Origin of the sequence: Bradyrhizobium sp. WBAH42 (assembly GCF_024585265.1) — a bacterium.
Classification (GTDB): Bacteria; Pseudomonadota; Alphaproteobacteria; order Rhizobiales; family Xanthobacteraceae; genus Bradyrhizobium.
In genome coordinates this window covers 7,640,352-7,698,022 of the sequence record NZ_CP036533.1, presented here as the reverse complement: position 1 = coordinate 7,698,022, position 57,671 = coordinate 7,640,352, and the positions used below count along the sequence as shown (strand labels likewise).

Here is a 57,671-nt window from a genome sequence, read left to right as displayed (position 1 = left end):
CGGCGCTGACTGAGCATCATCTCGCATCTGCTGCGGTGTGTACGGCAGATCAACGAAAGAGTCGAGACCGCGGTATATGTCTGACGACTGAGCTGGCGCGTCTGATGGTTCGGTGAAGAGCGCCGGTCTGGCACCAGCCCCACCCACCGGCGCTGACTGAGCATCATCTCGCATCTGCTGCGGTGTGTACGGCAGATCAACGAAAGAGTTGAGACCGCGGTAGATGTCTGACGACTGAGCTGGCACGTCTGATGGTGCGGTGAAGAGCGGCGGTCTGGCGGCAGCCGAACCCACCGGCGCTGACTGAGCATCATCTCGCATCTGCTGCGGTGTGTACGGCAGATCAACGAAAGAGTCGAGACCGCGGTATATGTCTGACGACTGAGCTGGCGCGTCTGATGGTTCGGTGAAGAGCGCCGGTCTGGCACCAGCCCCACCCACCGGCGCTGACTGAGCATCATCTCGCATCTGCTGCGGTGTGTACGGCAGATCAACGAAAGAGTTGAGACCGCGGTAGATGTCTGACGACTGAGCTGGCACGTCTGATGGTGCGGTGAAGAGCGGCGGTCTGGCGGCAGCCGAACCCACCGGCGCCGACTGAGCATCATCTCGCATCTGCTGCGGTGTGTACGGCAGATCAACGGAAGAGTTGAGACCGCGGTACATGTCTGAGGACTGAGCTGGCGCGTCCGATGGTCCGGTGGAGAGCGGCGGTTTGGCGGCAGCCCCACTCACCGGCCGCGACTGAGCATCGTCTCGCATCTGCTGCGGTGTGTACGGCAGATCAACGAAAGGCTGAAGACCGCGGAAAATGTCCGACGATTGAGCAGGCGCGTCCGATGGTCCGTTGAAGAGAGGCGGTCTGGCGGCTGCCCCACTCACCGGCGCGGACTGAGCATCGTCTCTCACCGCCTGCGGCGTGTATGGCAGATCAACGAAGGAGTCGAGACCTTGGTAGATCGCCGACGACCCATCTGGCACCGCTTCCGCCGCCGGCCCCTCAAAATCATGCGGCAGGTGCGGCGACCACGTTGAGTTCGACCCGCCGCGCCGCGGCTCCCCGCCTGCCTGTTCAGGGGAGACGCCCAGCGCAGCGTTCGCCTCGACGATTAATAAATAGTTCCGAACCCGATCGAAGCCCATGTCCGCGCTTCGACTGGATTTTTTAAAGTCCTTGTAATCGTCGTTCAACGACTTTTGCTGCTCACTGGTGCCGGTGAGTCGGCTCACTATGCTCCCCCGCCCCTCCCTTTGGAGCCAAGCACCGAATCTTCGTTGGTTGCGGGCCAGATTTTGAGCAACTTTTTTCCGGCTAGTATCCTCGGGTTTGAGCATGCTCAGCTCTGCCTTTTCCAGGCCATCAATGATGCGGGCATCATCGGGATAAAGATGCGATGTGGGCGACGGGACAGCATAACCGCTGGGCTCCCGAGACGCACCCGCGCCGGAAACGTCCTCGTCATCGCGCACCTTGCCCAACGCGAACAATAGATGCTCATCCTTTGGGAACAACTTCTGAGCGAATTCAATGCGCGTAGCGTGGTCTAGCCCGGATATCGAGTAGCCCGCAAGATTAAGCGCGTTAGAAAATCTGCGAAGACTACGATCATGACGAGCAGCACTGCCCGGCTTCATGCCACTGGCACTAAGCCGCTCTGAGAGGGGCGCGTCTTCCGCTGAAGGGATCGTGCGCGGCCGCCCGCCAGAAGTTACATAGCTCGGATCATGATACGCACGAAGGACACCCAACCCTTTCTTCATGTCTTCGTCCTTCGGGAAGTAAGTCTTGACGTAACGGACCAGGGACTGGTGGTCCCCCAAATTAATCGTAATTCGATTAGCGCCAAGATCATTTCCAAGTCGGCGAAGCGCCTGCGTATAGCGGTTAACCGTCTTCCGGTGTGGGTTTTTCTGAGCCACATATTGGGCAATCGCTTTGTCGATAATGTCCCGATGTTCTGCAGAGAGATGGGGATGGTAGTTGCGGCCGCTGCGGCCGCCACCGGAGACAGGACCCGGATCTGGCGGGCGCGCCTCGGCCAAGTGCTGCTCAAAACCCTCTTGGCTGGCATGGCCCCCCTGGTCCTCTTCCAACACGGCGTGTTGCACCTGGGACCAAGCTGTTGGATTGAATGGATCGGAATTGTACGGGTCCACGCTAGCCTCACGTCCAAGACATCAATTGAACTGATCCTATTATGGATAGGCTTTCCAGAAGCTGACGAGGTCGTCGCTTCGTGAGGCAATGCATCGCGACATCTGCAGAACGAAATGGCCCCGCGGCTCTCGATCGTCACTGGGCTTCTTGGGCTTCAGGACCCGCCCTCCTCCCGGCCGACGAAGTCTTGCGGCGGCATGGGAGCCGACGACTCGTCATTTTTTGGATCGCAAACGGCATACCGGCGGCTCCGCAGGTGCACGCACGGGTGTGGCCGTTACGGCAGCGACGATCAGCATGCGCGCAAAGTGCGAGATCACATCAGCCCTGGCCGAGCGTCATCGGTCGGCGCGATAAGAGATGAATCCTGGACGAGCTTTGCACCGTCAAGATGAGATCGTAAGCACGCGATCCGACCACTGTCAGTGGACGGCCATCGGGATCGGCCGTACCGCGGCGGCCACGCCGGACGTATGGAGCTTCCATTCGCGCTGCACTGATTGTGGTATGGGACGCCCCTGACCGGCTCTTCAGTAAGCGGCTCGTCGCGAGCCGTTCTTGCTCCAAATCGGGATCGTATACTTTTGCTTCCAGTGCATGGGAACGACGCCCCCTTATAGCTCGAACATTTCTTCGAACTTCGGACGAGTGATGGGAGGGTCGATTGGAGCGCACCAAGGCGACCTTGCCGGCGGGCAACAAAGCAGGACAGCGACTCGTGTGTCCGCGTAAGCCCGCTCTTCAGAAGTGTCGGCGCTTGACGCTGGAGTTGCGACCGCGCGTCAGATGGGGAAACTCTGCTGAAACATACCACATGCATCTAGAGTTTAGCACCCTAAGCGCTCCAGCCCCTGCTCAATGAGAGATATTGGAAGATCGCTGAAACACAGGCGCATGTGACCGCCACTTCGTGGGCCATAGTTCCGACCATTTGTAAGGTGCACGTCGTGCTCGCGGCTTGCAGCGTCAATAAACCTCTCCGGATCCGCACCCGCGATAAGCCGTACCCAGAACGAGAAGCCCCCGCTTGGCACACTATAGTCCCGCTCGCAAAACCGGCTGCGCTGCAATAGCTTATGTACGCCGTCTCGCTTCCCTCGGGAGTGCTCGCGCAAGCGTGTTATGTGCGAGTCACGAGCGCTCGATTGCAACAAACCCAAAACGAGATTGCTTAGAACCGGACTTACGCCGCCGTCGCGTTCTGTTGTTAATGTCCGACTCCGCAAGCACCCAGCCTACCCCCCTGCTGCCGCCGCGCCGTTCGATGCGTGGCTGCGCCCATGCCGAGGCGAGCCTCGGATCCCAAATTGCTCGTGGGATGCAAGGCGTCGGCTATCTTCCGTCGACAGCGAGATGTAAAACAGTGCGGGTGCGGCTCGGTACTAACCGACCCGGGCGTGAAACCAGGCCCACTAGTCCCTACCACATCCGCACTGCCGTTGAGACTAGCGGAAAGGTGACTCGGCGCGGATCGCGTCTGGAGCAAAAGCGCTGTCCCTGCCACATCCCGTTAACCCCAAGGGCTCTGTATCTGTGATAGCTTACCGCAAGCTGACAGGCCTTTCCGCAATCGGTCAATGGAAGCGTGGCCTATCAATACCGGCTCAATCTGCCACGGTAGTTCCTGCAACCGCTCAGTGCTGTTCTGTCACGACTTCATGAGAAAGGCGCTATCCCTATCTGCATCCGCACTGCCAATGAAGTTGGCCACGGGATTGAGAGGCTAGCGCCGGCTTTGCCCTGAGGGCTGTTCACACGAAATGCCTCGTGGGTATTAACGTGAACTCGGCCTTGAGTGACCTACAGGGACTGATAGGAGAGACGGCGGACGTAGCTGATCGGTCGCATTCATCGCCAGCGAGATACTATCTCCCGCCGAGAATGAGCAAAGACCGGCTTGCTGACGCCGCTGCCGATAACGTCGTCCGTCAAGCGTCATCATTAAAGTAGATCTTCGTCCTCGCCATCACTCATCGACAAGCCGCTGGGATAGGTACGTATATTCCAAAGCGATCCGGCGTGCCTGTTCAATTAGATTGGCGGCGGCGCTATGCCCCCCCCGTCGGTATTCTCATAGTAGAGGTACGGTTGGCCCAACGCAGCGAGCCTTGCCGCTGCCTTGCGGCCATGCGCTGGATGGACGCGGTCGTCCTTGGTGGACGTGAGAATGAAGGGGGCCGGATAGGTCTTGCCTGGCACCAACCTCTGATAGGGCGAGTAAGCCTCGAGCCACTTGCGCTGATCGGGAATGCTGGGATCGCCATACTCGCTGATCCAGGAGGCCCCGGCGCCCAGCTTTGTGAACCGAACCATATCGAACAGCGGAACCCGTAAGATGGCCGCATTGAAGAGGTCGGTTCGTTGGGTGATTGCGGTCCCTACCAGGAGGCCACCTTGGCTACCGCCGACCACGCCTAGCCGGCGGGGAGAAGTGATTTTGCGCCGAATCAAGTCCTCCGCGACCGCGATCCTAACGTAGGCAAGATCTCCGCGGGAGTATGCCCGATATCGCATTTACTACACAATCTGATGATGCTCGATCAATTCCCAACCGCAGCTGACATGCTGCAGGGACTGAGTCTGATAGCATCTTAGCATACGCTGATTGTGCCGCGTGACTTCAGAGTCGCAGATGTGCTGTTCACAAAGGGCACTTGATAACGATCGCTTGTGACTCGATCTTTGCCCCTCGATCTACTTTCGCGCGCAGCGCAGAGAAGATCATTTCCCATCCAGGCGCGCCCCTGAGATCCGTTTGGGCCATGAGATCAGCCACTAAAGAGTGATCGAGCTCGGCCCGCGCTCCATCAGACCGCCGTCGTTCAGTACGCGATCGAGGACGCAACGAAGGCGACGAAGGCCGTAAGACAACGGGGCGCCGCAAAAGCGGTCCGGGCACGACTCCTAGCCTTACTCGCGGCACTCACGCTCCCAAAGACTAAGACGAGCTGTACTCGCAACGACCGGCTGCTTGCCGTCACCGCAGCTGGCGCGGAGACAAGAACACTGCACTTTAGAGTACGCTGTTTAATCAAGATCGGAACGGGTCCGCGCACACTTCAATGAACAATTATAAACGTCCCACATGCGCGTGCCTTCTACGCTCGATACGCAATGTAGGACTATCGACGCTCAATTGTCCGCGTTCAAACCACCATAAGGAAGTTGACGCGACACACTCTTAGAAAACGCGCGCAGAAGATACGAATTAGTCCGGCACGCGGCTTGCTTCGTTCGGGACTTCATCACCAATCGTAGTACGGTGATCTTCGGAGCAGCCCCGGCGCGTCATTACGTGTCTGGTCGCTCCGATGATTTGCCGTGCGGCGATACTTAGCGAGCGGGACCGCGCCTCGGGAAATGCAGGGCAATCATTATGCGATCAAGAGTTCTTTTTTTGAGTGCTACGACGGTGGCGCTCGTCACAACGGGTACAGCTATGGCGGACCGCGAGCGACAAGTACTGCCACCGGCGGTGTGGAACTGGTCTGGAGGCTACATTGGCGGGCACGGCGGCGGCGGATACGGCCGAACCTCCTTTAGCAATCCCTTTGGCCCGTCGATCTATGGCGACGTCGTCGATGTTCCATCGTTCGTCGCAGGTGGCCAGATCGGCTACAATTGGCAGAATAACAGTTGGGTGTTCGGCCTCGAACTGGATGCCAGCGCAGCTGCCGCCAACGGCTCAAACACCTGCCTAGCCGCCTCCCACTGGATTGTAAGCGCAAACTGCAACGCAGGTCCCAACCTCTTTGCGACCGGGACCGGCCGCATCGGCTACGCCTTCGGCGCGCTCGGGAAGACGCTTGCCTATTTCAAGGCGGGCGCCGCCTGGCAAAACAATCGGGGCGACGTCGTCAACAACGTGGAACCGGAGGGCCAGCCACAGGAGGAAACCCATTTCGACTATGGCCGAGTTGGTGGCGTCATCGGGCTGGGTTTCGAGCAAGCCCTTACGCCTGCATGGTCGGTGAATGTCGAGTACGACTATCTGCATTTCGCCGGACCGAGTGTCGCCACCGCTTCGACGGCGCAATTATCTCCGCCTACGATTCTGCCGGCGAACACAACTAGCCTGTCCAGCAACTATCACATCGGAAGAGTTGGTCTGAACTACCACTTTGGCGTGGACCCAGGGGCCGCACCAAGGTCCGATGCGCCGTATGCGGAGTCAGCGCGCAGCGTACCACCCATTTCCTACGCGCCCGGTTGGTCCTTCGAAGGCGGCTCGCGGCTCTGGCTGAGCCGGGGACGATTCCAGTGGGATCACAGCGCAATTTTTAATAACGATGTCCTAGACCCCAGCATACTCGTATCGCGGCTCACTTATCACGGACTGGACGGGCTTTCGGGGGAGGTATTCGGCCGCGTCGACAGTCCCTGGGGAGTGTTCCTGAAGGGGAACGTTGGCATCGGAAGCTTCAACAAAGGGAAGATGAACGACGAGGATTGGGGGGTCCTGAACGAATTATACCCGTACCAAACTACACTTTCAGGTCAGTCAAATGGAAGGTTCGCATATTACACGGCGGACGCCGGTTACGATTTCCTGCGCAGCGCGAACTACAAGGTCGGTGCATTTATAGGCTGGGCCTATTACAGCCAGAGCTCAGACTCCATTGGTTGCGTTCGGATCGCCCCGCGGGATGAAGCATGTCTGAAGCCGGGCGACGCTAGAATCATCGGTGCGGAGGATACACAATTGAATGCGCCTCGAATCGGCTTGAGCGCCGAAACTATGCTGACCAAGCGCTGGCGCCTGAATGCTGATATCGCTTACCTGCCCTGGACCGATTTAAGGCCGCGACTATCATCTCTTGCGAGATGAGACCACCTTTTCTGAACAATACGGCAATGGTGGCGGCGGAGTCCAAATTGAAGGCCTTCTGTCGTACTTTGTCACCAAGAATATCAGTCTAGGCGTTGGAGGCCGCTATTGGGCCATGTGGACAAACAAGGATGCCAAAGGCAGGCACTGCGAACCCGGCTGCGATCGGTGGCCGCCAACATTTGCGAAGTACAGCATGGAACGGTGGGGCACGTTCTTTCAGGCCTCTTACAAGTTCAATTAAGGACCTCACTAACGAGGCTCCAAACTTCAGATTGTTAGATGCCGTTCTGAAGTTTTCTGATGACCAGTCCTCGGCGCGCAACTGAAGCCGAGGATTGGTATGTTGCGATTGACGCTATACACCCGGTTGCTACGATTGCATATCACCCGCCTTGGACAAGGCGAGCCCAACTCTGCCCCCGAACCAAAGCTCGTCCACCAAAAAGCTCGTTGCACTAATAACAGCTCGATCTCTTGGCTCGGACGGAGCTCGCATCAAAGCCGATTGAGCACGCCATTGCAACCGAGCTGGGATGCGCTCGATGCACGATTTCTAAATTCCGCAGCGCGATCTTTCCTGGGCAACCGAGACCGCGGCGAGCCCCAACATCGCGTCGCCGGTGAATCCGAAATGGAGACGATAGAGCCACCAGATTGCGCAGCACCGGTCGAGATCGTACATGGCGAGCGCGCGCCTTGTTGCTGCGACCATCCGCGCCATCGGCTTCATTCCGCGTGTCATCTGGAAACCTCGACGTCTCGGGGCCAGCACTCTCCATTTGATGACTCTCAGGGCGGTGATGGCTCGCTGTCCGGCGCGTGCACCTGCAATGGATTGGGAGCTGAGATTGATGTTCGCCATGGCGTTCTTTTCCGCGTTTCGAAGCTGTTTGCGCAAACCTATGTTCATGCGCTCTTTGCCGTGATCCTACTGCGAAGGTACTGCTTGCCAACGCCCAGATCTGGTAGCCAAATGGCCGGACTCCCGACCGATAAATACGCTCACGCGATCCCACCGCTACGCGAAGCCACTTGCGACAGTGGTTGCGGCTACGCGACCTTTGCTGCCAGCTCCTTGAGAATACCTCGCCCGTCTGCCAAGGCTATCTAGGCTCGCATCGGCGGGGCCTACGTCGTTTTCCGAGTACCCCCTCCAGGTCACCGGTTTCGCTACCCAACTTGCGCGGACCCAGCCGACTTCGAGCGCTGGCTTGCGGCCGAGCCCGGTTTGACCGCGCATGCAATCCTCAGTCGCCTCGCGAAGCAACGCCCCGAACAGATCCGCCTGCACCACACCATCCTGCAGAGTTTGTTGGGATCGCTCAGGCAAAGCAGCCGAGACGATCATCCGGCACGGCTAAAGCTGCGGCGCTGGCCGCGTGTGATGGGCATTCCGCCACTCCAGTAACTTCCGATCCTGCGCAGCATGGTGCAATCCCGGACTGACGTTAGCCGGACCTACATCGATCAAGCGAAACTAACATCCTCAGATGAGACAATACCGGGGCAATATGGCGGGGTGGGATTGACAGGCCGCCGCCACGAGACGAAACGGCCGGGATGACCGTTCATCTCGTGGGCTGCCAGTGGCCCGAGGATGCGTACCCACTGGCGGCGCGAATAATCTACTATGGGGCGAATGTCTCTCCAGCTAAGGACAACCGAAGTGATCGCAGTCATCCAGCCCCGCGCGATCGGTTCACCGCCCGGTTGTCTCCCGTGTAAGCCTAACGAACCCTCCTTCGGCTAATTCGGCTTTGTAGGCCCGTCCGTTAAGTAGGATTGTGGTGGAGTTATCTGCGGTCGGCATAAAACCCTCTTGGCGCAGCTTGTCCATTAGGGCAGGTGTCGCCCATTGCCGTGGTAGCGGCGTTCCGAAACGCCGGTTCTCCGTGAAGAAGGCTCCGAAGTCCGGTACCCCCGCCCGGCCGGCCCCAACCACTTGGTCCTCCGCAGGGTTAAGAACAAGGCGAACACGATTGGACTCATCCAAACCGGCCGTGTAGCGGTGACCTAGGATTTCATAAGTCATCGTCCGCTGGTCCGCGTCCGGCAAGAGACCGTGATGGAATAGCCTATCAACCATCGCGTCAGGGGCGATTTGCGAACCGTGTGAAAACCTCTGTGGAACGGCGAATGAGACATCTACCGCTTCCTCAGGTGCAGCAGATGATGATGGTCCAGCTTCATTCATGACCTGACTGAACAAATCATGATCTTCCTGTGTCCAGACGTGCGCCGTCGGCGATTCTGGTGAATGGGCATTATCGATCGGGTTCGGATCCATAAAGCTCTCCTTCCTGTTATGAGAACAAAGGCCTCTTGAAGATCTCCCCCAGGGAATGAGCTGAGTTCGTCACGAATTCAGAGATGGGTGGCTTCGTCATCGAGAGGCCAAGTTCGGAAGTTAAAGAGGCTGGCTTTCGAGAAGCTGACAAAGGTCGAAGAAGGAGATAAATCTGCGGCCGCATCTGCCACGTCAGATGCGATCATCTCCGAGCCAAGTCTCATTCCGCTTGGGCTCGCAACGGGGCGCGGGTCTGCGTCGTGCATTGCGCACTTCGCCGTAAAGATGGTTAGGAGGTCCAGGTGATGCGGACCGCAGCCAGACCCAGTCTTGCACCGACCATCTCTAGTTCGCCCGCTGCCCGCGATCAGTCGTTCTGGCTGCCGCTTCGCGCCCATGCTCGGGGCCGCTAACCAGAATGGCGCCGATAGCCGCGCCACCTCGAGAACAGACGAAAGCGGGACCCACGTGAGATTCCGGTAAGCGCGGGGTGACGTGTTCACCTGATGGATGAAGAACGAAGTCGCCCAGACGCAAAGCAGCCGACAATCATCCCGCGTACGGGCCGAAGGTGCGGCGGTGCGGATGATACCGGGACTGCGCCTGCCGCTGCTGTGATGGGCATTCCGCGAGGTCCCCGCCTCCGATCCTTCGCACCCATGATGCAACCTAGGCCTGGCAGGCCGGAGCTACATCGGTCAAGCGGAAGATACATGCTCAGGCCAGGCAATACGACACGCCAACTATGCCACGGCTTCTAGTGACGCTCTGCGTCAGGCAGTTGGCGCTCGTGTCAGGGTGTTGAAAAGAGAATTCGCTCGTGTCCTGAATATGGAAACTCGTCGCAATTCGTAGCGCGCGGTAGCGACGTCGCCGCCGAAACAACGCTCACGGAGCGACTTGGGATCGGGATCTTGGCGTCGGGGCCGAATAGCCGGGGCCTCTCGGGTGACGCCCTCGCGCAGGAGATAGCCAAGATGCGCGGGCGAGCGGCGCCGAATGCAGCTTCTGACGGACGACGCGGGCCTTGATGGTCGCCAGGCGCGAGCGTCTCGCGAGCAGGCGTTCGCTCTCTTCGCCGGCGACCCCGGCCGCGACGCAAAGATGGAGCACCGATGACTGGTGGATCTTGTCCGCCGCGCGAACGACCGCCGCAGGCGCGCTGTGCGGCGGCAAGCGCCTTGGCGACGAAGGGCGTGGCACGCTGACTGCTTCAGGAGCGAAAGCAAGTGGAATCGGCTGAAATGGCGCGAGACATCGCCAATCGTGTTCAGCGTCCGCCAATTTGTCGCAAACTCTCCACAGCAGCGCAATGTCTGCGGCGCCCGACAACTGCAGCAGGCTTTCATATTTGTCGCACCGGCAAGGCCAGCGATCAGACAAGAATTAAGTGGGCCGCGAAAGGCGGGCATTTTTATTGCGGACGTTACGATGAGGTTCGCCGTTGCGCGCTTCAGCTTGCACGTGGACAGGCGGTCCCTGAGGACGAGCTCGGGCAAATGGAATGCAACTTTGCGCGTCTGGTCGAAATGTTCGGGCTAGCCATCGCGCTGCAGATTAGGTTAAGGGATGGCGAGGCAATCTACTCGAGAGAGGCCGGAGCCCCTCCTCGGTCCGGCAGACGGACGCTTGACACGCCGCGCGGTGTTGGGCGCAACCATCGGCAATATTCTCGAATTCTACGACTTCGGGACGTATAGCTTTTTCGCAATACAGATCGGTCAGGCTTTTTTCCCGGCAACCGACCAGTTCGCCAGCCTCATGCTGTCACTCGGAACCTTCGGCGCAGGTTTTGTGACCAGGCCGATCGGGGCCATCGTGCTCGGCTCGTATTCGGATCGGGCCGGTCGCCGCCCCGCGATGACCGCCAGCTTTGCCATGATGAGCGCTGCGGTCCTGTTATTGGCTCTCATGCCATCGTACGAGACAATAGGACTCGCCGCTCCGTCACTAGCTATCGTGGCACGCTTGCTGCAAGGCTTTGCTCTCGGAGGTGAGGTCGGTCCGACGACCGCCTACTTGATGGAAGCAGCCCCCACCGAAGCCCGGGGGCTTGCTGTCTCTTTTCAGCCCGCGAGCCAACAGCTAGCTGCGACGGCCGGAGCGTTGGTTGGAGAGATACTCTCGCTCACCATGACAAGCGAGGCGCTCAATGCGTACGGATGGCGCATCGCGCTGTTGCTCGGCGCCGCTACGTTGCCGTTTGGACTTTGGTTGCGGAGCGCCCTGCCCGAAACGCTGCACTGCCCCGAGGCGCCGGTTCGGGTCACCCAGCCTGTGGGGCGATCGCCTCCCGATCGCCGCATCATGAGCCTGGGATTCGTCATCTTGGCCGGCTGCACGATCACTACTTATGTTACCGGATATATGACCACTTACGCGTTGAACACCCTCCGCGTTTCCGCGCCTCTCGCCTTTGGTACTACGCTCATCAGCAACACGGTGGGCATTGCTGCAGCACTGCTGGGCGGCCTGCTCGCCGACCGCGTAGGCCGTCGACGTATCATGATATGGCCGCAAGTCGCTGCACTGCTCATGACGTATCCGGTATTCTTGTGGATTGCAGAGAGCCGCAGTGCCTTCGCACTTCTAGGAGGTCTCGGCGTCCTCACCCTGATCGGAACGATTTCATATAGCGCCTTCTACGTGAGCATGGCCGAAGGTTTGCCCAGGCACATTCGTGGTGGCGCCTTCGCGACAATCTACGCTTTTGCGATAGCGATTTTTGGAGGCACAGCTCAACCGATCGTCACCTGGCTCATCCACCTTACCGGAAGTGCACTCGTGCCCGCCTGGTACATGCTTTTCGCGGGCGCAGCCGCGCTCTGTGCCATGTTTATGATGCCGGAAACGGCGCCACTCAATTCCGACCATAGACGGACGTCCGTAGCGCCACGACCGTTACCCTAGCCATACCCGAACAGCTAAGGATGACATCTATGATGTCCGAAATGCGAAACATCGCGCCGGGACGGCTATCGGAGCATAGCACGGAAGAACAATCTATCCTGAAGATTGGAGCAGCTTTACATTGATCAGGGGCTCCTGTCCGAACCCAGCATGGCCGTCTGAATAACTTGTGCCGTTTACGCAATCTTCGCCGATACGACGTTACGGATTGGCGGACATCAACAAGTGTGTAACGAAGGCGTCACTTTGGTCATCTAGAGAACAAGAAGGCGCGGCTTGTACCATCTGCCAGCCCAACCGGACGGCATGAGGATGCGACCGCTGTCGGAGCAGCGGCCGCACGAGGCTCGATCCTCATTCTCTGCTTGACATGTTTTCCGTTGTCAGTGCCGAACGCACGAGGGATCGGTCAAGCAGAAGAACAAATCACAGATACCATTTAACGGGTCATCCACGCACTCGGGATATGATGTATCGGCTACCGGAGCACTTGCCGCAACCGGCTGCGCGGCAACGTTTGCAGCAAAAGGAGGCACCACCGCCGTTGCAAGCGCGAGTGCGCTCGCGGTCACTAACACAGATTTTTTCATTCGAGACATCGCTTCCTTAGGTTAGCCCCAGCCGCTCTCGACGGTCTATATGACGACGCTCCAAATCGTAAAATTGATTTTCTCGATCAGATCTATCGACCGAACGGATGAGTTCGGGCATCACCGTATCGCTCTGTCTACTCGCTCGGCACCTGCAGACCCGCTTTATGATCGAACGCTCGGCGTGCCTGCGTCCGTGCATTTCCGGGAGCACCCGACAAGAGAGTGTTGTTGAATCTGAGTCGTATCGTCCGGATCAGGCCACAGTCGGTTGCATGGTGTCGACACATGTGTCCGAACGCACTTGCGTCACAATTGGTCGCGTAATTGTTCGTCACCAAGAGAGAGGACCGCGAAAGCCGCTTACCAATTCTCTGGTTCGGCTGCGCTGCAGGCCACAAGGCAAGGCTTCGACGCAGTCGACCGCGGGGCATGTTAGGCACCGAGCACGACGACATTCCGGGCCAGAACGTGCCATTGGCCGCGATATGCGTCGACGCAGGCCCTTTCCCGATCCTGTAAGACTAGTCAGGCGAGGAGCGAAGAGGCGAGGGTGACGATGAGCGCATTTCGGCTGAACTCATCTCAGCCATTGGCAGCAGGCATCTAGCACAGCTGCAAGGGCTCTAGCGATGAGACTAGTCAGCTTCTCGACAGCTCAATGTCCTAGGTTGAAAACACCTCGAACCAGACAACAAGGCTCGACCTTGATCAGCTCAACCTGGAAGAGGAGAAGCAGCCGATCCCCCTCAAGATGGCAAGCCTTTCGAGGATTAGATCCGTGCGGGCATCTCGCCGTCTTTGGTGCGCCGAATCGACCAGCATGTTCGGCCCTCCAGGTTGGGCCGCGCTCCATGATTGCCCGCTTCTTCTTGGATATCCTCACAATGAAAGAGTGGCTTTGTGGAGGCGGCGCTCCAGCGCATTTTCTTCATTTTGCATAGGGGGCGACAACAATGAATACAGATCAGACGCAGCTTGACAGCGACGGCTTTTTCTCAGTTTCCGGCTCCGAAGCGTCCCAATCCGAGGCCTCAGAACACTCCCGTTGCGGCGCATTGGGATGAGGCTTTGACGGACGCGCGGCCGTCCGCTCCCACTGCGGCAGGGCCGCAGGGCCAGGTTGTGGACGCGCGGGCGGCTGATGAGGGGCAAGACGAAGACGAGAACCGCCAAACCGCCATTACCCAAACGAGAGCTTTGTCGAATGGTAGTGCGGCGCTAAATCTCTCCTCCCTCTCCCTGACCGCATTGTCCGCTGCCCTCCCGCCCGAGCTTCAGGTCTTTACCGCGAGAGACAATCAATTGGCGAGCTTGCCTGCACTTCCTGAGGGCCTCCGCGTGCTCAATGCAGCGCGCAATCTGCTGACCAGCCTGCCGGCCGACCTGCCATCCCGGCTCCGGTCCCTGATCATCGGCGAAAACTCACTGACAAGTCTGCCTGCCCTGCCGGCAACCCTTCGGGAACTCAGCGCTTACAGCAACCACCTAACCAGCTTGCCTGCGCTTCCAGCCGGGCTGCGGAGCCTGGTCGTCGAGAATAATCAATTGACCAGTCTGCCTGCTCTTCCAACAACGCTTGAGGAGCTCTACGGTGCAAGCAACCACCTGACCAGCTTGCCCGATCTTCCAGCCGGGCTGCGGAGCCTGGTCGTCGATAATAATCAATTGACCATCCTGCCCGCTCTTCCAGCAACGATTGAGGAGCTCCATGCTGCAGGCAACCAGCTGACCAGCTTGCCTGACCTTCCAGCCGGGCTTCAGAACCTGGACGCCGGTGACAATCAACTGGCCAATCTGCCCGCGCTTCCGTCAACGCTCCGGGATCTTGTCGCGCCAAGCAACCAGCTTACCAGCCTGCCCGATCTTCCAGCCAGCATTGAAAGCCTGGTTCTCGATTCCAATCAGCTGACCGAACTGCCTGAGCCGCTCCCGTCGGCGATCGAATTGTTAACGGCCAGCGACAATCAACTGGTCCGGCTGCCGGAACTCCCCGCTTCCCTCGAAGTACTTGATGTTAGCAATAATCGGCTGACGGACGTACCGGCGAGCCTTCTGCAGCTAGCCAGCGATGCGGCCCTCGATTTGACTGACAATCCGCTGCAGGAGGGGGTTCAGAGCAATCTACTGAGAGCAAGGAGTGCTGCGGACTATGCCGGCCCGCGAATCCTTTTCTCCTTGAGCGAAGACACAATGGAACCTACGCCCCGGCCGCTGCACGAGGTTGTCGCAAACTGGTTTGGGCACGACCTAGCCATGATCGCAACATGGCAAAGCTTCGCCGACGAGCCTGGCGTGCGGGACTACGCTCGTTTCCTCGACCGGCTTGCCGGCACCGTGAACTACGGCAATAGCGAATTCCGGCAAGCCGTGGTCGAGGATCTGCGGCAGGCAGCGGCAAGGCCTCGACTGCGGGAGTTGTTTTTCCAGTTGGCCTCCGATGCATGCGCGAGCTGTCAGGATCGGATCACTTTGGCCTGGAACGGGATGCAGACTGCACGTCTGAACGCCGACATCGAGGACGGCCTGTACGACGATCGGCTCGCCGAGTTGCTCCAGCATGCGCGCGTCATGTTCCGGTTGGAGGCGCTAGACGGAATAGCGCGCCAGGAGGTCAATGTCCTTCGTCACTCCAGACCGGTCGACGAGACCGAAGTCTATCTCGCCTACCAGACCCAATTGCGCGATCCACTGGAGCTGCGACACGTCGCCCCCGACATGCGCTTTTTTTCCGTCTCTGGCGTCACCCGCGACGACGTTGAGAGGGCCCTGGCAACGGTGCGGCAGCAGGAAAGGATAGGTTTTGCGGACTATCTAGCGACGCGCTGGCAACCTTGGGAATCGGTGCTGAGGCGCATTGCCCCCGAAGAGCACGCAGCAATGGACGATCGGCTCATCGATGCGATGGGCGAGGAGTTTCAAATTCGGCTGAACCAACGGCTCGCCGAAGTGAGTCTTGCGGGCGATGCTGACGCCGAGCGGATAATCGGACCTCAAATCGTCAACGAGATCGCCCGCGAGATCAAAATCGAGGTGATGCACCGGGTGCTTAGGGCGCACGGCATCGAGCTGTAAGAGATCGGGCAGATCCGTCATACCGATTGCGGTCGTGAGCTCGTGGCCATCACTCAATTGCCCAAAGCTGATCGAGCGAGAGCCTGCTCTTCCCGCCGATGCCAACGTTGCTAAGCTCGTGGGCGACTGAAAAACCAGGGAAATGACTGACCATACGCCGGTCTACTGAAATTGCCTCCGCGCCTCGCCATTGCAGTTGAAACGAAGAAGCTCCGACTTACTCGAGCGCTCAATGAACAACGACAAGCCCCAGCATCTTTTGGGGGCCAAGGAGGCGCGATGCTGGGGCCGTCGTAGCCTAATGCAAGAGCGGCAAATAGGCCGCGTTGTTGTGCGCCGCCCGATTTGATTCGTCAAAGCGGCCGGGACGCTCAGCTCCCGTACATCCAGACCATCCGCGGTCGGTTGAAGCTCGCGGGCAGAGTTTGCGCGCCAGTTCGCCGCGGGCAGGCAGGTGAAAGCACTGTGACATCCGGGCGTATCGCCGCCGGCATCAGGTATCTTTCCCGCCTGCAATCGTCAGCGGCCCAGCTTCTCGCCTGAGCGCCGAAGTTCGCCACCGCAGGAAATGGCAGCTTGCTTGTGCGACGACCGACCATCGTCCGGATCGCCAGCCGATAACCCTCCCGTAAGCAGTGTTCTCTCCCGGGCTCCATCCTTGTGTAAGCTGGACCCCGACGAGGCTCGGCGCAGCTCAGGCGATCCGCCGAGCCGGTCCGAAAGGCATGAACTCTGACGCCGAACGGCTCACCGGCGCAAGACAACCAGCTCACTAGATCCCCAGTCGAGCCATCTGAGCTGAAGCGTGCTCGGGGTCGGGAAGGGGCTGCCACGGCTGGCCAGCGGCGGTGCTCAACAAGGACCTACAGAACGCAGGAGTGAGCTTGCCGCGGTGGATCACGACGTTCTCGTGCCCCTCGGCGGCTCGAGCGTTCTGCCAGTGCTGATTGTAGCCGCGCTGCTCGTCAGACTTCACGTGGCAAGCGGCGAATTCGCGATCGCCCAGCGTTGCCAATTGCCAGGCATGTACCGGCCGCTTGGTATGGATGTGTACCCACATCGGCCTTGGCGTCGCGCCATTGCTCAGCGCCATGGGCTGTAGCTTGATTTCGAACAGCGTCCCTGGCTCTCCCTTCAAGGCGCGAGGTGGATCCACTGACGCCAGTTCCCCCGCTGCCCGTAACTGTACAAGGTATTTCTGTGATGGAAACGCATAGGTCTTCATGCAATCGCTCGTGATTGCTGCCTTTCGCGCGCTCAATGACTTTGCCTGCCCCTGAACCTCGGACCCCATCCTTTGAAGCCGGACTATCTTTTCGTGCACTTCGGGCACCTGCGCAGCCGTGAGCAGGCCCCGTCGGCGAGGCTCCTCCAGCGCGACTACACAGGCCTCAATCTCGGAGGACTGCGTCTGCAAGCGCTTGATCACGCGATTCAGGACATGTTCGGCGTCCTCGGGCTTCATCTGGCGCGCTTGCGAGACGGCGCTTTGCTGTGCCCGCAGATCGAACTGCAGCAGCTCGTCCAATCGCTCAAGTAATCCCGGCAGTGCTTTCCTGGAGGGCGGAGCCTGCCACATCTGGAGGTGATCGGTCGCAGCGGATGACGCAGCTGCCTCCTCCGGCGTGGCGAGTTTCTTCGTACCGAGATCCGAGAGCACGATGACCTTGCCCGTCGCGGCCCCGGCGGCATCGGGCCAGGCGAGTGGAGCGGGCGGGCTGGCCGTCGAACTCCCCTCGCCCGCGGCTGCTCCGCGCCTTGCTTTGCCCTTTCTGCGTACTGGAGTGCCTTCACCCCCCAGCGCAGTGTTTTCTGGCAGCGCAGCCCAAGCCGGCGGTTCAATCGTCACTTCCGTCTTTGGCTGCAATGCCAGCAGCCGCATGACGTCGTTCGCCGTCACCCAAGCACTGTCCACGATCTCGCCCAGCAACTGCAAAGCAAGGTCAGCTTCCGTTCCAGCCTCCCTCAGGGCGTCAAGCATGCCCCTCAGTTGGGATGCAAATTCCGAAAGCCGTTCCATGACGCCTTCCAGAACGGCGCGGTGCTCGGCGTCGAGCACCGCTCCTCCGCGAACGGCCTCGCCCGTCGAAATAAATGCCGGAAAAACATCATCAACAAAGGTCCCGAGCAGACGCACCTGCCCGCTCTCGTCCATGAGGGCGGCTCGCACGTCAGGTGCTAACGTGCTCGCTCGCGACTCAATCAAGAGTCGCGCTAGAGCGATCCGCGATTGCAGATACATGCACCCGGTATTGAGCGCCCAGCCCGTATTGAGCCTGAGTTGGGCCTCTTCGGCCTTGCGCATCTCAGGCGTGCTGCTTGGCAAGTGGGCGGTAGCCGCACAGACTGACTGCATCCGCTCGAAGCGCAGCGCCTTCTTTCCCCAGCAGTCCATGCAGGCAACATACTGGTTCGCGACGCCCGCAACGACGCGGCTCAGCTGGTCGGGCGAAGCGGTGTCTTTGACCTTGTCGAGCAGGGCTTCTGCTTTCTTTCTCTTGTTCTCAAGTGGGTAAAGAATCCGGGTGGCCACTTCGTTACATTGGTTGCCCGCATCCAGCGTGTCGTCGCGGAGCCGGCGAGCCTGATCGTCGGGCAGGATACGACGCGCCAAATTGGCAGGCAGATTCGCGTAATACTCCAGAACTGTCGAGCCTGCTTCGACCACTCGATCGATCAGCTCTTGCGCCTGTTCCAAGTTGCAGCGTTGCGTGGCCGCTCGACGGCAAGTTTCAAACTTCTCAAGCAGGCTGTCCAAATTTCGCTTTGCTGCCTTGATCTCATTGCGCGTTGGCGCCGCCACATCTGAAGCCGCAGTTCTGTCTTGAGGCCCAGAGCGCATCCGCTCCAGGACGGCATCGAAGGATTGACCGCGTTCCCCAGGGAAGAGACCAGGCCCCAGGCTCGAACGGCTCAATTCCCCGGCGCTGTCCGCTCCCGCCGCCTCACCCTGTGATAGATCAGCTCGGCCAATACCTTTCATACTTCATCTCCGAATAGTCGAGAGTGCGCAGCCTATCTGGATAGGCCGCCTAGCTGACGACTAGCTGACCAAGAGCATTCATCGGGATGCACAAGAAATAAGATCTCGCCTTGAGTTCCACTTCAATCGCAGCTTGGTCGTGTTGCTGAACTAGCGCATCAGTGCCGGTGTGATCAGCTGAGACGTGACCGGCGCCCGACCTGCCCTACCCACGGGATAGTCCCAGCCCGAACGCCTTGGCTCTGTGCACGCGAGCTGGGCCAAGTCATCCCAAACGCTATAGAGCAGCCAGGAGGGCGCTCGCCTCCTGACGGCCGATTTTTGGCCAAGCAGAAATGGCCAGCGTATGTCGATCGGCAGACCTGCGCTCGCAACACGCATCCCGCTATCCAGTAAACAGACTTCGACCGAAGAGCTTACCAAGTCACCAGCCATACACGGGTGTGGCGAGACGCCGGAGGCGATCAGCAACAACATTTTGCCCGTCCGAACTGAGCAGAATCAACGTTGCGCAACTCCCCTCAAACTATATCTCGCCAGAGCCGGGCCGCCGCTCAGGCCGGTCAAATCACACTCATAGGAAGGTGGCAGCAAGCGTACCGAGCAACCGAGCGTCACCCCGATCAGCGGATTGGGTGTCCGCACGTCTGCTCCGCTACCAGAAGAGCTCCCACTATTTCGCAGCAATGATCCAGATGTTCTTCAGATGCATGTCGCGAAGCGCTTATCTGAATATGAGGTAGATGCCCCGAAGGGTATCAGGAGAAACTTCGGCCACAGGTAATGCCAAACTACTGCCGGTCTTCCCCAGGGACCTTGAGGTAATCAACTCGGGGAATATCCAAACCGCTTCTCTAAGGAGGCTCGCTGCAACCCGCTACAATCTTCAGCATCAATTCATCGGTGCACTGGAGAGCCTGCTTGGCAGGTACAAGCCGGCTATCGAGGGGACGGTGAACATCGGCGTGTTGCACCCCAACCTCGGCGGTGCGCTAGGCCACGACCTCTATTCTCCCTGCGCCATTGCTGATCTGACCGCCACGGGCTTTCGCAATTGGGCGGTCGGCCATGTACACATGCGTTCGGCCGTCGAAGGGGCGTGGGCCATTGTGATGCCGGGCACGCCCGCAGGGCCGGGACATCAGCGAGGCTGGCCCGAAATCCGTGACGCTTGTGACCATCGAGGACGATCGCTCGATTCACATCGAAGAGCGCACCACCAGCATCTCGCAGTTCGAGCGCGTTCTGGTGGATGCGAACGGAATAGAAGACTGGCGCGAACTAGTGTCTGCCATATCGCGTGCCTTAGAAAGGAAGCGCAGCGGGGTTAGTTCAGATCATCTCGTCGCGCGCGTTAGGATAGAGGGACTAACTCCGTTCGCTTGGCGGATTCGCCGGGACACGGATCTGCTGAAGGCGGAGGTGGACGACAGGGCCTCGGTCATCGGGATCTGCTGGGTTGACAAGCTGGAGATCCTCTGCCGTCCGACCGACCGGTCGGAGGAGCCATCCGAGGACCGCTTTTCGAGCTCCACCGCGTGATCGAGGAGGACATACTCGCCTCCGACGCCTTTCAGAACGAACTCGTTGGCATGACTGAGGAGATAAGAGCGCAGCTCCCCCCGGAAATCCGCGACACCTTCGGGGTTGACGAGGTGTCGTTTCGGGAGGCGCTCACGCGCATGGGGCGTGACGGAGCGGAAAGCGTGATGGCGCGCCTTCAGCCTGACGGACAGGGCGGCTAAGACATGCGCCTGCGCAGCCTCGACCTTACCCGGTACGGGAAATTCGCCGACCACAGTATCGATTTCGGCGAGCGGCCCACCGATCAGCCGGACCTACATGTCATCTACGAACCGAACGAGGCTGGCAAATCGACCGCCTTCACTGCGTCTCTCGATTTGTTGTTCGGAATTGCGACGCAGAGTCCGTTCGCTTTTTTCCATCCCTTTTCCACCATGCGGATTGGCGGAACACTGGAGTTCGGTGCCGAAAAGCGGGACTTCGCGCGAATCAAACTTCCGCACAACAGCCTGCTTGACGCCGATGATCGCCCTATCCCGGAAAGCGCAATTCGCGGCGAATCAGGGGCATCGACCGTGACGCCTATCGCACCATGTTCTCGCTCGACGACGAGACGCTCGAGAAGGGTGGCGAAAGCATTCTAGCAAGTAAGGGCGATCTCGGACAATTGCTGTTTTCTGCGAGCGCAGGACTTGCTCATCTCAGCCAAAGGCCCATCGATCTCAGGAGCGAGGCAGATGGCTTCTACAGATTGCGGGCACGCAGCGGCGCGCTCGTTGACCTCAAGACGCGGCTCGTGGAGCTGAAGGCAGAGCGGGAGAAATTCGACCCTCCGGCCTCGGATCACGGGCGGCTCGTTGAAGCTAGGGATCGGTCCAAGGCGCATTACGATGAGGCCGTCTCCCAACGCACCCGCACTCGTGACGCATTGACGAGATCCGGCGCCATCTCGTCGCAATGCCACGGCTTGTGGCACTGCGCGGCATCCGCGAGCGCCTCGCTCCGCTTGCGGATGTACCCGAGGCCCCACCTGGCTGGAGGAGTGAGGTGCCCGGTTGCAGAGGGAGGAGATCGAGCTCGGCGTCCAGATGGACGCCATCAACGACGAAGTCGGCCGGCTTGCTGAAGAGATCGCCCGATCGTGGTGAACGAGGCTGCCCTGCGGCCCGCCGAACGCATGGAAACGGCTCGCTGAACTGCGAGCACGCCATGTGACTGCGGAGAAGGATGTTCCCGAGAGGCGGCTGCAACTTCGTTAGGTCGACCGCGCCATTTCGGTAATCCTGCAAAGGGTCTTTTCAAGGGTTAATTTGCCGACGGCCGCACCGCTATCGCGCCGTCGAGACCGGCACCGATTGCCCGACGCGCAACTATTACGGTGACAATCTGCTGGGATACCTCATCAGCCTGAACTTGAAGCGTTGAGACCTCGCCGAGAGGCCGCGCGCGATGTGTGCGGCGCGGGCAGTCTAACAGTTCAGGGAGCGACAGGGGGCGGCCGCGCAGACCAAGGGGGCGGTGGCACGGCGAGGAAAAGATCAGGCGCCTCCACGCGGATACGTCCCTGTCTTATGGTGATCGCGCCGAAATGGTCGCGCAGCTTCAGGCAGGCGCAACCATCACCGCCTTTCCAATTCTGAGTCGCGACTCGTGATAGCTTCTTCGTCAGCTTACCGACAGGTAAATGCTTCAGAGGTTACAACGTATCGTACGTGGATTGGGTCTACTCAGTCCTGGCAAGGGAGTATGGAATGCATCGTTTTGAGGCATGACAGATTTTGCGCGGTCGAGGATGCCAAGCGAGAATTAGGTGCCGAGGTCCGTAAGGAAATTGCCCGCGAGATCAAGGGCGCTCTAAGGGATAGGGTACTCAATGATTACCGCCTCAGGCTGTGAAGCAGCCTTTGACTGCAGGAGGCTGAAAATTCGCATGAGACGTAGCGCTGTACTGCGGAGCGCCGGCTTAGAGACCGCATTGGTCAGGTGAGCGGCTAACATTCGTGCAAGTAGCGGTGAGAGTGGAACGCTCTTCCCGATGCCACAACTGCGCGAAAACCGCCGGAAAACAAGGATTCCAAAAAGGCCGGGGTCAATTTCGTGACCACCGCCGTTTACCACAGATAGGCGCGCAACGCGCGGTAAGCATCAGAACAGCCAGGCAGCCATGGTAAAACCGTTCCCGTCGAAGACTCACATCGGCAATCATATGCTGCATCCGGAAACCCTGATGCTGACCTATGGCTATGATCCGCAATTGTCGGAGGGCGCCATCAAGACGCCGGTGTTCCTGACCTCCACCTTCGTGTTCAAGACTGCCGAGGACGGGCAGGATTTCTTCGATTACGTGGCCGGCCGGCGCGAGCCGCCGGAAGGCATGGGCGCGGGCCTGGTCTATTCGCGCTTCAATCATCCCAACAGCGAGATCGTCGAGGACAGGCTCGCGATCTACGAGCGCACGGAGAGTTGCGCGCTGTTCTCATCCGGCATGGCGGCCATCGCAACCACGATCCTGGCCTTCGTTCGCCCCGGCGATATCATCCTGCACTCGCAGCCGCTCTATGGCGGGACGGAGACCCTGCTGACGAACACGCTCGCGCGTCTGTCGATTGGCGCCGTCGGCTTTGCCGACGGCATCGACGAGACGGCGGTCAAGCAGGCCTCGGAAGAGGCCATGCGCAAGGGGCGGGTTTCGATGATCCTGATCGAGACGCCCGCCAATCCGACCAACGGCCTCGTCGACATCGCCATGATTCGCCGCATTGCCGATGCCATCGGCAAGGCGCAGGGACACACGCCGATAATCGCCTGCGACAACACGCTGCTCGGGCCGGTGTTTCAGCGGCCGATCGAGCATGGCGCGGATGTTTCGCTGTATTCGCTGACGAAATATGTCGGCGGCCATTCCGACCTGATCGCGGGCGCCGCGCTCGGATCGAAAGCGATCATGAAGGGCATCAAGGCGCTGCGCGGCGCCATAGGCACCCAGCTCGATCCGCATTCCTGCTGGATGATCAACCGCTCGCTCGAGACGCTCAGCCTGCGGATGGAGAAAGCCGATGCGAATGCGCGGCTCGTGGCGGACTTCCTGCGCGATCACCCGAAGGTCGCCAAGGTGCACTACCTCGGTCATCACGAGCAGGGCTCGCTCTCGGGGCGCGTGTTCGCGCGGCAATGCCTCGGCGCCGGGTCGACTTTCTCGTTCGACATCGTCGGCGGCAAGGAGGCGGCGGTGAAATTCCTCAACGCCCTGCAGATTCTCAAGCTGGCGGTCAGCCTCGGCGGCACGGAATCGCTCGCAAGCCTGCCCGCGACCATGACCCATTCCGGCGTTCCCGCCGACATCCGCCAAAAAATCGGCGTGCTCGATTCCACGATCCGGCTCTCGATCGGCATCGAGAACCCGTCGGACCTGATCGCCGATCTCGCGCAGGCGCTGAACGCCGCTTGAGCGCGGGAATCAACGCGGATTGGACTGCGGCACGCTGACATGATCGCCGCCGCGACCTCATTGCTCTGCGCGCACGAGAGCTGCCGCACGAGGCAGACGTAATAGCCCTTGCTCGATGCGTTCAGCAGGAAATCGCCAGCAGGCCGTCAATCTCACTCGACTTCGAGCCATTCGGAGACGGCGCGACCCGTGCGCCAGTTACAATGCACAAAAGATATGAACGAAGGTAGCGCCCAAAATCGTCTCGTTGGATACGCCCGTGTCAGCACCACAGGGCAGACCCTCGACGGCCAGCTGGCCCAGTTGAAGGCAGCGGGGTGCGATCCGATTTTCAAGGACACAGCCGGTGGTGCCCACGTCGATCGCAAAGAGCTGCAGCGCATGCTTGCCAAGTTGGAGCCTGGCGACGCGGTGACGGTCACTCGCATCGACCGCTTGGTGCGGTCTCTCTTCGATCTGTTTGCAATTGTTCAGCTCATCAACGATAGCGGCGCCGTGTTCCCCTCTATCGCGGAGCCTTGGGCCGATACAGGCACCAGCACCGGCCGCATGATGCTGGCCGTCATGGCGGGCATGGCCGACGCGGAGCGCGACCTGATCCGCACCCGAACGGCGGAAGGCAGAGCCAGGGCGACCGCCCGAGGCCAGCACATGGGCCGCCCGCCGAAGCTCACGCCGGAACAGAAGCGCGAGGCCTTGGTCCGCCGAGAAGCTGGCGAGGCCCTGGCCGAGATCGGCCGCAGCTACAACGTCAACCGGTGACCATCACGAGGCTCAAACCATGACCGGCTTCGAAATTGCTGGCGCGGTTCTTAAGCCGGTCTACTAAATGTTTCAGATCGTTCGCGGCCTTTTAACCGGCAGGAACGATGCCGGCGTCCACGGTTCCGGCTATCCAAGTCAACCCGGAGACGCGGCATCGGAGTTGCCGTTCAGGCCTTTTCGGCATCTCAGGCGTTTGCAAGTCGAGACGTGCGCCTGACATGTCGCTTCTCAGGGGGTCTTCAAGCGTCTGCCCGGTCGATGAGTAGCCTATTGCAAATGCTTCGCGTTGATCGAGCCATCTGCACAGCTTGAACAAGATAGTTCAGATCAATCCACCCCGACCGCGCACCGGCGGCCGGGGACTGGCGCGACCAGGGCCTACGCTTCAATCCGCACGGGGAGAGCCGAATAGCCGTGCACAAAGCTAGATGCAATTCGCTCGGGTTCGTCGACGATCACGATCTCCAGTCTCGCATCCAAAATCTCTTCCCAGAGGACTCTCAACTGCAGTTCCGCAAGGTGTCGACCAAGACAGCGATGGATTCCGAATCCGAACGAGAGGTGCTGCCGTACATTCTTCCGGTCGATCATGAAACGGTTGGCGTTCTCAATGATCTCTTCGTCTCTGTTGCCGGAGATGTACCACATGACGACCTTGTCGCCTTTCCGGATCTGTTTTCCGCCTACGATGCTGTCGACCGCGGCAGTGCGGCGCATATGCGCGATCGGTGTCTGGTATCGGATAATCTCGGACACGGCGCTCGAGACCAGCTTGGGGTTGTCGGCTAGTTTTCGCAGTTCGGAGGGGTACTGGCTCATGAACAGGAGGCCACCGGTAATCGAGTTGCGCGTTGTATCATTTCCCCCAACGATCAACAGAATCAGATTCCCGAGAAACTCACTCGGCTTCATATGGCGTGTGGCGGGCGAATGCGCCATCAAGGAAATCAGGTCGAGGCGCGGCTCGGCATTAATGCGCTCGTTCCAAAGCCCTGTGAAATAGTCCAGACATTCTGATAAGATTGTGCTTCGCTGGTCCCAGCTGTCGATCGCATGGCCTGCTTTTGGAGTCGTAACAGCTACGTCTGACCAATAGGTCAGTAGTCGCCGGTCCTCAAATGGGAAGTCGAAGAGCGTAGCGAGCATTTGCGTCGTCAACTCTATCGAGACCATGTCTACCCAATTGAAGGCTTCATTGCGCGGCAAGCCATCGAGAATCGCCCTGACCCGAGAGCGTATCAAGGTTTCGAGCTTCGTCAGGCTTTCCGGTCCGACGATCGGGCTCACGGTATTGCGCTGCTCGGTGTGCTTGGGAGGCCCCATCTTGATGAAACTCTGGGTCCAGTGCTTATCAGGCACGTCGACAATAGTGACACCTTGCTCTGATGAGAATGCTTTGTGGTTTGTGTCTACCGCTACGATGTCCCGATACTTCGTCACGGACCAATATGGGCCATGAGGGCTGTCTTTGCAGTAGTGAACGGGATCTTCTCTTCGCAGCCGGTCAAAGAAACCCCATATGCTGTCGTCTTGAAAGCGCCTGCCTTCGCTTACATCCAACTCGCTCAGCGGGATAATGTCATCTGCTTCATGATCTTCTGATCGCCTGCTCATGATCATCTCCGCAGATTTTGCTCCCGAGAGGTTACAGATCTAGGGTCACGATTCACCGTTTCGAGCTGCCGTGAGCGTTTGGCTGCGACGGGCCGCCCAACCAGACTATCTCAAAGCGCGGCTGGCCTAGCCCTACCATGTCGGGCAGTAAGGATCGCATTGACTTTCCGACCCGATCTACTCAATCAGTGAGAGCTGTCACCACGAGTTGGACGAGGGCTGCGCGGAAGCCAACATCCAATCGAATACACACTCCCAAGCTAGCCAGCCTTTTTGCGACCTCTCACTGTCGTTTCGAGCCCAGGGAGACCGATTGAGGCGGCTCGGCTCGGCAGTCTGCCGCCCATCTGGTGATCTTGGCCGAGGCACCCCAAGGCGGCGAAGCTGGAGGCGGCAATCTTTCCATCGCTTGGATAGTAGTTCCCGAATTGGGGGGTCCTGTGGGGTAACCTGAGAAAGAGGAGGGTGCGAGGAGGCTCTGAAATGCGGACGCGAGCAGGTGCAGGTAAGGTCCGCAGGTCGGCAAGTTGAGCGCCGGTGAGGCTTCAAACCTGATGCGGTGTCCGGCCTCTGGAAGGCTCGGACACTGTAAAATGGAGGCTGAAGCCTTGCACCGAAACGCTGCAGAAACCGTTTCGGTCGGGGAACGCGGGAGGCGGGGCAAATCGGAGCAACCGCGCAGGACGGAGCGCCGTCCCGATTAGTCGCCGAAGCCAAACGCCTTCGCGACAAGGTCGAACAGCAAAACCTGGGGCAGCCCGCCCGAGGCAAATGTGCGAACAGCACGTCAGTGTGAGATCGGCGCTAAAATGCGCCGATACGCTGAGATCTCCCGCCCCATGATCAAGTCGAGACCTTTTCCCGCCTAGATAGATGTGTTAGGTTATCCTCTCTTTAATAGTGGAGGAAGTGATGAGCCATGACCGGATCGTTACGGCGGCCATCATCGCCATTGGCGCCCTCAACACGGTGCTCGCAGCGATAGCGCTCTTGTCGTTCTGAGCAGCGCAATCTTCTCATGCGACAAGAGGCCATCTCAATTGGCGGCTTCTTTCATTCACACAGCGTATGGCCCGATCGCGTATACGGAACGCGGTCTCCGTTTGGTCCGCTCCGTGGCGTCAAGCATCATGCAGCCCTATCTTCTTTTCAGTCCGCCGGTTCGAAATCGTGAGTGGGTCATCCGGTACTGGGTCTAGCGGCTTCGGGGTACCTGTCCACCGCACCCCTTAAGAGAGTAGTTACCACTCACTGTCACCATTTCCATATTCGTTCGCCATTGGCGGCAGCCAATCTGAGAACATCTAATTTTTCGACACGCCCGGTTGGCGGTCTCTTTCAGGAGAGGCCCAATGTTCAAGGGCTTCACGGTGGCAGTTGCGGCGCTGGTTTTCACAACGCAACTGGATCAATTCCTCACGCACGGTCGGTACACCGACGCGGCGATCGCTATGCTCCGGCACATCAGGCATGCGTTTGGCTTTTGAGAAACCGGAGCGCGTGATGAAAGCATATCATGGGCTGATCTCGATTCGGAGGAGCAACGCGCTATAGCGATATTGGGATCTGGGCTTTGTGTCGAGCTGTGTGACCGCTTGCTCTCCTAAGCTTGAGGCAACTCTGTCTGATCGGAGTCTGCGATTTGAAAGCTGCCGCGCACGAGTTCCGGAGGCGCGTTGTCTTGAGCGAACTCGGGTGACCATCAGGTGATGATCAGATGATCAAAGCGCCGATCTGACATGGCGGTGCGCGACAAGACGCCCTCACCGCGCCGATTTTTGGTTCGTCAGGGGGCTAAGGGGCTGGATGGTTTACGATCGGCAACGGAAGGGGCCGGCTCTGGTTGGGATTAGTTGGGGGGCGGTCAATTTGAGCAAAGAGCAAGCCGATCGCCTCGAGCGGAGATTGAGGGACGAGCACGAGCGGGACTAGCGTAAGCCCGGTCAGAGCCCTCGACAGCGAGACGGATGAGTGGACATCCTCTTCATCTTGCCGATCAATGCCGAAAAGATAATACCGACGGCGCCCGCCTAGCTTGCTTCTTTCTTTGGACAGACTGATGTCGCGAATCGTCATCTCGCTCACAGCAACAGCTGTCAGTCACCCAGGACTATGAACCTCAATCACTCTTTTGCGATCAGTCGCAGTTTAGATGGCCATGATCGACTCGATCAAGCCAAGCTTCCTAAGCGCACAGTTGAAGCCAGTCTCGACAAGGTGTTGTTGGTCGCAGGTGAAATTGATGTTGGAATCAGGCGCGAGATCGGCATAGCTGCACTCCCGAGCTTGATCTGGCGGAAGCACAAAGAGTCTCTCAGCCGCTGAATAGGCCGCGGAACGCGATGATGTTTGTAGGCTGCACCTCCAGGAAATAGCAGTCACGGGAGTGCCAACCTCCTGTAAAACTTCGTCTTTAGCGCAACTATCGACTATCCGGTCAGCGCCGCTTCGGAGCCGAGTTTATGCTTTGGCGTTGCCGAAGATGCGCCTTGCTTCCGACGTGTCCGCTTTGGGTTGAAACCGGTAAACTCATCCCGAGCAGATGTTTTCCGCTTGGCCCTCGTCAGCCGACATGGCGTTATTGGTTCAAGCCCTAGCTCATTCCCCTTGTACCAACTCGAAAGCTACGAACGTAGTACCCATGTCGCTGAACGGCCGACTTTATCTCGTCGCTGACTTTGAGAACTCTAATTCTGCTCTTGCGCCATTTATTGGATGAGTAAAGTGCGGGTATCGCAGACCCGTTGCTTATGACAAGGAAGTCCCGCCTGTTATTGCGATAAACATCAAACATGTCACCCTCCCGGAAATGTCGAATAGAGCAAATATTTTTGGTAGCGACCGCGCCAGCTTAGTGCCCTGGGCGCCCGAGCGGGTGGTAGTCTGGGATGCATGCTGGTTAGACTTCGCGGCCAGTGAATGTCGGGGAAATGTTAGCGCGCCAACGGATCAGCTCAGATTTCTTTTTGCATGCTGTTTACATGCCACGCCAGTGTACCGGTTCCGTGAAGGCCATGGGGTGAAAAATGGTCTAGCTACGAGTGCTTAGGCAGGTCGATCCAGAGATCCGGAGCACCATTTAGGAGGGTATCCTGATCTGGAACATAGATACTATCGAAAACCCTCAGGCCATGAGCCGTTGCCGCCCCAATAATGATGAAAGGGAGCTTGACCTGCTCTAGATCTTCGAAGCTGTCAGCGCCGACAATCCGAAGAAAATCGAATTTAAACCGGCGGAACTTTATGTGAGATGCAGCCGACGCTACAAGGTCCTTGACGCTCGACTCTCCTCGGACGATCTCTTCCCTTAAATGGTTGAGTGCCGTGAAGAGGCACGACAGCTCGTCAAGCTCAGACCGGCTAAATCGCCTCAAGCGCGACGAAATCGGCATTCCATTCTTGTATCTCACGGTCGGCACAAACCTTATCTCGCAATCGAGAAGGAGGTCTGCAACGGCGCGCTTCACCAGGATCGCCTGACCGATATCTTTCAGGCCGAAGTAGCTGCGAGTTGGCCGCGCATAGCAGATCCAACGGACCGCACCGGTTACGGCTTCCTTCAAGCACGCCTCAGGCCCATCTAAACGCAAATGATAGTCACCTTGCGATACGAACGTTCGATAGCCAGGCGGAAACATTTCGGTGTCGCACGAGGAAATCACGGCAGTCGCTCCCGAACGTAGGGCAAGTCCAATATCATCGTCCAAATTGAACTCGTAGCTCCCACCTGGTCTAAGCTGGATCTTGTTCGGGTACACTGTGACAATCGCGACGTCATTCTCCAAGGCCGCTCTTCTGATCAGTTCTGCATGCCCAAGATGCAGGGCGCCCAGAGTGTGTACCGTGCCGATGGTCTGACCTGTTCTTGCGACCTCCCGGATGAACGCCTTGCCTGCGGAAAGACCTGCCAGATGCATGTTCTTACTCCCGTTTTCTTGAACGCAAAAAGAGTGGAGAAGATGCGCGGCCTGGGCATCCCGTGTGGGCCGCGCACGCAGACGAACTCCAAAGAGCTTCAACGCCCGCTTACAGCTCGAACCACAGCATCAAGCTGATCTAAGCTCATCGCCACTGCAGCTCCCTCTGTTCTTGCGGTTTTCAAAGGAGTCAGGTTGACCCTTCTCGACCACGTCGCATCAACGATGAGAGTTCAGCCAGATAGTTCGATGGCTCGCTCCGCTGATCCCCCTCCAGAGCGACCTGCAGTCCCCGACAACGGTCAGCAAAAAACGGCGGCTCGAAAGTGGTTATCTTAGCGCCTGAAAAGTCGACTTTCACGAAGCTGGCCTGGAATGGCGATATCCCACTCAGGTTCGCATCGCGCAGGGACGATTGGTTCATGCGAACGTATGCGGCCCGTGTTGCCTCCAGGTTGCTATCGGTCATACCCGCGGCGAGATATGCCTGAACGAGATTGGAGCCTTCGAGATTTGCGTGACCCAATGCCATTGATTGCGGCGGATCACCGGTGATCATCGACCTGTAGAGGTAAGCCTGTGATAGGTCCGCATGTTCGAGATCGCAGTCGCGCACAAAGGCGCAGCGGCCGCGAAAACCGGTAAGTTTGGCGGCTCGCATTGTGCTCTCTGTTATCGAAATGCTCTCACCTGATGCCTGAGATAGGTCCGCTCCGTCCAGCTGACAGGAATGAATAGATGCACTGTTGAGCACAGCACCGGCGAGGTTCGCGTCGGCCAGGCCTACGGACAGAAGCCGCGCCTCGGTGAGGTCTGCCTGTTCCAGCTCAGCGCTCGCGAGATTTGACAGGTGAAGATCAGCGAATGGGGCGCTCAGGGCTCTCGCCCGAATCCGCCCGCTCACCTTTGAGAGTCTCAGATACGGAAGATGAGCACCTTGCAAGACAAGACCATCGATGGAGGTGGGACGCACGATCGATAGTAACCGGCATGAGCTCCCACGTCTGCAGTGATCAGCGCGCGCGAGCGTAGCGGGTCGGCATCCAGTACTGGCGCATGGCCTCGACGACGTCCGGAATGTCGGTATGGGCGTTGCGCAGGAATTCCTCGACCAGTTCCTCGGCGCGTGAGCGCAGGCCCTGGCTGATGTAGTCGCGGGAGATCACGAGATCCGCCCCTTCCTCATCTACTCCCCGAACGAGAAGATGGACGTGGGGATTGTCGGTATTCCAATGATCGACAGCAACCCAGTCGAGCCGCGTGCCAAGGTCGATTTCCATCTGCCTGGCGAGATCGCGGGTAAAGGCTTTCAGGTCGGTCATGTCGCCGGCGTCCTCGGGCGAGACGATGAATCGGAAATGATGCCGGTCGTCCTCGCACCGCTCCGCGAAAGCCGCGCTATCGGCGCGGTCGCTGCCGGCATCGAACATCTCGGCCCGCTCGCCTCTCCGCGACACGCCGTCGCGCTTCAGATATGAGAGGTGGGCGGTCAGCGGTGCTGAGCGGAAGAGTCGCCCCTTGTGGCGAACCACGCGCGCCTTCACCACAACGCGCCGCGTCGGGCTGAACAATCTGGCGCGGCTAAAGGCGAGGCGGCCGCGGCCAAACGTCGAGCGCCCATAGGCCGCCGAGCGCCCGCCCGCCCCTGTCTGACCCGAGGTGTGTCCTGCTTTCTTCGCGGCACGCAGGACCTGATTGATGAAGCTTTTCTGCTTCGGCGCGCGGGTGCTGCGAATGCGCCCAGGCCGAATACGCAGATCGCTGTCGCCCACGCTCACGGCCGGGCCTCCAAACGATCAAAAGCACGCACAGTGCCGAAAACGCCTTTGATTGCATTCGTCAAAATGCAAGGCGCGGCACGCGCCCCGACCGACCGGCACGCCAGAACCCAAGCCATGCCAATGGCTTGCAGTTCGACCGGCGAGCCCCTTTTATCTCGCCGTCCTGCCGTCGTGGTCGTAACCGTCCGAATCCTGCACGTCTTTCGCATATTTTGTTCTCGTTCCATTTCAGGTTCTCTGCTGCAGTGGAGAATCTCCGATGGCGCCTCGCCGCTCCTGGACAAAGGCCAACAATCCGTACTGGTCGACACACGTTGCGACCTGGTATCGCGGCCATCAGGACGCGGAGGAATATTGCCGCCGGCGCAAGCTTTCGATCATGACATTCGAACGGTGGATGCGCCATCTGGTGAGCGCGGAGGATCTGCGCAAACGCGCGGAATACTTGCGGAAATTGCGCAGCAAAGAGCTTGAACGGCAGGGCAAGAAGGGGCCAACGAAGCGACGCAAAAGGCCGCCGCGCTATCGCTACAGCGTGCGCACGGACAGCAAACCGATTGCTCTTCGGGCGTTCTGGGGCATGCATGTCGAGGCGATGAACTGGAGCAGCATGGGACATGCCGAGTACGCCGCGGCACTCGGTCTTTCGCCTCATGCGTTGCGCATTTGGCGCGATCGGCTGGAAGAATCCGGCGACGAAATGGACTGGCGATCGCTGCTTCATCCGAGTGCCCGGGCTCAATTAAGCAGCGCGGCTAATTGCGCGCGATGCAAATACCGCTTGACACCGCAGACAGTGGATGGGCGATCGAACCGTCGCCGCTTCAGCGACGAGCAGAAGCGCGCGATCGTGCAGGAGACAGAGAAGCCCGGTGTCGCCGTGGCCGCGGCGTGCCGCCGCCATGGCATCGCCACCAGCATGGTGTTCCGCTGGCGAGCCGAGTTCGGCCTGACCGCTCGCAAGGCACCGCAACTTGCAATGGTGGCGCTCGCCGACGGCATGGCGAATGAGGTGCCGGCGCTCGCGGCATTGCGCGATCTCGTCAAAGCCGCCGGACGGGATGACGGCGATCGAACTTGATGACGGACGGCGTATTTTTGCGCCGGCTGGCAGCAGTCCGGCGGAGGTGAAGCGGCAGTTCGCCGAGAGGGAGAAGTCATCATGATCGCTGTTCCGGCAGGCGTGAGGGTGCATCTCGCGCTTGGCCATACCGACATGCGCAAGGGTCTCGACGGACTTGCGACGCTGATCCAGGAACACCTGAAGAAGGACCCCTTCTCGGGCCATCTGTTCGTCTTCCGCGGCAAGAATGCCTCGCTCCTGAAGATCCTGTTTTGGGATGGCACAGGGCTCTGCCTGTTCACCAAGCGCATCGATCATGGAAGCTTTTGGTGGCCACGCGCGGCGGAGCCTGGCGGCACGGTGACGCTGTCGCCGGCGCAGCTCGCGATGCTGATCGAAGGCATCGACTGGCGCGCACCCGAGCGCTTCTGGCGTCCGCTTCTTGCTGGATGAATCGCAAACGCCCGCATCAAATAAGGCGAAGTTGCTTCTTCGAATCAGCGTGTTCGAGTAGAATCGAACATGCAGCTCAATCTCAACAATCTCCCGACAGATACAGAACTTCTGCATCGCCTGGCCCGCGATATTGTATGCACGATCGACCATCGCGACAGTGAGATTGAGCGCCTCCGATCGATCATCAAGCAGTTGCAGCGCGCGCAGTTCGGCCGTCGTTCCGAGCGCCTCGATCCCGATCAGTTGGCGCTCGGGCTTGAAGATCTCGACGGCGATCTCACGCGCGAAGGAGAGAGCCGCCCGCCGGTCGAGAAGCAACACACCGAACGGTCTTCCCGTCGCAAGCCGCTGCCTGATCATTTGCCGCGCCAGGATGTGCGACTCGATGTCGACAACATGACCTGCGGCTGCTGCGGCGGCGCGCTGCATATCATCGGCGAGAGCGTGAGCGACATGTTGGACTGGGTTCCGGCGCAACTGCGCGTGATCCGCACCACTCGCCCCAAATATGCCTGCCGGAGTTGCAAGACAGTGATGCAGGCGCCGGCTCCGGAGCGGGTGATCGCCGGCGGCATGGCCACGCCGGCGCTGCTTGCCCAGGTGCTGGTCAGCAAGTATTGCGATCACACGCCGCTCTATCGCCAGTCGCAGATCTTTGCCCGACACGGCGTCGATCTTCCGCGGTCGACGCTCGCCGGATGGGTTGGCGGAGCCTGCTGGTGGCTCGAGGCGCTGCACATCTGCTTGACCAAAAGCGTGTTCGCCTCCGACCATTTGTTCGCCGACGACACGCCGGTACCAGTGCTCGATCCTGGACGCGGCCGAACGAAGACCGGACGTCTCTGGGTCCATGCCCGCGAGCAACGCGGCTGGGGCGGACCTGAACCGCCGGCCGCCGTCTATATGTTTGCGCCGGACCGAAGGGCTGAGCGTCCTGCTACCCATCTGGAGAACTTCAAGGGCGTTCTGCATGTCGACGGATATGCCGGCTTCGAGCCCTTGACCGGCAGAGGCGACGTCGTGCTCGCGGCATGTTGGAGCCATACACGGCGACGGTTTTATGAGGTGGCGCAGGCCACCAGCGCGCCGATCGCGACCGAAGCGCTGCGCCGGATAGCCGAGCTCTATGCCATCGAGGCTAACGTTCGCGGTCAATCGCCTGTGCACCGGCTCGCGGCTCGCCACAATCGCTCGAGGCCGATTATCGACGCCGTGCGGCTCTGGCTCGAAGCACAGCTTCCTCTTGTACCCGGACGAAGCACTCTGGCCGAAGCGATCCGCTACGCGCTCTCGCGCTGGGAAGGTCTGACGCGCTTCCTGCATGACAGTCGCATCGAGCTCGATACCAACCCGGTCGAACGCGCGATCAGGCCAGTTGCACTTGGCCGCAAGAACCATCTCTTCGCGGGCAGCGACGGCGGGGGCCGTCGATGGGCCGTGCTGTGCTCGCTGATTGAAGCCTGCAAGCTCAACGACGTCGAGCCCTATGCCTATCTGCATGACGTGCTCCCGCGCATGGTCGACGGACATCCGGTCAACCGCCTCGATGAACTGCTGCCGTGGGCGTGGAAAGCCGGGAATCTTGTCAAGAGCTGAGCGAGGTGCAGAGCTCGGACGCTTACTCGTGGTCTCCCGGTCGCCGGTTCCCCAAAAGAGCCGCCGCGAGTTGCCAGCCAACTCGCGAAGCCCCCCCCCTTCCGAGCGCTTGCGATAGCGATCGTTACCCGAAGGGCCGAGACACCCGTAGGGTGGCTCGGTGAGGAGCGAAGCGACGAGTAGAGCGCGGGCCGAAGGCATCGCCCGTACGCCATCAGCACGTGGCACTTGCTCGGTGAAGCACGCCAAGTCTTGCGAACCCGCACACTTGGTCATTGCGATACTGCCGAATCCGATCGAGGGACGAACATGCCAATTGGCCGCGGAACCATGTGCGAAACACCGGGCGCCGAGATTGCGGTCGCGACACCGCTCGACGGCATGAGCGCCAGCGACCGATCTCGCGTTTTCATGAGATCGGATCGCGTGACAAATAGCGTCGAAGCTGCTGATGACTGTCCGCTGGACGTCCACCTCGGCGGCAGTTCAATGGCAAGCAGATTTGCAAGCTTTGCGACGTATGCTCGCGTCTCGTCTGGCAAAGAGCCGCCTGCGAGATGCTCTTCATAGCGGGATGGTCCCGCGTTGTACGCGGCAAACACACCAGGCGAGCCATACCGATCGAGAAGTTCGCGCAGATAGGCCGTGCCGGCCAGGATGTTGTCGTGCGGGTCGTAGGGGTCGTTCCCGAGATTGTAGCGCTCGCGAAGTTCCGCCCAAGTCGCCGGCATGATTTGCATCAGGCCCATTGCGCCTTTTGGCGATCTGGCGTGCACGTCACCAGCACTCTCGATGCTTTGGACCGATCGGATCCAGTTCGGCGCAATTCCAAAGCGTTGCGAGGCTTCATTGACGAAGCCGGCAAATGAGTGAGCGGTCTGACTGATCGTCGGCTGGGCGGCTGATCCGTTCTGGGCCAAAGCAGCACTGCCACCCGCGGTCAGAGGAAGCATCAGGGGCACGACAGCACAAGCGCGCGTGCCCAACCGGCCCAAGCACGCGGTCGGACTCGCGCCAGCCTTGCAGACATCGATCGAAACGGAGGAATGATCCCGCGATCGATCGAACAAGGAAATGGCGAGGAGAACGCGTCGAATACGCACGCTCACTCCTCCCACGTCCATACCGGCGTCGCACGGCCGATCACGCTAGATGCCGGAAGAAATCCAAAATACCGGCCATCAAGAGAGTCGTCCGACTGCCAATTCATCAGAAACAGCTCGCCGTCGCCGACGACGCGGCAGCCCTGCCATTTCGGCAACGGCCGGCCGCGTCTGTCGTGATCCCGCGCTTCGCCCACCGCGATGGTATCGACCGAAATCGTGAGGCCGGTTCTGCAAACGGTCTGCCCGGGAAGGGCAAGCACGCGCTTCAGCATGGGGACGCCGATGGGCAAATAGCCGTTAAGGTCGAGGAAGGTCGCGAGCGGCTCCGGCGGCTGTACGGCGACCAATTCAGTGACTTGAAGTTGATCCGCCGGTCGCAGGCGATAGAGACCGATCGGCACGCTCGCGGAGGCGTTCCAGATATAAAGCGGAAGCGGCTCCAGGACGATTGTCGCGACGAGCACAGCAGCAGTCCCAAACGTCGCGACGAGTATCTTCAGGCGGCCTGTCATCGCATCACCCTTTGACGATGGAGCCAAGCCTGGTGGCGCGCTTTTGTGTAGGGGCGCGGGTTTTCGTTGACGGATAGGCGGTTATGAACGTGATGCCAATGATCGGGAGCGACGTCAGCAGCATCAATGCCGAGTGCCTCAACGGCATCGATCATTTGCAGCACTCGCTCGACCTTCGGCCAGCCAGACAGGCGCAGCAAAATCTCCCCGCCGGGTGTCACATAAGGGACGGTCGAGCAGGGCTGTCGCGGAGCGACTGCGCGCAAGATGTCGATCCGCGAAATGACCGTGCCGAAGTCGTTCGAGGTCCAACGGACGAAGGCAAAGATGCTACCCGGCGCGAATGACAGGACACGCCGATGGCGATCAAGCTTCCGTTCCTCGACGATGCGACCGAACCGAACGCGGTTTTCGATGCGCTTCTCGAGCCACAACACTTCCACTTCCGTGAGATCACTCATGCCACGGCTCCCCGACGCTGGAGCTGGCGGTCGTGAGCTTGGGCTTGGTCGAGAGTGTGCATGGCCTGCAAAGGCAGGCTGGCCTGCCGGGCTGCCGTTGCGGGGCGCCGCCAATGCGGCTTTCGGCCTGCTCCGTTAGAAGAAATCCGAAGGATTTCCTGTTAGCCGGGGTACTGGCTTGTGCCCCCTCGGCGGCCGAACTGCAGCGAAGATGCTTCACAACGATTCGCGAACGGAACGCACGGTGCGGTCCGGGGATCGGCGGTGGAGGCGAACGATGGACTTCTATGCAGGGCTCGACGTGTCGCTGGAAGCGACGAACATTTGCGTAGTGGATGGCGACGGCCAGGTCGTCCGAGAAGCGAAACTTGAGACCGATCCGGACGCGATCGAGCTGTTCCTGGCAGAGTGGGGAATCCACCTCAAGCGCGTCGGACTTGAGGCGTTCTCGTACTCGGCCTGGCTGTTCACGGCCCTCGCCGAAAAGTGTCTCCCCGTGATCTGCATCGAGACCCGGCATGCCAAGGCGGCGCTGAACGGGATGCTGAACAAGACTGACCGCAACGACGCAAGAGGCATTGCGCAGATGATGCGGACCGGCTGGTTCCGTGCGGTCCATGTCAAGTCGGAAGCCGCGCAGACGCTGCGGGCGCTGCTGGTCGGGCGCAAGGCGCTGCTCGGCAAGGTGCTCGACATGGAGAACATGATCCGCGGCCTGCTCAAGCCATTTGGCCTGAAGGTCGGCGAGATATCGGTCGGCCGCTTTGCAACTCGGGTGCACGAGATCATGGCCGGGAAGAAGGAATTGGAAACCATCGTCACGCCGTTGCTGGACGCCCGCAATGCGATGCGGCTGCAGCTGGCAAAACTGCACCGCCTGGTCCTTGTGGCGGCGCGGAGCGACAGCGCGGTGCAACGGATGATGACCGTGCCCGGTGTCGGCGCGCTGGTGGCGCTGACATTCCGCGCCACCGTCGACGATCCGGCGCGATTCAGGAAGTCGACCAATGTCGGCGCGCATTTTGGCCTGACGCCGCGGCGCTATCAATCCGGCCAGACCGATCGGATCGGCGGCATCTCCAAATGCGGCGATGAGCTGACGCGGGCGATGCTGTACGAGGCGGCGATCGCGATCCTCACCCGCATTCCCAAGAACTTCAAGCTGCGGCTGTGGGGCCTGCGGCTGGCCAGGAAGAAGGGTCTGAAGCGCGCGGCGACCGCGGTGGCGCGCGCGCTCGCCGTGCTGCTGCACAAGATCTGGATCGATGGCACGACCTTCCGGTTTGGCGCCGGCGGCAAGCGCGGCCGGGTCGCTGCGGCGATGTAAGGGCCTCCGCGACCCGGCCGCTTCCACGCGCGCCTTTTCCTTCCGCCACGGCGGAGCAGCGTCTCCCGGGGAGACGGGGATGTGGGTGAGATCGCAACTTTTCTTGCCGGCGGCTTCATGACGGCGTTTGAAGCCATCAAGCACGGCGCTGGTTAGCCTGACCGCCCTTTCCTCAGATTCCGGCTTGTGGTGGCCGTCGTGCCAACCACGGATGTTAGCGAGTTCTCCTCGACAAGCGAGTGGCTGCAAAAGGAAGTGACGCGCATCAGGCGATGATGTTGACGTCAGCGATCGCGCAGATGTGCGCCCGACGTTGGCGCGCGTGCGTTGGCGACAACAATCGTATTGCAGCGAAGCCTTGCGCGTGAGAGAGTGGATGCATGAGGCATCCTCGCGGCCGACTTGTTCACAACATACTGATTCACAACAAGAAGTTAGTGTCAGCATGTTAGTAAAGTTAGAGTAGCGGGAAAGCGCCGAGAAACAAGCTCTTAAGCTCGATTCCGGTCCTCGATAGCACGAGGTTCGGGTCCCCGATAGCACGAGGGTTGCGGTCCCCGATAGCACGAGCTGATTCACAGGTTGTCCTCCGAATTTGGAATGAGACCGCGGCGGCGCAAGCGGCCGTTAGAGGATCAGCAGGCTGAGGGGTGAAGTTCAGTCGCTCGGTGCCGTTCCGATCGCGCGTGAGGAGGAGCTGATAGCCGGGCAATGTCTGGCGCTGGACGATTTGACTTTCGTCGTAAGCAAAGTGCTTGAGCGGCGAGATGATGCCGGACTTGGCATGCAGGTGCACAAGGTCAAAGCTCCAGCTGCCGTCCTGGCGTCCGCCGTGCTTGCGCACGAGCCGGTATAGCCAGCGTTCAAGTCCGCCCGTCAGCTCGAAATAGGCGCGGTCGATCGTGAGCACGAGGGCGTCATCGATGACGCCAGCGTAAAACCAATCCGGCAGAATCAGCTCGAGCCCGAACGGACGTCCGTTTGCATCGGATGTCTCCTTCCACTCGTTGATCCAGGAGAAGCGATGCCGTCGCCGTTCTGTCGGTTGGCGAATCGACGTCAGCACGGTCGTTGACTGAAGTCTGTCGAGACCAGCCTTCAGCCGGTCGTAGTCTCGTGCGCTGGTGCCGCGGCCGACAAACGTCAAAATCTCGTAGGGCGTTGCGGCCATCAGACGCGACGTCTTTAGACCAGCGTCGCGCGCTTCGACGATCTGGGAAGCAGCCCAGATCAGAACGTCTGCATCCCAGATGGTGGCCATGCCGTGCTCTGGCACGGCTTCGACACGAATTGCGATCGCACCGGCACGGAAATCGATCGGCACGATACGCTTGGTCTTTGCGAGCGAGAAGAACGGATAGGCCACCAGATCCTGCGCGTCGCGCGGCGCAAGATCGCCGGGTAGCGCCCGAAAAAGCTCAAGCTGATCGCGCTCGGAACGGTGTTTGCGCCGCATGGTCACTGCTCTCACGCGGCAATCAGCGACGTTCCTGGCCGGCATAGGGGCGCAGCACCGGGTGCTTCTTGGCCGGCAGCACGGTCCCCTTTCCGGGATCGGACGTCGATGTCTTGGCGCCGAGGTCGGCCCACGCTTTCAGGTCATCGACGGCGTAAACGACACGCCCGCCAATTTTCCGATACGTTGGTCCAGTACCGTACGTGCGATGCTTCTCCAGCGTACGGCCTGACAGGCCAAGATAGCGCGCGGCCTCAGGTGTACGCAGGAATCGCGGGGGAAGACCGGCCATCGGATCGGGCATTTGAGAACTCCAAGAGGACAGCGCACTACGCTTGGCTAGGCCGGCGTGTGTGCGGTCATCATGGAGGAGCAGGTTCTCGGAGGGGGATGCCGAATATGGAGGGAGAGGTTTTCGGCACCCCTGAGGGACTGCGCTACTGGTCTTTGCGCCCGGGACGCAGGAGTTTCCGGTAACCACCACGCATCAACGCGAGGCCGCCCTGCACCAAGCGGATTGTTCGATTGCGCAGATCATGCGTCTTCCAGGCGCGATCGGGGATGCGCTTTTTGCCGAACAGCGCCTCGGCGATCGTGCGATAGCTACCGCCGGCGCTGTGAGCATCAAGCGCACGGATCGCGGCGCTCAGGCGTTCGCGCCGCTGTTTGGATAGCGTGTGAAATGCCGGACCTGGCGCGCGCCCATTGATCGCGCGCCACAGCCGTCGGGCTGCATACGCACGCGCGCCGAAATCGCCGTCGAACGGCAGTTCGGCTGCATATGACGCGCCAAGCACCAGCGGGTCCTTGGACCAGACACGGTGATCTACCGCACCGATGCGCAGCACGGCGTGCCAGCCGTCGGCGGCGCGCCGCACCTGACCTGCTGCAAGGTCAAGCAGGGGTTGAGACGCTGAATTGCGATCGGCGGCCCCAGCAACCGTCAACGGAACGACGGCCGCTAGAACCTCAGGCGCCCAAAAGATCGTCTGCTCATCGAATGACCTCTGCGGGTCATGGGCGAAAGCAGATACCCCATTTCCTCCTGAATTCGTCAGTCACTTCGCCGTTCGGACTGTTGGCAATCATCACCTCATACTCGCGCCGATAGTCGGCGTTGCGGCGGAGACATTCCCAGGCGATGTCGGTGACTTCCGCGTCTTGTAGGCTCTGATAGGAATCCGGCGACCGCCAGTCGAATTCAGGCATTGCTTCCGCCCCATTGCACGCTGCAAACAACGATTGCGCCGCAATAGGTATGAACGAGCCGGTTGTAGGAAGCCCCTAGTTTGGCACCACGTGGTGCACCGGAATGACCACCCATCAGCAAAAGAAAATAGTTCTGCCTGCAAGTCGGCAGCCGGCGGTTTTCTGCTATTTTGAGCCGGTGCCGCGCAAGAGGCGTCCCTGCTCGGTCACCCATTTGGCGCGCGCGAGATGACTCTGATATGCGCTTCGCGCACGGTCCGGCTCCCGCACCGGATCGATATGCAGCACCACTCGAGCGACTTCCATCCAGTCAGCCCCTTGGCTTTCGGCCTGCAGAAGGCGCATGTAGGTCACGACATGCTGCTCATCGTAGACAGTGAGAATTTGATCTGCCGGCGCAGCGTCGGCGACGTCTGGGTCGAGCGGCGGCTTCCTCATAAGTCTCCACGCCTTAGTCTAGACAATTTCTAACACGCGGGCAGGAAGGAGCAGAAGCGCCAAAATTGTCGCGGGAGCCGTCCGGATCGCGTTTTGTCGAGAATACTCCGTGGTGAAATACTCTTCAAGGACGTGCCCTCTCGCGTATGGATATACGCGAGATACTTGCAATTAATTTGCGGAAGCTCCGGCAGGCTCGTGGCTTGTCACAGGAGGAATTGGCTCATCGTGCTGAAATCGACCGCACTTACATCAGCGCACTCGAGCGAAGCGTTTATGCGGCAGGTATCGACGTTGTCGATCGGCTCGCGCGCAGCCTTGGTGTTGAGGCCGCCGATCTGCTCACGCGCCCGTCCGCAAGCGCCAAGAAAAGGACTCGGGGACAGGCCGAATAATTGAATGTCGAGCCGCTCGATCCGGCGGCTCTTATCGCTCACTCATGCCCGGAAGAATGAGAAGCCCCGCCCGGCAGACCGGACGGGGCTTGGTGGGGCGCTCTTACTCGCCGGTTTTGCGCGACCGCGACCAGAGGAGCGTGTAGCCTTCACCGCCTTCGTCGTCGAACAGGTTCGCGTAGATCGGCGCGTTGAACGAGGGGTCATCGAGCTTGAGCGAGAGGTAGTCGCGGCCCTCTTCGGAGCGCTTCGACCAGGCCGCGCCGATCTCCGCGCGACCCACATAGATGCGGTGGCTGGGCGCGTTGTCGTTGGATCGGTTGGTCTCGGCAAAATGCGGACGCCCTTGGCCTTCAGGCTCAGGGTCACGATCTCGCCCTGGAATTCGTTACCGACTTTCTTGAAAGAACCGATGTTAGCCATGTCACTTCTCCTGTTGTGTTTCGAGCCCGCGACCACCGCGGCCTCGATGGCGATCTGCAGGCCGAAGACGATCGGCGACGCACCCGCCGGCGGGCCGGAGCGCAGCGGAGGACGCCGTTGTGGCGACTTTCTTGACTCGCGAGGAATGGGCGAAGCCCAGGGGAAGAAAGTCGCATCAACGGCGTTGCGGCTCAGACGATCGAGGCGAAGCCGGTCTTCGGCCAGATCAAGCCATCAAGGAGGCCACGTGCGTCGCGTGCTGAACCGCAATCTCGGGAGAAGTCGTCGCGTATCTCGGTTGTGCTGAACAAGAGGCGGAAAAGATTGGGCGCAGAAAGAGAAACAATCTGCTACAATGGGCGGTATCGTCTCCGGAGAAGCGATCGAAACATCGCCGCTCCGCCGCGGCTTAGTGGGTCGGCCGAAATAGGACGCTTGGTCAAGGCCGGAGGGGGACTGCCCCTCCCCCTCAGGTCCCGATCATCCCTCGTTCAATGCTTCGATCTGCGCGAGCCTGCCCGAGGACGAAGACGGTGAACGGTCATCCCTCGTGCGTAGCGGCTGGGAGAACTGGTGGTGACGGATTCTCCACCACCCCAGCCAGTTCGAACGGGCGGGGCTCCGCAAGAACGGTCAAGCGCATCCACGCTGTGCCGCCAACAAAGACCGCGCCCAGGCAAGCGAAGATCTCACGCCAAGCCAGCGAGGGCATCCCGATCTGGGACAGGGCGAATACCACATGATAGCCGGCGACGGCAGCAGGGACAGCAAATGCGATCGCGATGGCGATGCGCAAGGTCAAGGACCGAGTCATGGCGACGGAGGCCTGACCGACGGCAAGCGTCAACGCGCCACCGGCTGTTCCGATAAGAAGCGCACCGACCACGCCGGCGCCATTCTGAAACGCCGTCATCCCGATGCTCAGTGCGACGAAAAACGGCAGGGCATACACAGCGAGTGCAAAGATCGCCCAGCAGAACAAGCCAATGCCGAGTGTGTTGAGAACAAGCCCAAGGGCGAACATGGTGGTGGCTCCATGTGCATAGATCTACCAGTCGCGCCTTCCACCACCACCACGGCGCAACTTCGAGGATAGAGTCGAAACGAGGCGGAGTTGCGGCGCATGCAACTCCGCTCGGTTGATTGGAGGCGAGAAGACGGCGCTCACGCGCCGCCGAACCTCCAGACGGGGATGCCGAGGCGCTCCGCTTTGTCCGCCAGGTTGTCCTGGATTCCCGTGCCCGGAAAATGCATGACGCCGATCGGCAGGAGTTCGAGCATGGCGTCGTTGCGCTTGAAGGGTGCTGCCTTGGCGTGTTTGGTCCAGTCGGGTTTGAAGGCGATCTGCGGCATCTTGCGGCTGGTCGCCCATTTGGAGGCGATGAGTTCGGCCCCTTTGGGCGAGCCGCCATGGAGCAGGACCATGTCGGGATGCTTTGCGTGAACCTTGTCGAGGCGGTCCCAGATGAGCTGGTAGTCGTTGAAGTCGAGCCCGCCGGTGAGTGCGATCTTCGGTCCTGGCGGCAACAAGACCTCGGTCTCGGCGCGACGCTTGGCTGCGATGAAGTCGCGGGAGTCGATCATCGCTGCGGTCAGCGTGCGATGGTTCACCAGTGATCCTGATCGGGGGCGCCAGAATGAGCCGGTGTGAGTCTCAAAGCGCTCTATGGCCTGGTCGCGGAAGAGCTCCAGGCAGTTGCGGCGCTCGATCAGTGTGATGCCTTCCGCCGTCACGCGCTCGAGTTCGACCGATCGCACTTCGGAGCCGTCTTGCTCGCGCTGGCTCTTGCGCTGCGCCTGTTCGTTGTCGTCGAGTTGGCGTCCGATGCGGTCGACGGCTCGGTGAAACAGATTGACGGTCGACCAGAGCAGGTCGTCGAGGTCCGGTTCAAGCCGGGTGTCGCTCAACGTCGCGACCATGGCGTCGAAGATGTCGGCAACGGCGCCAGCGATGATCTTGCCCTCGGGAAGAGGCCGTGGATCGGGCTGGTCGTCGAAGGGACGGTAGCCGAAGAGCTGCAATTCCGTGAGGATGTGGTCAGTTGGAGAAGAAGCGTGCGGCGGTTCGATGTCGTCGTGTTCGGTCATTGGAAGGATCCTTTGCCGGATCGGCCGCGCCCATCGCGGCCTTCGTGGCGATCACTCAGACGGCGGGCGGAACGGGCCAGAACCCGCAAGGGCCGAAGCGGCAGCGGAGGATGGCGGAGGCCGGCTATTTTGCTTCGCGATGCAAAGCGCGCCGGCCAGATAAATTAATGTGTGCTCTCATCGCCGGCGCGCGGCGGAAAATAGCCGTGCGTAGCCATTGCCGGCCCGGTCCGGTTGCCGTCCGATCGCCCTCTAGAAGGCCGAGGTCGCGTCCTCTTCCGGCAATGGCCTCGTTATGACCGACCTATCAACGTCGATCGAAGCACCGGCCTATTCTGCGGCTACTGTCGACGAATGCAGGAAGCGGACGACATCCTCTGGTACGAGTTGAAGCCGCAAGAGTGCTCGGAGGGCATCGAGACCGAAGATGTGCAGGTCTTCGTTGAAGTCGCCCAGCCGGGGCGACAACGCGATCGCCTCAACGCCGATGGCTTTCGCGCGCTGGACGAGGATTGCCTGTACAGCATCTCCGGCGGCGTCGACGTCGCGGGCGATATAGAGCCGACGCAGGCCAGACGGCAGCAACATGGCCGAGAGGTGATTGGCCGAGAGCGCGGCGGCCATGGGCATAGTCGGCAGCACATAACGCAATGAAAGCATGGTCTCGATTCCCTCCCCGGCGGCGAGCACGTCGTCCGCCACACCGAAGCGAACGGCGTTGCCGAGCAGGTCGCCCATGGCCCGTCGTGGCGTGTCGATCGGAGCCTTGCCGAGACGAATGCGATCAAAGCCAACTGGGTCGAGCCAGGTTCGGGGCGCTCCGGTGATCCGCCCCTCAAGGTTGGTGACGCGGGCAATCATCGCCGGCCAGGTTTCGGTCGGCGAATGCTCGTCCGGCCGATAATAGCAACGTGGGTGGAAGCGCAGGCTGCCACCATCGTGAATATGGGCTATTCCGCGGCGCTGCAAATACGCTTCGACCACCGTCCCCTCGATCGGGCTGGATATCGCAAAGAGCCGACGCGCGGCTTCCTGCGATCCAGTTGACGCCACTGAACGAATGGGTTTCGAGGTCAGCTGGGGCACGGGACGAGGCAGCTTCAGAAACCGCCTCGCTTCCTCGGCGGCCTCGCCGAAGTCGCGCAACCCCCGGGATTCGCGGATGATGTCGAGGAGGTCACCATGCTCGCCGGTCGCAGCGTCAGTCCACTTGCCGGCGGGACCCTTAGGTGATTCCTGGAGCCGCACGAACATCGAGCGGCCCGGCGTGTTGCGGACGTCGCCCACCACCCAGTACCGCCCCGCCCGCTTGCCATTGGAGAGATAGTGTCGGCACACTGCCTCGGCCTCGTGCGCGAGGCGGCGTGCCAGTTCGCAAGGCGCGGCGGACATCACGCGGCCTCCCGCTCGCTGACGCGCGCGACCGGATAGGTATCGAGCACCTTCGTCAGGATCCCGACGCCGCTTGCGTCCGTGGGCACGAACATCCGCAGCTTCCAGGATATGATCTCTCCAAAGAGGCCGTAAGCGCGGAGGCGATCGCGAATCGTGTCGTTGAATCCCGACAGCTCGATGCGGCATGCGCCCATCACCCGGACGCGGCGAAGCTGGAGCCCCTCCGCGAGATCGAGGAGGGTGCGTCCTTCCATCAACGCGGCAAAGGCAGCGTCCGGCGACAGCGTAGGCGCGTCCGCCGAGAAGGCGTTTGCAACCCACGCCGCAGACACCTTGCGGCCGATGATGCGTTCGCCCGCATCGGTCTGGAGCCGATAGACGCGGGTCGATTCGTTCGGCAATCGTTTCCAGATGGGTAGCAGCAATCCCGCAACGACGTGGATCGTGCTTTCCGTGAACTCAGGCACCTCGGCAAGCTCAGCCATCCAGGCCGCGGCAAAACGTTCACGATCCGCTTCAATCCAATGGCTCTCCACCATCATGTTCAAGGGGACCTGGTGCTGCTCCATCGGCCGGATCAGGCGCACGCGGCGCTCGATCTCGCCGTCATCGAGCATGATGCTCGGGGCCGGAACCTGCACGGCGGCCCTGCCCGAACGCTCATTGACCAGCAGCAGAGAATGATTGGAAAGACGAGCAAGGGCATCATCCAAACCAACAGGATGGTTACGCTCGCGCTGCACGAGGGTGAGAAGCCGCGTCTCGGCACCTGTACGCGGATGGACATAGATCGTCCGCCGATCAGTGACGACAAAGCTTTCGGCGCGAAGCGTTTCCAGCCCGAGGTCGTAGGTGCCCGACGCAACAGCGCCCTCGATCCGGGCGGTCAGGAGCTGCTCGAAGGCGGTAAACAGGACATTCTGCAGGTCGATGGTGAGGGCCAACAACCTGTTCAGGAATGTCGTGATCGGCGGCAGGTCATCCCTGAGCCCATTGGCATCCGTCAATTTCAGGCCGGTGGCATCCTCGAACTTCTCGAGCGAACATCCATCGACCTTGCCCCGGACGAGCAGCGTGTAGAGTTGACGCAGCGCGTCACGCCCGTACTGGCTTTCGAGATTGTCCTCGGGCCGGAACAGGCCCTGCCCTCCAGTCTGGCGCTGGCCGCGCGTAATGGCTCCCAATGTGTCGAGCCGGCGCGCAACGGTGCTGAGGAAACGCTTTTCGGCCTTCACGTCGGTCGCGATTGGCCTGAATAGTGGTGGCTGGGCCTGGTTGGTCCGGTTTGTGCGGCCAAGCCCCTGGATCGCAGCATCCGCCTTCCATCCGGGCTCGAGCAGGTAATGGACCCGCAGGCGGCGATTCGGGCCGAGAGCTCGGCATGGTAGCTCCTCCCGGTGCCGCCCGCGTCGGAGAACACGAGGATGCGCTTGACGTCGTCCATAAAGGCCGATGTCTCGGCGAGATTGGCCGACCCGGCGCGGTTTTCGACCATCAGCCGGTCGCCCTTGCGGATGACGCGTCGCGAGCGGCCGGTCACTTCGGCGACCATCTCGGTGCCGAAGCGCTGCACGATTTGATCCAGCGCGCCGGGTACCGGAGGCAGCGAGGCGAGTTTCTCGATGAGGCGGCCGCGTCGTGCTACGGCTTCCCGGCTCTCAACCGGCTGGCCATCGCGATAGACAGGCCGAGAGCAGAGATTGCCCTCCGAGTCTGTAAAGGGCTCGTAGAGCTGAACCGGGAAGGAATGGGCGAGATAGTCGAGCACATACTCGCGCGGGGTGATGTCGACCTGGACGTCGCCCCAGTCTTCGGTCGGGATCTCGGCGAGCCGGCGCTCCATCAGCGCTTCGCCCGTTGAAACAATCTGGATGACGGCGGCATGGCCGGCGTCGAGATCGCGGTCGATCGATCGGATGAGCGACGGCGTCTTCATCGAGGTCAGCAGATGGCCGAAGAAGCGCTGTTTGGCGCTCTCGAAGGCGGATCGGGCCGCGGATTTTGCCTGCCCATTCAGCGTTCCAGTTTCGCCGGTGATGTTGGCGGCCCGCATCGCCGCGTCGAGGTTGTTATGGATGATGCTGAACGCATCTGCATAGGCGTCGTAGATGCGAACCTGCTCCGGCGTCAGCTGGTGCTCAACGAGCTCGTACGCGACGCCCTCGTAGGACAATGAGCGGGCCGCGTAGAGGCCGAGCGCCTTGAGGTCCCGCGCCACCACCTCCATCGCCGCGACGCCGCCCTCCTCAATCGCTTCGACGAACTCGGCACGAGTGGCAAACGAGAAGTCGGCACCGCCCCAAAGGCCAAGGCGATGGGCATAAGCTAGGTTGTGGACCGTGGTGGCGCCCGTCGCCGACATATAGACCACACGAGCATTCGGCAGGGCGTGCTGGAGCCGCAGGCCCGCACGACCCTGCTGAGAGGCCGCCTGGTCGCCGCGCTCGCCCTTGCCCCCGACTGCATTCTGCATGGCGTGGCTCTCGTCGAAGACGATCACTCCGTCGAAGTCGGAGCCCAACCATTCAACGATCTGCCCGACACGCGAAAGCTTCTCGCCGCGCTCGTCGGTGCGCAGCGTGGCGTAGGTGGCAAAAAGGATGCCTTCCGAAAGCCGGATCGGCGTGCCCTGGCGAAACCGGGACAGAGGCGTAACCAGCAGTCGCTCCATGCCGAGCGCCGACCAGTCGCGCTGGGCATCTTCGATCAGCTTGTCGGATTTGCTGATCCAGACCGCACGGCGGCGGCCCTTGAGCCAATTGTCGAGCAGGATCCCGGCGATCTGCCGCCCCTTGCCCGCGCCAGTACCATCGCCAAGAAACCAGCCGCGGCGAAAGCGGATAGCATTCTCGGTGTCATCGCGAGCGGCGGCCACAACTTCTCCCTTTGAGCTGCCATCTCCGCGTAGTAGGCCGCAGCTCCAAAATGGTTGCTGTTGCGAACGGCAACGAAGACGCAGTTCCCATCAGATGCTTTGTCTATCGCGACCTGCATCGCGCGGACCCCGACGAGATGTCCGAGAGCGTTGTCGCCATCGATGACCGCAGTGGTACGCGTTTTACGGATTTCTCTTACAACCGGCCGAGCGTTCGTTCCATCATCTGCCAGTCGCTTGATATAGATGGGGATTCGCTGTCAATCCCGAAAGAGAAGTCGTGAAGAGTTTCTGATCGTGGCGAACTAAAGAAAAAATGTGTCCTGTGCGCGCGGCAGGGACTCACGTCGCCGGCGCCGCGCGCGCGGAGAAGCTGCACAATCCGGGGGCGTGTACTCGAAACCAAGACGGGGTGCCGATGCTGTGCTCCCGAGAGACCGGAATCTTGCCCTGTTCGAGCGCATCGCGGACTTTCTTCTCGGTCGGCTCTTCTGTCTTGCTCTCCTGATCGGATGTTTCTGCCATGCCCGTTCAGCGGTCAGCGGAAGACCAGCTCATCCTCCTGGTCGGGGTTGAGCTCGATTTCGCCCTTCTCCGCGAGGTCGAGTGCTAGGTCGGTGATCACACGGCGCGCCTCGAGCACGTCGCGCTGGTTCGACGGCTCGCCGATTGCGAGCTCGGCCTCGACGACCCGCCGGACGCGCGAGGCGACCGCGGACAGGATCAGCTCGCGGAAATGCTTGTCGGTGCCCTTCAGCGCGATCACGATGCGGTCGGTCGGAACCTGGTCGAAGATCATGGTACGCGCCTTCGGCGCCAGGTTGATGACGTCGTCGAAGGTGAACAGCAGTTCCTTCAGCACCTCGGCCGACTTCGGCCGCTTCTCCGACAGGCTCTTCAGGATGTCCTCGATGTGCCCACGCTCCATCTTGTTGATGATGTCGGCGACACGCGCGTAGGTGTCGGCGCCGAGGTTGCGGGCAAAATTCAGCGTCAGATCTTCGTGCAACGTCTTCTCGAGAACCTTCATCGCATCGTCGACGATCGGCTTGAGGCTCAGTACGCGGCGCATCAATTCGTTGCGCAGGCTCGACGGCAGCTGGCTCATCACCTTGGCGGCGCAGGACGGCTTGACCTTGGACAGGATGAGCGCCGCAGTCTGCGGATGCTCCTTGGACAGATAAGTCGCCAGGGAGTTTTCCGACACCGAGGAGACGCGGTCCCACACCGACCGGCTCGAATTGCCGAGCAGGTCCGTCATGATTGCCGAAACCTGGTCGGCCGGAAGCACGTCGCCGAGCACGGCTTCCAGGCCACCGAGGGTGCCGAGAATGTTCGCGCCCATCGAGAACTGCTGGGCGAATTCCTCGACGATTCCCTCGAGCTCCTGCGCGGTGATCGGCCGCAGCTCCGCCGCCGCCTTGGTGACGATGCGGATCTCCTGCGGCTCGAACTGCTGAAGCACGCTCGCGGCCGCCTGCCGGCCCATCGCCAGCAGGAGCGCGGCGACCTTTTCCGTGCCGCCCAGCGTGGTGACGCCTCGCTGCTTGACGGGAGCGATGCCGACCGGTGCCGCCATGATCAGGTATCACCCTGCCCCAGCGGCCCGACGATCTCCGTGAGCGAGACGCCGAAGCGGGAATTGTCCTCTTCGACCACAACCACCTCGCCGCGGGCGACGATGCGGCCGTTGACGACGACATCGACGGGCTCGCCGACCCGGTGATCGAGCGGAACGACCGCCCCGCGGCCGAGCTTCATCAGGTTCGCCACCGGAATGGTCGCCGATCCCAGCACCACCTGCATGGTGACGGGAATGCGCAGGATGGCGTCGACATTGGCGAACTTGCCGGTCTCCTCGGCCGTGCGCTGGGCGATCTCCGCCAGCCGCTCCAGCGGGGACGTCTCGGCCTCTCCCGATGCAGGTGCAGACTCATAATCGAAGGATTGCGCCATTTGGTATCGCCTCTTGGTATTTCCACTCCCGGAACGCCGCACGGCGTCCCGATCGCCATTGTTCCGCCAGTCCGGACTTCAGTGCTTGTTCACGTCCGCACCGCCGGCGGCTGTGACGGATGCGAGGCCGCTCCTGGCATCGAGCGCCGCCATCGCCTCGTGAGCCTGGTCGATGTTCGCGCTGAGCACGTTGGCGAGCCGTCCGAGGTTTGCAGTGGAGTCATGTGCCGCAGTGATGACCGTGTCGAAGGCGCCCGCCGTCTCGTGCACGATGGTCGAGAATTCGCCCTGATAGCTGCGTAGCCGCGCCAGCTCGCGGTGCATCCTGGTCACCCGCATGCTGGTGAAGGCGAGGGCAATGAGCAGCACGGCATCAACGAGATAGGATATCATCGACGAACTCCCGTTTCTGGTCGACGGGATCGGATACTTGCATGGCGTAATAGCCATCAAGCTGGCCGATCTGACACCAGAACAACACCTGATTGTTGCTTTCGAGACGCGCCAGCGTGCGCGGCGTGGCCTCCAGCTCCAGCACCTGCCCTACCTTGAACTTCACGACGTCCTCGAGCGAGATCATCTTCTCGTCGAGCACCGCGCTCAGCGTCACCTCGGTACGCTGGACCTCGCTCTCCATCTGCTCGCGCTTTGCTTTTTGCTTAGCAGCGAACGGAAGCGTATATTGCCGGAGGTCTGAGCAGGATCAAAAGGCGACCTTGCTTGGCGACATCAGGGGGATCAGCTCAAGGATCAAGAGCATCATCGGCTAGGGTCCTATGCATGCGCGCACGAAGTTGAAGGACGATCTCGCCCGCTCGCTTACCGTCGTTAGCGATGGCATCGAGCACTCGCCGGACTTCCTCCAGATCTGGCGGTTGAGCGCTCAGCCAGTTTAACCCCGCCTGTGCATTAATGATCGTCGCTGTGAGCGCGTTGATGGCGGCACCATGGGTGTGCACAGATTCCACTGAGGTCTGCAACGGCACTCCGCTTTTCGGATCGCCCAGATTTTCTTCTGGTTCGGCGATACGGCTGCGGTGCACCCAACGCGGCCTTAGACATTGAACAGCGTTTGCAACTTTCCGGATCACATCGAGTACGAGGTCAGGCTGGCACAGCTTGGGAAATCGGCGCCTATCGGCCTCGAAGGCAGAAGCGCCGATGCCTTTTACGACAAGACGTTGAAACTCCGGTTGAACCGTGCGGCCCTTGTTGGCCACGATGCACCAACTCGACTTCCAAGACATAGCGCGCTCCTTCCGCGGGCGGTGAAAACGATTTGGCGCTGTCGGCCCGAGAAGCCGCTCCAACGTGGATGCAACGAGCCAACTACTTCCCTTCGGTTCTTTGTAGGTCTGAATACACGCCCTACTGGCAAATAATCGGAAATGAGAGCTTTGAAGGTCTTCGCCAGATCCTGTTCCTGCTCCGGCGATAGGTAGCGGGGGTTGAGTCCACATAACAGCAAGTAGAGCCTCGCGGTCTCTTCCAATTCTTCGGTTGCGAAGACGGCAGCTTCTAACGTATCGCCGGCCAGGGCCATGGTTGGGGAGCAAGACGGAGGAATATTTCCCCCCAAGACCTTTGATCGCATTCGCAACGGCAGGATCGCCCGGCCTATAGTACGGCACCAGAGCGGTCCGACCACATCTCATGAGGTAATAGGGGGGCATCGGCGGCAGGACGGCTCGCGGATCGACCTCGGGCAACATCGATACCGCGAACGAATGAACCGAATGAATATGTACTACGGCCCGGGCCGTACTTCGCGTTTGGTACAGCGCGGCGTGTAACGGGACTTCCTTCGTCGGCGCATCGCCAGATCGGACGCTTCCCTGCGCGTCCGGATGGGTGACGCGATCGGGATTGAGGAATCCGACCGATGCGTTAGTGGACGTCACGAGCCACCCCCCGTCATCGAGCATAACACTAATACTGCCAGACGATCCCGGCGTGAAACCGCGCTCGAACAGCGAGCGGCCGAAGCGGCAGATTTCATCCTTCAACTTGCTGTCGCTCACTGTCGCACCGCCATTCGTCGACTTCAGGTGGCTACTTCTGACATTCGAATGAATCGAACCGCGTCGGGTTTGGCCGGCCCCACAGACCGATGGCCTCAACAGTTCAAGGTACGGCGATGACGCGGATATTATTCGTGGTCCCGGCCTGCGCAAACGGAATTCCGGCAACGATCACCACGTGGTCCAAGCTATCTGCGAAACGTTCTCCGACCGCGGTAGAAACAGCGCGCGACACCATCTCCTCATAGTCGCTCACGTCGGACGAGAACACGCTGTGCGTCCCCCAGAGAAGACACAGACGACGGGCGGTGTCCGAGCTCGGAGTAACGGCAAGCAATGGCACATCCGGACGGCGGCGAGCGATGCGTGCGGCGGTCGTGCCTCCGGACGTGTACACGACGATAGCCGCCGCATGGATCGCCGACGCCAAGCCCGCCGCAGCTGTGGCCACCGCGTGGGGCGGCGTTTGCTCCTCGTCGGGACGCAAGGCATCAACGATCGATCGATACATCTTGTGACGTTCGGTGCTGCGGATGATGCGATCCATCATCTCCACCGCCTCGCGCGGATATCGGCCGACGGCAGACTCCGCTGATAACATCACGGCGTCGGCCCCATCGTAAATGGCCGTGGCGACATCGGACGCTTCCGCGCGTGTCGGCGTCGGCGAAGACACCATGGAATCCAGCATTTGGGTGGCTACGATCACAGGCTTGACCGCCAGTCGACAGGCTCGTACCAGCTCCTTCTGCCGCCCGGGAACGTCTTCGTGGGGTATTTCCACGCCAAGATCGCCCCGCGCCACCATGACCGCGTCGGACAAGCTAATGATGTCATCGATCCGATCAAGAGCAGCCGGCTTCTCAAACTTCGCAACTAGCCCTGCCCGATCTCCAATCAGGCCCCTCGCCTCAATGAGGTCTCCCGGTCGCTGCACAAAGGACAGCGCGACCCAATCGACGCCGAGTCGAAGACCGAATTCTAAGTCTGCTCGGTGTTTTCGGGTAAGCGGAGACAGATCCAAGATCGTCCCAGGTAGATTGACGCCCTTGTGGTTGGAGATTTTGCCGCCAACGATTACCTCAGCTTCGAGACTGTCGCGGAGCAGCGTCTTAACGCGAACGCACAGGCGACCATCGTCGATCAGCAGATCGTGCCCAGGAGCCGCTGCCAGGAAAACCTCCGGGTGCGGCAGCGGGATAGCATCCCGATCCCCGGCGCCTTCTTGGACAAAGCGAACGGTTTCGCCTGGTGCGACGGTCAAGCTCCCGTCGCGCAATGTCCCGATCCGGATTTTCGGCCCCTGGAGATCCAGCAAGATGCCAATCGGTCGGCCCATTTCAGCCTCGAGCGCGCGTATTGCTACGTGGACCCTGGCGTGATCCTCCCTCGCCCCGTGACTGAAGTTAAGGCGGAAGGTATCAACGCCTGCCTCGAACAATGTCCGAAGCATCTCTGGTTCGCAGCAGGCGGGCCCAACTGTTGCTACGATCTTCGCTCGGCGGCTTCGTCGCACCTGATTAGCCTTTCCATCGAAAAAGCAAGCCTGCACAACGGACGCCTATCGAGGCGGCGTTTTGTCCGGTCCGAACATCAGACCAGCTTCACGGAAGCCGCCGTCAACGTTCAATGTATGGCCGTGGACATACCTGCTCTCGTCCGAAGACAAAAAGACTGCTGCGTCAGCGATCTCTTCCGGGGTTCCGTAGCGGCCCATCGGAATGAGGTATTCATAGGCCCGGCGTGTCGCGGGATCGTGTGCCGTCTTGGCCATCTCGGTTTCAATCGCTCCTGGAGCGATGTTGTTGACATTGATGCGGTGTTGAGCAAGTTCAACCGCCATGACCTTGGTCAGCAACTCGAGGCCGGCTTTAGCCGCGCCATATGCGCCGCGTCCGTTTCCGCCGCGCTGGCCCGAGAGCGATGCGATGTTTATGATCTTGCCACCACGTCCTTGCTTAACCATCTGGCGCGACACGGATTGTGCCACGATGAATGCTCCCGTCAAATTGATTGAGATCATTCGCTGCCAGTCCTCGAGCTTGATGTCGAGGAACGGTGTGTTCCCACCGATCCCGGCGTTGTTGATCAGGATATCCATTCCCCCACAGCGACGGACCACTTCGTCCATCAACTCGCCTACCGACCGTTGATCCGCCACGTCCACGCGCAGGCCTAAGTGATCTCGGTCGGCATTTTCGAGAGCAGCTGCCGCTGCCTTCGCACCGTCAACGTTGACATCCGCGACCACGATGCGCGCGCCCTCCCGCGCCAGTGCCTTCGAGATTGCAAATCCGATTCCGCGTGCGCCTCCGGTGACGAGCGCCACTCTCTTATCCAATCTCATGTCTATCTGACTCCCGATTTTGTCGTCTTCACGTTAGCTTTCCGGCGGTGCTCTCAAGCATCGTCCAGAGTTCCTCGCCGTATTTGGTTCGCCATTCCTTGTAGAAGCCGGCGCTGCGAAGAGCATCTCGGAAGGCGTTGACGTCGGGCTCGTTGAAGATCAGACCCTTCTTGGCCAGGTCACCGCGCAATGTCGTGGCAAGCGTCGCCATGTCCTTCCTCTCAGCCATTGCGGCGTCATTTATTGCCGTGGCCACGATTGCGCGCAGATTCTGAGGAATGGCTTCCCAGTTTCGCTTGTTCGCCACGCAGAAGAAGGCATCCCACATGTGACCGGTTAGAGCGCAGTACTTCTGCACCTCGAAAAGGTTCGCCGTAAAAATGTTGGCGAGGGAGTTTTCCTGACCGTCGACGATCTTGGTCTGAAGCGCGGAGTACAACTCGCTGTAGTTGATCGCGGTCGGTGCGGCGCCAAAGGCCTGGAACATAGACGTCCATAGTGCACCTACCGGCACGCGAATCTTGACGCCCTTCAAGTCGGCCGGCGTATTGATTTGCTTCGAACTCGTTGTAATGTTGCGGAAGCCATTGTCCCACATCTTGGCCATCGGCACGAGATTCACCTTGCCGATCGCGGTTCGCAATGCGTCGCCGAGTTGTCCGTCCATCGCCTTCCAGACGGCGCCATAGTCCGGAAAGATGAATCCCAAACCGTAGATCGACGCGGATGGAACGATCGTCGAGAGCACGTTGATCCCCGAGTTAAGAAACAAATCCAGGCCACCGGCGCGCAGCTGCGACAGCATGTCCGTGTCGCCCCCGAGTTGGTTGTTGGGAAAGACATTGATTTCCACCCGGCCTTTCGTTTCAGACAACACGCGCTCAGCAGCTTCCCGCGCACGCGCGGTAATTGGATGTGACTCGGCGAGGTTGAACCCCCATCGTAGCTGAAATTCTGCTGCCCTGGCAGGTCTCACAGACAATCCGGCTCCAGCAGCCAGCGCGACCGACGTTGTTGTCTGCAAGAACGTCCTGCGAGTGATCTTCCTCATTGCTTCCTCCATCGTTTAAGTTGCCGGCCTTGACGCCACCCGTTGCGGAGCGTCCGCTTTATAAGAACCCTGTTGAAATCCACGGAACTGACGCAACAATCACCAGCCCAACCAAGAGGGCCAACATGTAGCCAAGGATGGGCCGCATTCCGGCGTCCGGACTCACCCTGCTGATCGCGCATGCGGCGTAGTAACCAACGCCGAAAGGCGGCGCGAAGAGGCCGACCCCCATCGCCAATATGACGACCATAGAATAGTGAACGAGATCGATCCCCAGAGCTTGAGCTATCGGGAAAAGCAACGGGCCGAAGAGAACAATGGCCGGAATACCTTCGAGGACACTGCCAAGAACTACGAAGGCCACAATGGACACCGCCATGAAGCTTGCCGATCCACCAGGCAACTGCTTCATCGCCACAGCGAGCGAGCGAGAGAAGCCTGATTGGGTCAGACTCCAAGCCATCGACGTCGCGGTGCCGATGATAAAGAGGATGGCCCCAGAAAGACTCGCGGTCTCGACCAGCATCGGCTTGATCCTCCGCCAATCGAATTGCCTGTAGAAGAGAGCGCCAACTACAATCGAATAGAAGATCCCAATGGTAGAGACTTCGGTCGCCGTTGCCACGCCTTCGATCACTGCAGATCGAATAACGAAAGGAAGAGCGATTGCCGGTACCGCGAGCAGAAACGCCTTTCCAATTTCATTGGCTGAGGCGCGACGAACAAGGCTAAGATCCTCGTTGCGGTATCTCCATGCAATGACGCAGCAAAGGGTGATCGCCAGAATCACGCCGGGAAGAAGTCCGCCAGTGAACAGAGCCGCAATGGAGACTCCGGTAACCGAGCCGATGGTGATGAGAACTATGCTCGGTGGAATCGTCTCGGTTTGAGCACCTGTCGCGGCCAGCAGCGCGACGAGATCTCCTTCCTTCGCACCCCGACGCTTCATTTCCGGAAACAGAACCGGCGCCACCGCGGCCATGTCCGCGGCCTTTGAGCCGGAGATCCCCGAGACGAGGTACATCGCTCCGACGAGGACGTACAATAGACCACCGCGCACATGGCCTAACAGGCTCGCGAGGAACGTAACCATGGCCCGCGCCATGCCCGTCATTTCGATCAGTTGACCGAGAAACACGAACAGGGGGACTGAAAGCAGGATGAGATGGCTGACACCTTCGTCGATACGACCCACGATGATCAGCGGCGGGGTCCTGGTTGTAAGCATGAGATAGCCGAACGTTGCCAAACCGAACGAAAAAGCGATCGGAACGCCCGTAAAGACGGTGCAGGCAACGACAACGACGAAGAAGATGATGAGATTTACGTTGCCGAGCGGCGCAAAGACCGGCTTGAGAAGCCAAAATATCCCCACAAACAGCGCGACAATGGCGAGCGCGGTCAGAGCCTGTCTTGCATCACCGAGACGCACGAGGCGAAGGAGTGCAAATATTCCCATCAAACCAAAGCCGACGGGAGCGGCGGACGCTCGCCACGCGTTTGAGAGATCCATCGCGGGGGTTCTAACGATAGCTTCCTCGATTGCATACTCGAGCGTAGCCGGAAACAGGAGGACGACCAGCCCCAGTGATGCTGCCAGCGCGATCGCGTCG

At 60.3% G+C, this 57,671-nt stretch carries 41 protein-coding genes and 9 pseudogenes (2 of these 50 cut by a window edge); 14 read left to right on the top strand and 36 right to left on the bottom strand.

Annotated elements, in window-relative coordinates; all coding sequences use genetic code 11:
* On the bottom strand, positions 1-2,157 hold the 5' portion of the coding sequence (locus DCG74_RS36185) for a Ulp1 family isopeptidase (protein ID WP_257187493.1). Its footprint begins 1,197 nt before the window's first position; the window shows 2,157 of its 3,354 coding nt (coding positions 1-2,157); it begins with the start codon at positions 2,155-2,157; its stop codon lies off the left edge, out of view.
* 2,032 nt (positions 2,158-4,189) lie between these two features.
* Positions 4,190-4,672 carry a prolyl oligopeptidase family serine peptidase gene (locus DCG74_RS36180; protein ID WP_246709086.1) on the bottom strand — a complete coding sequence of 161 codons (483 nt, stop codon included), beginning with the start codon at positions 4,670-4,672 and terminating at the stop codon, positions 4,190-4,192.
* Positions 4,673-5,597: 925 nt separating this feature from the next.
* On the opposite strand from DCG74_RS36180, the gene DCG74_RS36175 reads away from it, so the two are divergent.
* Positions 5,598-6,986 (top strand): outer membrane beta-barrel protein, encoded by a 1,389-nt coding sequence (locus DCG74_RS36175; protein WP_246709085.1) that lies wholly within the window; start codon positions 5,598-5,600, stop codon positions 6,984-6,986.
* A gap of 556 nt (positions 6,987-7,542) precedes the next feature.
* Here DCG74_RS36175 and DCG74_RS36170 read toward each other — a convergent pair.
* Positions 7,543-7,899, bottom strand: coding sequence for a hypothetical protein (locus DCG74_RS36170; protein WP_246709084.1), 357 nt, complete (start codon positions 7,897-7,899; stop codon positions 7,543-7,545).
* A gap of 789 nt (positions 7,900-8,688) precedes the next feature.
* Positions 8,689-9,276: a hypothetical protein gene (locus DCG74_RS36165; protein ID WP_172789398.1), complete on the bottom strand. Its 588-nt coding sequence runs from the start codon at positions 9,274-9,276 to the stop codon at positions 8,689-8,691.
* A 1,569-nt stretch (positions 9,277-10,845) separates the two neighbouring features.
* Between DCG74_RS36165 and DCG74_RS36160 the strand changes: the two genes are divergently transcribed.
* Both DCG74_RS36160 and DCG74_RS36155 read left to right on the top strand, forming a co-directional pair.
* Entirely contained in the window at positions 10,846-12,186 is a 1,341-nt protein-coding gene (locus DCG74_RS36160; RefSeq protein WP_172789397.1) for an MFS transporter, read from the top strand.
* A 1,661-nt stretch (positions 12,187-13,847) separates the two neighbouring features.
* Positions 13,848-15,851, top strand: coding sequence for an NEL-type E3 ubiquitin ligase domain-containing protein (locus tag DCG74_RS36155; RefSeq protein ID WP_246709083.1), 2,004 nt, complete (start codon positions 13,848-13,850; stop codon positions 15,849-15,851).
* A gap of 772 nt (positions 15,852-16,623) precedes the next feature.
* On the opposite strand, the gene DCG74_RS36150 is transcribed toward DCG74_RS36155, so the two are convergent.
* Positions 16,624-18,834 carry a hypothetical protein gene (locus DCG74_RS36150; RefSeq protein WP_172789396.1) on the bottom strand — a complete coding sequence of 737 codons (2,211 nt, stop codon included), beginning with the start codon at positions 18,832-18,834 and terminating at the stop codon, positions 16,624-16,626.
* A 1,173-nt stretch (positions 18,835-20,007) separates the two neighbouring features.
* Here DCG74_RS36150 and DCG74_RS36145 point away from each other — a divergent pair.
* The 5 genes and pseudogenes from DCG74_RS36145 to DCG74_RS36120 all read left to right on the top strand — a co-directional run bounded on the left by DCG74_RS36145 (position 20,008) and on the right by DCG74_RS36120 (position 24,568).
* Complete coding sequence (locus tag DCG74_RS36145; protein WP_257187492.1) at positions 20,008-20,376, top strand: hypothetical protein; 369 nt, start codon at positions 20,008-20,010, stop codon at positions 20,374-20,376.
* On the top strand, positions 20,373-20,579 hold the full coding sequence (locus DCG74_RS36140; RefSeq protein WP_175421778.1) for a hypothetical protein: 207 nt from the start codon (positions 20,373-20,375) through the stop codon (positions 20,577-20,579). The genes DCG74_RS36145 and DCG74_RS36140 overlap by 4 nt, the downstream gene beginning before the upstream one ends.
* A 3-nt stretch (positions 20,580-20,582) precedes the next feature.
* Positions 20,583-21,121, top strand: a pseudogene (locus DCG74_RS36135) (AAA family ATPase); the annotation flags it as partial.
* 1,401 nt (positions 21,122-22,522) lie between these two features.
* The gene (locus DCG74_RS36125) at positions 22,523-23,806 is read left to right on the top strand and encodes a cystathionine gamma-synthase family protein (RefSeq protein ID WP_172789395.1); all 1,284 of its coding nucleotides are present in this window, start codon (positions 22,523-22,525) and stop codon (positions 23,804-23,806) included.
* Between the two features lie 216 nt (positions 23,807-24,022).
* Positions 24,023-24,568 (top strand): recombinase family protein, encoded by a 546-nt coding sequence (locus DCG74_RS36120; protein ID WP_172789394.1) that lies wholly within the window; start codon positions 24,023-24,025, stop codon positions 24,566-24,568.
* A gap of 381 nt (positions 24,569-24,949) precedes the next feature.
* On the opposite strand, the gene DCG74_RS36115 is transcribed toward DCG74_RS36120, so the two are convergent.
* The gene (locus DCG74_RS36115) at positions 24,950-26,185 is read right to left on the bottom strand and encodes a cytochrome P450 (RefSeq protein ID WP_172789393.1); all 1,236 of its coding nucleotides are present in this window, start codon (positions 26,183-26,185) and stop codon (positions 24,950-24,952) included.
* Between the two features lie 1,352 nt (positions 26,186-27,537).
* Between DCG74_RS36115 and DCG74_RS36110 the strand changes: the two genes are divergently transcribed.
* Positions 27,538-27,672, top strand: a complete 135-nt coding sequence (locus DCG74_RS36110; protein ID WP_257187491.1) for a hypothetical protein — start codon at positions 27,538-27,540, stop codon at positions 27,670-27,672.
* 1,106 nt (positions 27,673-28,778) lie between these two features.
* Here DCG74_RS36110 and DCG74_RS36105 read toward each other — a convergent pair.
* The 5 genes and pseudogenes from DCG74_RS36105 to DCG74_RS36085 all read right to left on the bottom strand — a co-directional run.
* On the bottom strand, positions 28,779-28,979 hold the full coding sequence (locus tag DCG74_RS36105) for a hypothetical protein (RefSeq protein WP_246709081.1): 201 nt from the start codon (positions 28,977-28,979) through the stop codon (positions 28,779-28,781).
* 241 nt (positions 28,980-29,220) lie between these two features.
* On the bottom strand, positions 29,221-30,102 hold the full coding sequence (locus DCG74_RS36100; RefSeq protein WP_172789392.1) for a pantoate--beta-alanine ligase: 882 nt from the start codon (positions 30,100-30,102) through the stop codon (positions 29,221-29,223).
* A gap of 190 nt (positions 30,103-30,292) precedes the next feature.
* Positions 30,293-30,763 carry a pentapeptide repeat-containing protein gene (locus DCG74_RS36095; RefSeq protein ID WP_246709088.1) on the bottom strand — a complete coding sequence of 157 codons (471 nt, stop codon included), beginning with the start codon at positions 30,761-30,763 and terminating at the stop codon, positions 30,293-30,295.
* Positions 30,764-30,811: 48 nt separating this feature from the next.
* Positions 30,812-31,006: pseudogene (locus DCG74_RS36090) on the bottom strand (pentapeptide repeat-containing protein); the annotation flags it as partial.
* Between the two features lie 205 nt (positions 31,007-31,211).
* Positions 31,212-31,880, bottom strand: a pseudogene (locus DCG74_RS36085) (relaxase/mobilization nuclease domain-containing protein); the annotation flags it as partial.
* Positions 31,881-32,142: 262 nt separating this feature from the next.
* Between DCG74_RS36085 and DCG74_RS36080 the strand changes: the two are divergent.
* From DCG74_RS36080 to DCG74_RS36070, 3 genes are all read left to right on the top strand, one after another.
* A complete protein-coding gene (locus DCG74_RS36080; protein ID WP_210268548.1) occupies positions 32,143-32,964 on the top strand; it encodes a transposase in 822 nt (273 codons plus the stop codon).
* An 81-nt stretch (positions 32,965-33,045) separates the two neighbouring features.
* The gene (gene tnpB, locus DCG74_RS36075) at positions 33,046-33,399 is read left to right on the top strand and encodes an IS66 family insertion sequence element accessory protein TnpB (RefSeq protein ID WP_172789219.1); all 354 of its coding nucleotides are present in this window, start codon (positions 33,046-33,048) and stop codon (positions 33,397-33,399) included.
* 69 nt (positions 33,400-33,468) lie between these two features.
* Positions 33,469-34,998 (top strand): IS66 family transposase, encoded by a 1,530-nt coding sequence (locus DCG74_RS36070; RefSeq protein ID WP_172789218.1) that lies wholly within the window; start codon positions 33,469-33,471, stop codon positions 34,996-34,998.
* A 272-nt stretch (positions 34,999-35,270) separates the two neighbouring features.
* Here the strand turns inward: DCG74_RS36070 and DCG74_RS36065 are convergent, their stop codons facing one another.
* From DCG74_RS36065 to DCG74_RS36055, 3 genes are all read right to left on the bottom strand, one after another.
* On the bottom strand, positions 35,271-35,951 hold the full coding sequence (locus DCG74_RS36065) for a lytic transglycosylase domain-containing protein (RefSeq protein WP_306557969.1): 681 nt from the start codon (positions 35,949-35,951) through the stop codon (positions 35,271-35,273).
* A 152-nt stretch (positions 35,952-36,103) separates the two neighbouring features.
* The gene (locus DCG74_RS36060) at positions 36,104-36,616 is read right to left on the bottom strand and encodes a S26 family signal peptidase (protein ID WP_172789216.1); all 513 of its coding nucleotides are present in this window, start codon (positions 36,614-36,616) and stop codon (positions 36,104-36,106) included.
* Positions 36,613-37,077 (bottom strand): DUF2840 domain-containing protein, encoded by a 465-nt coding sequence (locus DCG74_RS36055; RefSeq protein ID WP_172789215.1) that lies wholly within the window; start codon positions 37,075-37,077, stop codon positions 36,613-36,615. Before DCG74_RS36055 ends, DCG74_RS36060 begins: the two co-directional genes overlap by 4 nt.
* A gap of 277 nt (positions 37,078-37,354) precedes the next feature.
* On the opposite strand from DCG74_RS36055, the gene DCG74_RS36050 reads away from it, so the two are divergent.
* On the top strand, positions 37,355-38,404 hold the full coding sequence (locus DCG74_RS36050; protein ID WP_172789214.1) for an IS110 family transposase: 1,050 nt from the start codon (positions 37,355-37,357) through the stop codon (positions 38,402-38,404).
* Between the two features lie 457 nt (positions 38,405-38,861).
* Here the strand turns inward: DCG74_RS36050 and DCG74_RS36045 are convergent, their stop codons facing one another.
* The 5 genes from DCG74_RS36045 to DCG74_RS36025 form a co-directional block, all read right to left on the bottom strand.
* Entirely contained in the window at positions 38,862-39,860 is a 999-nt protein-coding gene (locus tag DCG74_RS36045; RefSeq protein ID WP_306557967.1) for a replication initiator protein A, read from the bottom strand.
* A gap of 22 nt (positions 39,861-39,882) precedes the next feature.
* A complete protein-coding gene (locus DCG74_RS36040; RefSeq protein ID WP_007594540.1) occupies positions 39,883-40,164 on the bottom strand; it encodes an AlpA family transcriptional regulator in 282 nt (93 codons plus the stop codon).
* A gap of 133 nt (positions 40,165-40,297) precedes the next feature.
* The gene (locus DCG74_RS36035; protein WP_306557966.1) at positions 40,298-40,738 is read right to left on the bottom strand and encodes a DUF2285 domain-containing protein; all 441 of its coding nucleotides are present in this window, start codon (positions 40,736-40,738) and stop codon (positions 40,298-40,300) included.
* A 136-nt stretch (positions 40,739-40,874) separates the two neighbouring features.
* Positions 40,875-41,069, bottom strand: a complete 195-nt coding sequence (locus DCG74_RS36030; protein ID WP_172789213.1) for a transcriptional regulator domain-containing protein — start codon at positions 41,067-41,069, stop codon at positions 40,875-40,877.
* A gap of 165 nt (positions 41,070-41,234) precedes the next feature.
* On the bottom strand, positions 41,235-41,507 hold the full coding sequence (locus DCG74_RS36025; RefSeq protein ID WP_172789212.1) for a DUF2285 domain-containing protein: 273 nt from the start codon (positions 41,505-41,507) through the stop codon (positions 41,235-41,237).
* A 146-nt stretch (positions 41,508-41,653) separates the two neighbouring features.
* On the opposite strand from DCG74_RS36025, the gene DCG74_RS36020 reads away from it, so the two are divergent.
* Positions 41,654-41,902, top strand: coding sequence for a helix-turn-helix domain-containing protein (locus DCG74_RS36020; RefSeq protein WP_172789211.1), 249 nt, complete (start codon positions 41,654-41,656; stop codon positions 41,900-41,902).
* 103 nt (positions 41,903-42,005) lie between these two features.
* Here DCG74_RS36020 and DCG74_RS36015 read toward each other — a convergent pair.
* The 17 genes and pseudogenes from DCG74_RS36015 to DCG74_RS35935 form a co-directional block, all read right to left on the bottom strand.
* A pseudogene (locus DCG74_RS36015) lies at positions 42,006-42,325 on the bottom strand (DUF736 domain-containing protein).
* A gap of 541 nt (positions 42,326-42,866) precedes the next feature.
* On the bottom strand, positions 42,867-43,349 hold the full coding sequence (locus tag DCG74_RS36010; protein ID WP_172789210.1) for a hypothetical protein: 483 nt from the start codon (positions 43,347-43,349) through the stop codon (positions 42,867-42,869).
* A 140-nt stretch (positions 43,350-43,489) separates the two neighbouring features.
* Positions 43,490-44,413 (bottom strand): DUF2493 domain-containing protein, encoded by a 924-nt coding sequence (locus tag DCG74_RS36005; protein ID WP_172789209.1) that lies wholly within the window; start codon positions 44,411-44,413, stop codon positions 43,490-43,492.
* 330 nt (positions 44,414-44,743) lie between these two features.
* Positions 44,744-45,805: a toprim domain-containing protein gene (locus DCG74_RS36000; protein WP_172789208.1), complete on the bottom strand. Its 1,062-nt coding sequence runs from the start codon at positions 45,803-45,805 to the stop codon at positions 44,744-44,746.
* Positions 45,805-48,689, bottom strand: a pseudogene (locus DCG74_RS35995) (strawberry notch family protein); the annotation flags it as partial. The gene DCG74_RS36000 and the pseudogene DCG74_RS35995, both read right to left, overlap by 1 nt.
* A 59-nt stretch (positions 48,690-48,748) precedes the next feature.
* Positions 48,749-48,916 (bottom strand): annotated as a pseudogene (locus DCG74_RS39115) (hypothetical protein); the annotation flags it as partial.
* Between the two features lie 184 nt (positions 48,917-49,100).
* Positions 49,101-49,208, bottom strand: a pseudogene (locus DCG74_RS39110) (EscU/YscU/HrcU family type III secretion system export apparatus switch protein); the annotation flags it as partial.
* 13 nt (positions 49,209-49,221) lie between these two features.
* Positions 49,222-50,262: a flagellar motor switch protein FliG gene (locus tag DCG74_RS35980; RefSeq protein ID WP_172789207.1), complete on the bottom strand. Its 1,041-nt coding sequence runs from the start codon at positions 50,260-50,262 to the stop codon at positions 49,222-49,224.
* A gap of 2 nt (positions 50,263-50,264) precedes the next feature.
* Positions 50,265-50,639 carry a flagellar motor switch protein FliN gene (fliN, locus tag DCG74_RS35975; protein ID WP_018641265.1) on the bottom strand — a complete coding sequence of 125 codons (375 nt, stop codon included), beginning with the start codon at positions 50,637-50,639 and terminating at the stop codon, positions 50,265-50,267.
* A 78-nt stretch (positions 50,640-50,717) separates the two neighbouring features.
* Positions 50,718-51,032, bottom strand: coding sequence for a hypothetical protein (locus DCG74_RS35970; protein WP_172789206.1), 315 nt, complete (start codon positions 51,030-51,032; stop codon positions 50,718-50,720).
* Positions 51,013-51,285 (bottom strand): annotated as a pseudogene (locus DCG74_RS35965) (FliM/FliN family flagellar motor switch protein); the annotation flags it as partial. The gene DCG74_RS35970 and the pseudogene DCG74_RS35965, both read right to left, overlap by 20 nt.
* A 97-nt stretch (positions 51,286-51,382) precedes the next feature.
* Entirely contained in the window at positions 51,383-51,886 is a 504-nt protein-coding gene (locus DCG74_RS35960; protein WP_172789185.1) for a hypothetical protein, read from the bottom strand.
* A 152-nt stretch (positions 51,887-52,038) separates the two neighbouring features.
* Positions 52,039-52,660: pseudogene (locus DCG74_RS35955) on the bottom strand (aldolase); the annotation flags it as partial.
* 103 nt (positions 52,661-52,763) lie between these two features.
* The gene (gene pyk, locus DCG74_RS35950; RefSeq protein WP_172789224.1) at positions 52,764-54,176 is read right to left on the bottom strand and encodes a pyruvate kinase; all 1,413 of its coding nucleotides are present in this window, start codon (positions 54,174-54,176) and stop codon (positions 52,764-52,766) included.
* 45 nt (positions 54,177-54,221) lie between these two features.
* Positions 54,222-55,007 carry an SDR family NAD(P)-dependent oxidoreductase gene (locus tag DCG74_RS35945; protein ID WP_036044415.1) on the bottom strand — a complete coding sequence of 262 codons (786 nt, stop codon included), beginning with the start codon at positions 55,005-55,007 and terminating at the stop codon, positions 54,222-54,224.
* Between the two features lie 28 nt (positions 55,008-55,035).
* Positions 55,036-56,058: a TRAP transporter substrate-binding protein gene (locus DCG74_RS35940; protein ID WP_172789205.1), complete on the bottom strand. Its 1,023-nt coding sequence runs from the start codon at positions 56,056-56,058 to the stop codon at positions 55,036-55,038.
* A gap of 58 nt (positions 56,059-56,116) precedes the next feature.
* Positions 56,117-57,671 carry the 3' portion of a TRAP transporter large permease subunit gene (locus DCG74_RS35935; RefSeq protein WP_373569503.1) on the bottom strand. 383 nt of this gene lie beyond the right edge of the window, so the window shows 1,555 of its 1,938 coding nt (coding positions 384-1,938); the start codon falls outside the window, past its right edge; its stop codon occupies positions 56,117-56,119.

Coding starts and splice junctions, on each gene's coding strand:
- DCG74_RS36180 (WP_246709086.1), bottom strand. CDS start 4,672: ATGCGATATCGGGCATACTCCCGCGGAGATCTTGCCTACGTTAGGATC.
- DCG74_RS36175 (WP_246709085.1), top strand. CDS start 5,598: ATGGCGGACCGCGAGCGACAAGTACTGCCACCGGCGGTGTGGAACTGG.
- DCG74_RS36170 (WP_246709084.1), bottom strand. CDS start 7,899: ATGAACATAGGTTTGCGCAAACAGCTTCGAAACGCGGAAAAGAACGCC.
- DCG74_RS36165 (WP_172789398.1), bottom strand. CDS start 9,276: ATGGATCCGAACCCGATCGATAATGCCCATTCACCAGAATCGCCGACG.
- DCG74_RS36160 (WP_172789397.1), top strand. CDS start 10,846: ATGGCGAGGCAATCTACTCGAGAGAGGCCGGAGCCCCTCCTCGGTCCG.
- DCG74_RS36150 (WP_172789396.1), bottom strand. CDS start 18,834: ATGAAAGGTATTGGCCGAGCTGATCTATCACAGGGTGAGGCGGCGGGA.
- DCG74_RS36125 (WP_172789395.1), top strand. CDS start 22,523: ATGGTAAAACCGTTCCCGTCGAAGACTCACATCGGCAATCATATGCTG.
- DCG74_RS36120 (WP_172789394.1), top strand. CDS start 24,023: ATGAACGAAGGTAGCGCCCAAAATCGTCTCGTTGGATACGCCCGTGTC.
- DCG74_RS36115 (WP_172789393.1), bottom strand. CDS start 26,185: ATGAGCAGGCGATCAGAAGATCATGAAGCAGATGACATTATCCCGCTG.
- DCG74_RS36110 (WP_257187491.1), top strand. CDS start 27,538: ATGTTCAAGGGCTTCACGGTGGCAGTTGCGGCGCTGGTTTTCACAACG.
- DCG74_RS36105 (WP_246709081.1), bottom strand. CDS start 28,979: ATGTTTGATGTTTATCGCAATAACAGGCGGGACTTCCTTGTCATAAGC.
- DCG74_RS36100 (WP_172789392.1), bottom strand. CDS start 30,102: ATGCATCTGGCAGGTCTTTCCGCAGGCAAGGCGTTCATCCGGGAGGTC.
- DCG74_RS36095 (WP_246709088.1), bottom strand. CDS start 30,763: ATGCGAGCCGCCAAACTTACCGGTTTTCGCGGCCGCTGCGCCTTTGTG.
- DCG74_RS36080 (WP_210268548.1), top strand. CDS start 32,143: ATGGCGCCTCGCCGCTCCTGGACAAAGGCCAACAATCCGTACTGGTCG.
- tnpB (WP_172789219.1), top strand. CDS start 33,046: ATGATCGCTGTTCCGGCAGGCGTGAGGGTGCATCTCGCGCTTGGCCAT.
- DCG74_RS36070 (WP_172789218.1), top strand. CDS start 33,469: ATGCAGCTCAATCTCAACAATCTCCCGACAGATACAGAACTTCTGCAT.
- DCG74_RS36065 (WP_306557969.1), bottom strand. CDS start 35,951: ATGCTTCCTCTGACCGCGGGTGGCAGTGCTGCTTTGGCCCAGAACGGA.
- DCG74_RS36060 (WP_172789216.1), bottom strand. CDS start 36,616: ATGACAGGCCGCCTGAAGATACTCGTCGCGACGTTTGGGACTGCTGCT.
- DCG74_RS36055 (WP_172789215.1), bottom strand. CDS start 37,077: ATGAGTGATCTCACGGAAGTGGAAGTGTTGTGGCTCGAGAAGCGCATC.
- DCG74_RS36050 (WP_172789214.1), top strand. CDS start 37,355: ATGGACTTCTATGCAGGGCTCGACGTGTCGCTGGAAGCGACGAACATT.
- DCG74_RS36045 (WP_306557967.1), bottom strand. CDS start 39,860: ATGCGGCGCAAACACCGTTCCGAGCGCGATCAGCTTGAGCTTTTTCGG.
- DCG74_RS36040 (WP_007594540.1), bottom strand. CDS start 40,164: ATGCCCGATCCGATGGCCGGTCTTCCCCCGCGATTCCTGCGTACACCT.
- DCG74_RS36030 (WP_172789213.1), bottom strand. CDS start 41,069: ATGCCTGAATTCGACTGGCGGTCGCCGGATTCCTATCAGAGCCTACAA.
- DCG74_RS36025 (WP_172789212.1), bottom strand. CDS start 41,507: ATGAGGAAGCCGCCGCTCGACCCAGACGTCGCCGACGCTGCGCCGGCA.
- DCG74_RS36020 (WP_172789211.1), top strand. CDS start 41,654: ATGGATATACGCGAGATACTTGCAATTAATTTGCGGAAGCTCCGGCAG.
- DCG74_RS36010 (WP_172789210.1), bottom strand. CDS start 43,349: ATGTTCGCCCTTGGGCTTGTTCTCAACACACTCGGCATTGGCTTGTTC.
- DCG74_RS36005 (WP_172789209.1), bottom strand. CDS start 44,413: ATGACCGAACACGACGACATCGAACCGCCGCACGCTTCTTCTCCAACT.
- DCG74_RS36000 (WP_172789208.1), bottom strand. CDS start 45,805: ATGTCCGCCGCGCCTTGCGAACTGGCACGCCGCCTCGCGCACGAGGCC.
- DCG74_RS35980 (WP_172789207.1), bottom strand. CDS start 50,262: ATGGCGGCACCGGTCGGCATCGCTCCCGTCAAGCAGCGAGGCGTCACC.
- fliN (WP_018641265.1), bottom strand. CDS start 50,639: ATGGCGCAATCCTTCGATTATGAGTCTGCACCTGCATCGGGAGAGGCC.
- DCG74_RS35970 (WP_172789206.1), bottom strand. CDS start 51,032: ATGATATCCTATCTCGTTGATGCCGTGCTGCTCATTGCCCTCGCCTTC.
- DCG74_RS35960 (WP_172789185.1), bottom strand. CDS start 51,886: ATGTCTTGGAAGTCGAGTTGGTGCATCGTGGCCAACAAGGGCCGCACG.
- DCG74_RS35945 (WP_036044415.1), bottom strand. CDS start 55,007: ATGAGATTGGATAAGAGAGTGGCGCTCGTCACCGGAGGCGCACGCGGA.
- DCG74_RS35940 (WP_172789205.1), bottom strand. CDS start 56,058: ATGAGGAAGATCACTCGCAGGACGTTCTTGCAGACAACAACGTCGGTC.